This is a genomic window from Marmoricola sp. URHB0036 (assembly GCF_000426045.1).
Classification (GTDB): Bacteria; Actinomycetota; Actinomycetes; order Propionibacteriales; family Nocardioidaceae; genus Marmoricola.
The window spans coordinates 227,595-285,265 of record NZ_AUEP01000003.1 but is presented as its reverse complement, the minus strand read 5'-3'; the positions used below and the strand labels follow the sequence as shown (position 1 = coordinate 285,265).

The following is a 57,671-nucleotide window of genomic DNA, read 5'->3' as shown; positions in this document are numbered from 1 at the left end:
TCAACTGAGCTGTAGCGGACTCGAGGCGAGAGGGGCTACCTCACGGAGCATTCGTGCTTTCGTCGTCGACCACGTTCTCCGGGGGGTCTTCGGGAGCGTCACCGGGTGGCGCCAGGTCATGGGGATCAACCCAGTCGTCGCCATCCCAGTAACCGTGCTGTCGCCGATCGTCGAGGTTTCGGTACCAGCCTGCCGGATTGTTCTTCAACAGGAGTCCCCCGAATCGTGGCCCCGGACGCGCTCCGCCAGGGCTTCTGAGCTGTGCTTGACGGTAACCCCATCGAGCCAGGCATGTCGGACAACACCGAAAGCCGTGCGCGCCACGTCCTGGCCGGGCTGAACGCCTGTCGGGCGGTCAGAGGATCTCGTCGGCGGCTGCCTCCCAGATCGTCGGGACCGAGGGTCGGAACCCCAGCCCTCGCAGGAAGGAGGAGTCCATGCGCCCGGCCCAGGGGTTGGCCAGGGGTTGTGCAGATCCGTCGATCGGTGTGCCGGCGAGGCGGGCCATGTCGAAGACCGTGACGGGGGCGTCGTCGGTCACATTCGCGATGTGGCCGTCGAGCGCTCCACTGAGCGCCAGACGCACAGCGACCGCCACGTCGCGGTGGTGGGCGACGGAGTAGGTGTGCGCGGGATGGAGGCCGAACCGGGTCGCCAGGGCAGGCATCGAAGCCAGATGCCCGTCACCATCGCCGTACACGAACGGCAGCCGCAGCACCGACCAGGTCAGGCCGCTGGCGCGGAGCAGTGCCTCGGCGGCCACCTTGCTGGCTGGGTAGGCCGCTGTGGGGCTGCAGGTGTCGCTCTCCCGGCCGGGTCGGGCTTGGTCCTGGTCGTAGACGTTGCCGGTGCTGGCCATCACGAATCGAGCGCGAGGAGCATGGGCTGTGACGGCGTCGATGAGGTTGCGCGTGCCGTCGAGGTTGGCTCTCCAGATCGCGTCCTCATCGTCGGTGCGGAAGAGCGCAGCGAGGTGCACCACCGCGTCGACTCCCTGGACCGCTGCTACGAGGCTGTTCGGATCGTCCAGGTCTGCCCGCACGGGCGTGGCATCGGCCCGCACCGGCCGGTCGCTGCGAACCAAGGCCCGGCAGTCGTGCCCGTCGGCGATCAGCCGGGGTAGCAGCCGCGAGCCGACGAGTCCGGTGGTGCCAGTGATCAGCACAGTGCTCATGATCATCCCTTTCACTGATTGTCAGGCCTACTGACGATCAGCGTAGCAGTACGCTTCCGGTGTGGACAGCGACGACGGACCCGGACCGCAGCTGCGCGCACGGCTTGGGTACCTGCTCAAGCACGCGTTCTTCGAGCTGGAGGAGCTGCACAGCGTGCACCTGGCGCGCGGTGCCGTGAACGTCCGCGAGCTCTCGGTCCTGCTTCTCCTGGACGGCCGGGAGCCCGAGTCGCAGCAGCAGGCGGCAGGTCGCCTCGGGGTCGATCGAACGACGATGGTCGGGCTCCTCGACGGGCTGGAGGGCAAGGGCCTGCTGTCGCGGCAACCGGACCCGGCAGACCGCCGCCGCAATGTCGTCGTCCTCACCAGCGCAGGCCGGCGGGCGCTCAAGGACGCCAAAGCCGCCAGCGACCGGGCCGAGCGCGAGCTGCTAGCCGATCTGTCCTCCACGGAAGCACGCCAGCTCCGCGCGCTGTTGGCCCGCATCGTCGCCTCGTCCTCGTCGCCGGCTCCATCGCGTGACGAAGACAAGCGTTCGTGATCGCCCTGCTTCTGCTGGGTTCACCTGACGACGTCGTACACGAGCTTGTGCAGGCCGTTGGAGTATGACTCGCTCTCGACCACGGTCAGCATCTGCTTGTCCTTGTCGGTGCTGCTGAACAGCCGCTTGCCGGCACCGAGCAGGGTCGGGAAGACGAGCAAGTTGTAGCGGTCGACCAAGCCGACGTCTGCAAGGTTGGCGCCGAGCCGGGCGCTGCCGTGGATGATGATCGGTCCCCCCTCGGTCTCCTTGAGTGCGGCCACGTCGTCGGTGGAACGCAGGATGTGGACGTCGCCCCAGTTCGTCACCAGATCGGACTCCTGGAGGGTTGTGGAGACCACGTACTTCGGCATGGCCTTGTAGCCGGCGAAGTAGTCGAGGTCCGGCCAGACCGGGGAGAACGCCTCGTAGCTGACCCGGCCGATCATCATGGCTGCTGCCTCTTCCTGCTCGCGGCCCTTGATCTCGTAGGACTCATCCACGTGCTTGATGTCCTTGAAGGTCCAGCCGCTGTTCCTATAGCCGGGCTCGCCGCCGGGTGCTTCCATGACGCCGTCGAGCGAGACGAAGGCGGTGACGATCAGGGTGCGCATCTTGGTTCTCCTCTGTGTGGGTATGTTCCTTGGACCCACCACGAACGGCGAGCACCGGATACGACACTTCAGCAGAACTTTTTTCGAGATGACCCGATCTCGCTCACCCGAGCGCCATATCGAAGGGCGGCCGCGGCGCTGCCACTCATGAAGCCCGACAACGTGCTCAGTCGTCGGAGAGTTCGGATGGCCGCGCCAGGGTGACCAGGACCGGGGTGCCGAGCTGCACTGTCCGGCCGACCGTACAGAGCCGATCGTTGGACCGCTCGAGCGCTATCGGGAGGATGCTCCGGGCGGCGTCACCCCCTGCGTCCTCGGGATAGCGCAGGTCAAGAACGACCTCGATGTCGACGAGGTGGTTGCCTGCGCCATCGCGGACCTTGCGAGCGCTGGAGCTGAGCCGGCCCGACTCGGCCTCGGCGCGCTTGCCAACGATGTAGTCGACATCCATCGCAGTGCACGCCGCGAGGGCAGAGAGTAGGAGCTCGACCGGCGTGAAGGCAGCGTCGTCGCCCTCGCCGACCTCGATGGACCCGCCTCGGCGGTTGGTCGCGACGTAACGGGCTTTGCCCTGGCGCGTGAGCTCGACGTACCTCGATGCGTCAGGGTTGGTGGCCTCGCTGGGATGCACAGTCATGGATCGAGCCTAGGAGGCTGGGGAGACCCGCCGCACTTCGAAGACACGCCGGCAACCGCCGCGCTGCTGGTCTCCCTGCTGCTGGTCGCCCGTGCGGTCGGCTCCCTCGGCGGCTGAACCGGTCAGCCCGAGAGCTGTCGGCGGTTCACGCAGCCGAGCTGAGCGCCTCGAACTCCGCGTCGGTCAGCTCGATCGCCGCCGCGGCGGTGTTGGAGTCGAGGTGGTCGACGCTCGAGGTGCCCGGGATCGGGAGCATGACGGGCGACCGCTTCAGCAGCCACGCGAGCGCCAGCTGTGACGGGGTGGCGTCGTGCTCCTTGGCGGCCGCGGCCAGGGGACCGTCGGCGCTGGAGAGCTCGCCGGTGGCCAGCGGGAACCACGGGATGAAGCCGATGTTCTCCCTGGTGCAGTGGTCGAGGAGCTCCTCGGCGTCGCGGTTGGCGAGGTTGTAGAGGTTCTGCACCGACACGATCTCGGCCGTCTTCTGGGCCTCTTGGAGGTCCTCGACGCTGACCTCGGAGAGCCCGATGTGGCGGATCTTGCCCTCGTCCTGGAGCTGCTTGAGCTCGCCGACCTGGTCGGCCACCGGGTACGCCGGGTCGATGCGGTGCAGCTGGAACAGGTCGATGCGGTCCAGGCCGAGACGGCGCAGGCTCAGCTCGACCTCCTGGCGCAGGTACGCCGGCTGCCCCAGCGGGGTCCACAGGCCCGGACCTTGGCGGGTCAGGCCGGCCTTGGTCGCGACGACCACGTCGTCGGCGTACGGGTGCAGGGCCTCGCGCAGCAGGTCTTCCGCGACATAGGGACCGTAGGAGTCAGCGGTGTCGAAGAAGGTGATCCCGATCTCGACCGCCCTGCGCAGCACCCGAAGTGCCTCGTCGTGGTCCCGCGGCGGACCCCAGACGCCCTCCCCGGGCAGCTGCATGGTGCCGTAGCCGAGACGTACGACGGGCAGGTCACCGCCCAGCTCGAAGGTGCCGGACGGGGCAGCAAGATTCTCGGTCACGCGGTCTCCCTTGGTTGAATCGAGGAATGTCTCTCCTGCCCCAAGGAATCCCATGCGCCCGATGTTCCCGTTTGCGACGGTCGGGTTTCCCGAGACGCAGCCCCCGGCACCGCTCTTCGGGGCCAGGAGCACGCGCGCCCCGACTGCGAGGGACCGCGGACTCCTGTCGTCTGGTGCCCCACAAGTCGAGCCTCTATGTTGTGGATGAGTGCGGACGTCCCAAGCCTCACCCACCACGTGAGTCGGACATATCGGCACCTGATCCGGGTACACGTCCCGGACCCCGTACGAACCGGACACGAGGTGCACGGATGGACCCAACCGAGGGCACGGTCGCTCACCGGGTGGTGATCGTCGATGACTCCGAGGACATCCGACTCGTGTACCGCTTGGCGCTCGAACGTCAGCACGACTTCGAAGTCGTCGCGGAAGCGGCCAACGGCGAGGAAGCCCTGCAGGTGATCCACGAGCATCAACCCGACGTGGTTCTGCTCGACATCGCCATGCCGGAGATGGATGGGCTGCAGGTGCTGCGCCAGGCCCGGCACGACTCACCGGAGTCCATCGTCGTCATGCTCAGCGGGATTGCGGAAACTGCGGCCGCGCCGAGTGCGGTGGAGCATCGAGCCCATGGGTACATCCGCAAAGGCGGCGCGGTCGAGGAGTTCGTCGCGACGCTTCGCGAGGTCGTGGAGGTCCAGCTCGAACGCCGCGAACGTGCCAGCACGGGTCGAGGTGCACCCACCCCCCTGGACTAGGTGCTCTCAGGTACCGGTCGGGGTGGCAAAGGCCGTTGCAAACCCGCAGTGTCGCTGGTCGCTCCACGTCATATATTTCTACTGTGGAGGAGCAGGATCCCGCCGAGGCTGACGAGCGCATCGCTCACCTGTTGGTGGCCTTGGAGCACCGCACCGTGCTGGGGCAGGCCACTGGCATCGTGATGGAGCGCTACGAGATCGATGCCGACGCGGCGTTCCGCACGCTGGTCCGGCTCGCATCAGATCACAGGCGCAAGGTCTATGAGATCGCTCAAGAGCTGGTGGCGACGCGCTGTGTGAGGGGACTGCGAACTCAACCGCGGAAGGGACCATCGGTCCGAGTTCCTCGGGCGGTCGCTGATCCACAGGACAGCGCTTCCTGACTGCTCGACTCATGCGTCGACTGCGCACACGCTTCGTTCATCGGCATGACGAGGGTGGTGAGACGTGGGGCGTGCCCGCCGTGCTCGCACCCGCGGGCGTGAGCGTGTCTCACCCGAAGGAGAGACTCGACGGACACGCAGCCAACTCAGTACCCGATGCTCGGCGAAAGACGCATCCAGCGCGGCACGACTGAGCAATGGCGACCTGCCCTACGGCTAAGACGGATCGACGATCTGGGCCACGGGTTCGAGGGCGGGGCGCTTGGGCAGGCGGTTGTCACCGGTCGAGCGACCTCGGACGTGTCGCACGAACCACGGCACCCAGAAACGAGCGAGCCACTCGGCATCCTCGACGCTGCTTCGCCACCACGCGCGCGGCGACAGCGGCGGCAACGACTCCTGCCACGACGGGTCCGGGCGTACGCCGAGCACGTCGGCGAACGCGACGGCGAGACGGGTGTGCCCGGCCGTGTTGAGATGCAGCCGGTCGTGGGTCCACCAACGGGGGTCGTTGACCGCCGGGTAGGCCTCGAAGTCGACGAGCACCACACCGTGACGGGCGGCCGCGTCCCGGATGGCGGCATTGAGCGCGCGCACCCGCGGCGTCAGGCGCCGCGCGATGCTGAAGCTGGCACCTGGGTCCGGGAACGTGCAGCCGATGACAGTGGCGCCGATGCCGCGCAACGCGGCGTACATGTCCTCCAGGTCGGTCATCGTCTCTTCCAGGTCGAACGAGCCCAACACGTCGTTCGCGCCCGCCATGACACTGGCCAGATCGGGGTTCAGCCCGAGCGCCGGCTCCAGCTGGTCAGCACGGATCCGCCTCGTCCGGCGGCCCCTGATGGCAAGGTTCGCGTACAGCAGGTCCGGGTTGCGCTCGGCCAGGTACACGGCAAACCGGTCCGCCCACCCACGGATGCCCCCGTGTGCGTCGAGATCGTTCATCCCCTCGGTCTGGGAATCTCCAAGGGCGACGTACCGATGGAACAACACTCGATGATTATCCAGATGTGGGGCCGATCGGATCAAGCCGAATTCGATCTGCTTCAGAGCAGGCGGCGGTCCGTGGCCCACCGGGTGAGCTCGTGGCGTGAGGAGAGCTGGAGCTTGCGGAGTACCGATGACATGTGGGTCTCGACGGTCTTGATCGAGATGAACAGCTCGGCGCCGACCTCCTTGTAGGAGTAGCCGCGGGCGATGAGGCGCATCACCTCGCGCTCGCGCTCGGTGAGGCGGTCGAGATCCTCGTCGACGGCGGCGACCTCGATGGTGCCGGCGAAGGCGTCGAGGACGAAGCCGGCCAGGCGCGGGGAGAACACGGCGTCGCCCTGGGCCACGCGCTCGATCGCGGCGACCAGCTCGGGGCCGGTGATGGTCTTGGTGACGTAGCCGCGGGCGCCGGCGCGGATGGTGCCGATCACGTCCTCGGCGGCGTCGGAGACCGAGAGGGCCAGGAAGCGGGTGTTCCCCGCCTTTCCCGTCGTACGGCGCATCACCTCGGCGCCGCCTCCGCCGGGGAGGTGTACGTCGAGCAGCACGACCTCGGGCTGGTGGGAGATGACAGCCTGCACGGCCTGGTCCACGTCGGCCGCCTCGGCGAGCACGTTGACGGCGGTGCCGAGCTCGGAACGCACCCCGGTGCGGAACATGGCGTGGTCGTCGACGATGACGACGGTTCGGGGGCTCATGGGGTGGTCTCCTTGGGTCGGTTGACACGTGTGGGGAGGGAGAGCCGGACCTCGGTGCCCTCCCCCGGGACGCTGCGGACCGTGCCGGTACCGCCGTGGCGCTCCATGCGCCCGACGATGCTGCCCCGGATCCCCTGGCGGTCGTCGGCGACGTGTTCGGCGTCGAAGCCGGTGCCCCGATCGCGTACGAACACCTCGACTCCGCTCGGGGTGGCCTCGGCGTAGACGTCGACCGTGCTGACCCCGGAGTGCTTGGCCGCGTTGGTGATCGCCTCGCGGGTCGCCAGCACGAGCGGGCGGTCCTCCTCGGACACCGGGGCGTCGCCGACGCAGACGACCTCGACGTGCACGCCGTGCGCGTCCTCGACCTCGGCCGCGACGGCGCGCAGGGCGGCCGCGAGGGTGGCCGGTCCTTCGGCCGAGGAGTCGAACAGCCACGACCGGAGGTCACGCTCCTGCGCGCGGGCCAGCCGCGTGACGGTGGCCGGGTCACCGGCCGAGCGCTGGATCAGCGCCAGGGTCTGCAGCACCGAGTCGTGGAGGTGGGCGGCGACGTCAGCGCGTTCCTCCGAACGCACCCGGGCCTCGCGCTCCTCGCTGAGGTCGGAGGACAGGCGCAGCAGCCACGGCCCGACCATGAAGCCGAGGCCGAGGATCCCGAAGGCCGCGGCCAGGCCGACGTTGAGCGCGACGCTGAGGCTTCCCGATCGCAAGGAGAACAGCACGATCGCGCCGATCAGCAGCATCAGGCCGGCGACGATCCGCAGCCAGGCCTTCCAGCCTCCGCCACCGACGATCGCGCGCAACGGGTTCATCCGTCGCGACGGGTCCAGCCACCGCTGCCGCTGCGCCTCGTCGGCCTGCCACCACAGCACGGCCACACCGGCACCGGCCAGCAGCAGCGGCCCGAAGGAGAGGCTCTGGCCGGTGGCCAGCGTCACGAGCAGGAGTACGCCGATCGCGATCGCGCCGACCGCGACGAGCGGTCCGTAGTCGGCCAGCCGGCGCTCTCGACGGCCGCCCCGCTTGCCCTGACGACTGGCCGCGTCCAGGCCGGGTGCCTGCGGGGTGGTGTGCCGTTGGGTCGGCATGAACATCCAGAGGCCGGCGTACAGCACCGCACCGAAGCCGCCGAAGGCGACCAGCGCCAATAGGCCGATGCGCACCCACAACGCCGGCAGCCCGAGGTGCTGGGCCAGCCCGGACGCGACACCGCCGAGCCACCGGTCGTCGGTGGACCGGTAGGCACGTCGAGGTGCGTACGACGGGGAAGCAGTCGGGTTCATGACCTGCACATCGTGTCACCCGGGCCCCTGAGCCCACATCAGGTGAACACCCTCAGACGAAAGGCCCCAGATATCAGGACTCTCCCCGATACCGCCTGACCGCGCGGGCGGACACGATGGATGACATGAACGAGCCCAGAGACACCCCCGGTGGCCCCCAGCAGGGCAACGCCACCGGCACCGCCGACGCACCCAACCAGGGTCCCCGCGTCAGCGGCCAGCAGATGCGCGACGTCAACCGTCTTCGCCGCAGCCGCACCGACCGCTACATCGCCGGTGTGGCCGGAGGTCTGGGTCGTCACTTCGACATCGACCCGACCGTCATCCGGGTGCTGCTCGTCGTGCTCACCTTCTTCGGTGGCGCCGGGATCCTGGTGTACGGCGTCGTCTGGCTGTTCGTCCCCGAGGACGGGGAGAAGGACGCCCCGATCGCGATGAACTCGGAGGTCCTCAAGGTCGTGCTGATCGCGACCGGCGCGATCGCCCTGATGATCGTGTTCGGCACTCCGTTCTTCAACCACGGCTGGGGCTGGGGCTTCCCCTTCCCGCTCCTGGTGATCGCGGTGGTCGTGGTCGCCATCTTCGCGACGCGCGACCAGCGCCGCCGCAACGCGCCGCCCCCGCCGCCGCCCTGGGGCACTGCTCCCCCTGCCACCGCTGCGGCCACGCCCACCTATGCCCCGACCTCTGCTCCGCAGGAAGGAACGACCATGAGCACCACCGACACGCAGACCGATCCCTACCCCACGGCCCGCTACCAGACCGGCTACGACTACCGCGGCAACCAGCCGCCGCCGGCCTGGATGCCGCCGCCTCCCCCGGCGTACCTCCCGCCGCCGCGGCCGCGGCGCACCGGGATGGTGCTGTTCTGGCCGACACTCGCGCTGATCGCGATCGCGCTCGGGACGCTCGGCATCTTCGACGTCAACGACTCGATCGACCCCTCGGCGTACGTCGCCCTGGCCGTCGCCATCACGGCGGTGATGCTCCTGGTCGGCGCCTTCGTCGGTCGTCCCGGCGGCCTGATCGCGCTCGGCATCTTCGCCAGCCTCGGCCTGGGTGCGACCAGTGCGGTGGAGGCCTCGACCGACTGGCAGACCGGCGGCGAGACCATGAGGGTGGCCCCGGTCAGCTCGATCGGCGTGCAGGACACCTACAGCGTCCCGAACGGCCAGATCACCCTCGACCTCTCCCGGGTCCGTGACGTCGCGGCCCTCGACGGTCGGGAGATCGACGTCCACCTGAACGCGGGTGAGATCGACGTGACGCTGCCGCGCGGTGTGAACGCCATCGTCGACGCCGACATGCACTTCGCCGGCGACATCAACGTCGCCGGGTCCGAGCGCAGCGGATTCGACCAGTCGCTGATGCGGACCATCACCGGGTCGACCGACCCGAGCGCTCCCACCATCACCCTCAACCTCGACGCCCGCGCCGGCCAGATCACCGTCGACCGGCCCTGACCACAGCTCTTCCGAAGGAGAACCACCATGTCCGACCCCACCTACAACCAGCCCCCTGCCGACCGCAGTGTGAAGGTCCCGCACCTCGTGTTCGGATTGCTCTTCCTCGGCGTCGCCGGCATCTGGGCCCTGGGCGCCAGCGACGCGATCAGTGGCGAGCACCTGGCCGTCCTCGGCCCCGCGGTGCTCATCCTCGCCGGCGTCGTCGGCCTGGCCGCGAGCCTTGCCAACGGCCGCAACCGCCGCCGCCGCGACATCCCGGCGACGTACTCACCCGAGAGCCACGACAGCACCGCCGAGTACGCCGAGTACGCCGAGCCGAGCTACCCGACCACCGACGTCGCCGACGACGGCGACGACGGCGACGAGCCCACCGAGGAGATCCGATGACCGAGCAGCAGACCAACCAGCCGACCGACCAGTCGACTGACCAGTCGACCGACCAGCAGACTCACCAGCAGGCGCAGACCCAGCCCCCACCGCCGGGTCAGGCTCAGGGCCAGACACCGGGCTACTACCAGGGGCAGTACCCGCCTCCGCCGTACCGCCGGCTGACCCGCACCTCGTGGGACGCCCCGATCAGCGGCGTCTGCGGCGGGCTGGCCCGCTACTTCGGGCTGGACCCCACCCTGGTACGGGTGCTGGCCGTGCTGCTCGCGGTCTTCACCTTCCCGGCCGCGATCATCGCCTACATCGTGGCGTGGGCCGTGATGCCGAAGGAGTGACCCCGGAACGAGCCGGGGTCAGGTCCCCGTCTGGGGCGAGGACTCGGAGAGCGAGCGGGTGATGACCTCGTTGGCCGCCCGCTGGAAGCCGGCAACGACCGCCTCGAGCGTCAGCTGTCGCAGTCGCGACATCGTCTGCTCGAAGGCGGCCTTGTCGGCTTCGCTGTGCTCCTGGCCACGGAACGGGGCGAGCACCCGGGTGCGCAGGATGTGGGTGAGCTCGTCGGCGAGCAGGTCCATGTGGCGGTTGATCGCCTGCGCGGCCTCCTCCATGGAGTCGACCGGGATGTCGAGCTCGTAGAGCTTGAGGGCCACGTCGAAGGAGGGCAGCGGCTCGTAGCGGTCGCCCTCCACCCGGATCGCGTAGATGTTCACCAGTCGCTGGATCTCGTCGTCGTCGAGCTTGCGACGAGCGCGGGTCTCGAGCTGGCGGCGGGTCATCGACTCGCGCCTGCCGGCTCCCCACGAGGTGAGCATCGCGCGCTGCAGCGCGAGGTCCTCGACGCTGGCGTCGTCGGGCACGCGGGCGAGGTACTTCTCGATCGCCGCCAGCGTGAACCCATGGTCCTGGAGACCGCGGATCAGCTCCAGCCGGGCCCGGTGCGCCGGCGTGTAGTAGGCCATCCGGCCGCGCCGGGTCGGCGCGGGCAGCAGCCCGAGCCCGGCGTAGTAGCGCGTGGTGCGCACGGTCATGCCGGTGGCAGCCGCGAGCTCGTCGACGGTGTAGAGCTCGTCGTCCGGCCCCAGATCGCGCTCGACGCTCACGTCGTCCCACCTCTCAGCTGAGATTCGTGACTGTAACAGTAGGACTGGCACATTGCTCCTGCCATCGGGTTCGCGCGGCGGGTGACGGCGTACGGCGTCGTGCGCCTCGAGGGCGGAGCGACAAGTCGGGTGGGGCTGGCGGGTGATTCTGGAGGCGGTCGGCCGAAGTATCACCCTCCCGGCAACAGTTTCCCCGGGCGCCCGGGGAAACCGCCTCCCACCTTGAACTCTGACAGGCTTGCTGTAACAGTTGCCCTGTCACCGTCACCCCGAAGGGACACCCATGCCCGACCTCTACACCTCCGAGCACGAGGACTTCCGCAAGACCGCGCGCACGTTCTACGAGCGCGAGGTCGTCCCCCACCACGACCAGTGGGAGCAGGACGGGATCGTGCCTCGGGAGCTGTGGGTCAAGGCGGGCGAGGCGGGGCTGCTCTGCTTCGACGTCCCGGAGGAGTACGGCGGTCCGGGGGTCGACGACTTCCGCTACAACGTGATCGTCTCCGAGGAGCAGACCCGGGCGGGTGTGAGCGGCCCCGGCTTCTCGGTGCACACCGACATCATCGTTCCCTACCTGACCAGCCTCGGCACCGACGAGCAGAAGCAGCGCTGGCTCCCGGGCACCGTCTCCGGCGAGACCATCACCGCGATCGCGATGACCGAGCCCGGCGCGGGCAGCGACCTCCAGGGCGTGCGCACCACCGCCGTCGACAAGGGCGACCACTACCTGCTCAACGGCTCCAAGACCTTCATCTCCAACGGCATCCTCGCCGACCTCGTGATCGTGGTCGCGCGCACCGACCCCGAGGCCGGCCACAAGGGCATCAGCCTGCTCGTGGTCGAGCGCGGCATGGACGGATTCGAGCGCGGCCGCAACCTCGACAAGATCGGCCTGCACGCGCAGGACACCGCGGAGCTCTCGTTCACCGACGTCGTCGTGCCCAAGGAGAACCTCCTCGGCGAGGAGGGCAAGGGCTTCATCTACCTGATGATGAACCTGCCCCAGGAGCGGCTGATCATCGCCGCCCAGGCGGTCGCCGCCGCCGAGGCCGTCGTCGAGATGTGCCTCGACTACGCCAAGACCCGTGAGGCGTTCGGCAAGCCGATCGGCAAGTTCCAGCACAACCGCTTCCTGATCGCCGAGATGGCGACCGAGGTCCGGGTCGCACGTGCGTTCATCAACGAGTGCCTGAGCAAGCACCTCGACGGCAAGCTCACTGCGGTCGACGCCTCGATGGCGAAGTGGTGGTGCACCGAGCTGCAGAACAAGCTGGTCAACCAGGGCGTGCAGCTCCACGGCGGCTACGGCTACATGATGGAGTTTCCCATCGCCAAGGCCTATCTCGACAGCCGCATCTCCACCATCTACGGCGGCACGACCGAGATCCAGAAGGAGATCATCGGTCGTAGCCTCGGGTTGTGACCACCGTGCCGTCCGACGTGCTCGCCGAGCGCCAGCAGATCGAGGCGCTGATCGAGGGACGCAGCATCGCCGACGCCTTCGCCGACACGGTGCACGAGCTCGGTGACTCCCCCGCGTTCTCCGACAAGATCGGCATCGAGGGCGCCGGCTGGCGCACGCTGTCCTGGCACGAGGTGCGTGAGCAGGGCCTCGACCTCGCCGCCGCCTTCGTCGAGCTCGGCGTGCAGCCCGGCGACCGGATCGCGATCATGGCCACCAACCGGCTCGAGCACGTGCTGGCCGACATCGGCGCCATGCACGCGGGCGCGACCTCGATGTCGATCTACAACACCCTCTCCCGCAGCCAGGTGGCGTACGTCGCCGAGCACTCCGCCCCGGGCGTGGTCGTGCTCGAGACCGCTGACCACGTCGACCGCTGGACCGACGCGATTGCCACCGGCGTCATCGAGCACCTCGTGACGATCGATGCCGACGACAAGCCCGAGGGGGCGATCACCTGGGACGAGCTGCTGGCGCTGGGCCGTTCGAAGAGGGAGGAGCACGCCGCCGAGGTCGACCAACGCTGGCGGGCCATCGATCCCGACCACCCGGCGACCATCCTCTACACCTCCGGCACGACCGGCCATCCCAAGGGAGTGGTGATCACCCACCACAACGTGCTGTTCGAGGTCGAGAGCAGCAACCGCACGGCCGCGCTCGAGGGCGAGAACATCGGTGTCTCCTACCTCCCCTTCGCGCACATCGCGGAGCGGGTGCTCGGCATCTACATCCCGCAGGTCGACGGCGCCCACGTCCACCTGATCGGCGACCCGGCCCAGCTGGTCGGCGCGCTCGGCGAGGTCAGGCCGACCCGGTTCTTCGGCGTACCCCGCGTCTGGGAGAAGATCCAGACCGGTATGGGCGGCCTGCTCGCGATGGAGACCGACGAGGCGAAGAAGAAGGCGGTCGCCGACGCGATGGCCGTCGGCCTGGAGTACGTCGAGTCGCTGCAGACCGGTCACGAGACCAGCCCCGACCTCCAGCAGAGGTTCGACGCCGTGCACGCCGCGGTGCTCGGTCCGATGAAGGCCATGCTCGGACTCGACCGCGTCACCTGGGCCGGCAGCGCGTCCGCGCCGATGCCGATCGAGACCGCCCGGTTCTTCGCCGGCCTGGGCCTGTCCATCTACGACATCTACGGGATGACCGAGACCACCGGCTCGGTCACGGCGTGCGGCCCGCACAGCTTCCGGCTCGGCACCGTCGGTCGCGCCCAGCCCGGCATCGAGATCGCGATCGCCGACGACGGCGAGATCCTGACCCGCGGACCGGTGAACACGAGCGGCTACCACAAGAACCCTGTGGCGAGCGCCGAGCTGATCGACGACGACCGCTGGGTGCACACCGGTGACATCGGCGAGCTCGACGACGACGGCTTCCTGAAGGTGGTGGACCGCAAGAAGGAGATGATCATCACCTCCTCGGGCAAGAACATCGCGCCGTCCAACATCGAGAACCTCCTCAGGGAGAGCCCTCTCGTCGGGCACGCGCTGGCCTACGGCGAGGGCAAGCCGTACGTCGTCGCGATCCTCACCCTCGACCCGGATGTCGCTCCGGTGGTCGCAGGCAAGCTCGGGGTTGCCTACGACGGCCTGGCCGACCTCGCGCAGCAGCCGGAGATCCTCGGCATGGTCGAACAGGCCGTGCACACGGCGAACGACCGGCTCTCCCGTCCTGAGCAGGTCAAGAAGTGGACGCTGCTGCCGGTCGAGTGGACCGCCGAGTCGGCCGAGCTCACCCCCACCCTCAAGCTCAAGCGTCGCGTCGTGCACAGCAACTACGCGGAGGCGCTGGAGGCGCTGTACGCGTGAGCCAGGTCGGCGGCGCGGGGACCAGAATCGGGGGGTTGCGGCGACGCCCGGTTGAGGCGTTCGCGGCGACTCCCGGCTCGGTGCACACTTGTAGCCCGCCCAGAAAGGGCTAAGGTGGGCGAAACGCGTCGCCCGTCTGGGCGGCGGGTGTCTCGTTGAAGACAACGACCTGGCGCCTGGGTGTCGCCTGAGCGGCACTCGCGACCCTCTGACTCCGCACCATGGAGTCCGTGCCAGGTCGGTGAGCCATGACAGCAGTCGTCCACTCCGAGAGATCCCAGCGCCCTTCCCGTCAAGAACGCAACGAGCACACCCGAGACCTGTTCCTCCAGGCCGCGGCGACCTCCTCGGCCGAGGAGCGGGCGCGACTGCTCGAGAGCGTGATCGTGCTGCACGTCGACCTCGCCCACGCCGAGGCGGCTCGCTACCGGTCCCGCGGCATCCCGCTGGACGACCTGCGGCAGGTGGCGGCGCTCGCGCTGACCAAGGCCGCACGCGGGTACGACGTGAGCAGCGGTCACGACTTCCTCTCCTACGCCGTACCGACCATCCGCGGCGAGCTGCGCAAGCACTTCCGCGACCACGGCTGGATGATCCGTCCTCCGCGCCGGATCCAGGAGCTGCAGTCGCGGATCAACGCCGCCGAGAGCGAGCTGTCCTACCGGCTCGGCCGGTCGCCCCAGCCCGTCGAGATCGCCGACCACCTCGAGGAGTGCACCGAGTCGGTGATCGAGGCCCTCGCCAGCGACGGGTGCTTCGTCCCGGCCTCCCTCGACCACACCGTCGGTGCTGACGGCAGCACCACGCTGGGCGACCTGCTTCCCGGTGAGGACACCGACCACGAAGCCTCCGAGGCGCGGGTGATCCTGCGACCGGTGCTGCGCCGGCTCGGCGAGCGCGACCGGCAGATCCTGTCGATGCGCTTCTACGAGGGGCTCACCCAACGCGAGATCGCCGAGCGCATCGGCGTGACCCAGATGCAGGTGTCGCGGCTGCTGACCAGGATCCTGGCGCAGCTGCGCTCGGGCGTCGGCGACGTCCCCGTCGGCGACCGCTGAGCCCGGCTACAGCGCGATCGCGCCGACCCTGTCTGCGCGCACCGAAGCGGCCACCTCGGGGAAGTCGGTGACCAGGCCGTCGACCCCGAGGTCGAGCAGACGAGACACCTCGGTGGCCGCGTCGCCGTGCTCGCGGGCCGGACCGCCACTGCGCAGGTTGGCGGGCAGGTGCGAGTTCTCGCTGCGCAGCGTCCACACCAGTACGTCGAGCCCGGCCCGAAACGATGCCTGCACACCGGGACCTGGTTCGCCGACGTTGCCCGCGGCGTCACGAGGCAGCACCAGGTGCTTGCTGAGCCCGACCGCCGAGGCGTAGCCACCGATCTTCTGCATCCGCCGGAACCGCACGGAGTCGTGCTCGTCGACGAGCTGGACCATCTCGACCTGGAGGTCACGACGCAGCTGCTTGAGCACCTCGGCCTCGAAGGACATCACGCTGACCGGACCGAGCGAGGAGTCCAGGCGCCGCTCGCGGAGGATCGCGACGAGCGACTCGTGCAGCGGCATCCGCAGGTCGCGGAAGAGCGCAGCGTGCTTGATCTCGATGTGCACACCGAGCGGGCGGCCTGCCCGGGCCGACTCCTGCTCACGCAGGTCGAGCAGCTCCTCCAGGGTGAGCACCGGCAGGAGGTCGTCGTACATCGCACTGCCAGGACGCTTCTTCGGCCAGCGCTCACGCGCCCGCAGCTCCTTGAGCTCCTCGAGGAAGAAGTCCTGCACGAACCAGCCGTCCACGACCTCGCCGTCGACCTCCATCGTGCGTCGCTTGGACGCAAACTCCGGACGCGTGGCGACGTCCGTCGTCGGGGCGAGGTCGAGATCGTGGCGGCAGACCAGGATGCCGTCGCGGGTGCACACCACGTCGGGCTCGACCGAGTCGGCGCCGCTGCGCCAGGCGAGCTGGTAGGCGAGGGCCGTGTGCTCCGGTCGGTGGCCGCTGGCACCGCGGTGTCCGATGACGAGTGGTCCAGTCACGCCTCCACCGTCGTCGGCTCGGGTGACGGGACGGTGAAGTGGGCTCGAACGCAGCACCTACGGTGGTCGTCATGCAGACGATCGGCACCCTGACGCTCCAACCCGCACTCGACCATCCCGACCTGCTCGGCGCGCCGGTGCGCGCCGCCCTCGAGACCTGGAACCACGCCGCCGAGGTCCTCGTCGCGGCGATCGATCCGGAGTTCGCGGACACCGCCGCGATGAGCGAGCGCTACGACTGCCCGCTGGACGCCGGTGCCAACTGCGTCGTGGTGATGGGCAAGCGCGACGGCGACGAGCGGATCGCCGCGTGCGTCGTACGCGCCGACACCCGGGCCGACGTGAACACCGTGGTCCGCAAGGTCCTCGACGTGCGCAAGTGCTCCTTCCTCGACCACGACCGCGCGGTTGCGGAGACCGGCATGGAGTACGGCGGCATCACGCCGCTGGGTCTGCCCGCCGAGTGGCGCGTGCTGGTCGACACGGCCGCCACCGAGATCGACCTCGCGATCATCGGCAGCGGGATCCGTGGGTCGAAGCTGTTCGTGCCGGGACGACTGCTCGGCGAGCTTCCTGGTGCCGAGATCGTGCCCGATCTGGCCCGCTGATCCCGCTTCGCACCGCCAGCCTCGTTGCGGGGGTCAACCGCTTCGAAAAAGGTCGGCGAAACTGTCACACCTGCGGGCTAGATTCTGTCTTCTTGGTGAGGCGGGCAGCGATGAGTTCCCATCGTTCTCGGGGTCTGTCTCAGGGCAAAACCCGATAGCGCCCAGGGGCGCGTGGCTGATGGAGTGACCCCCATGCATCGTCAGATCGCCGGCAAGCTGACCGGTCGCGTCACCAAGTGGTTCGTGCTCGCCTTCTGGATCATCGCGTTGATGGGCCTCGGCAGCTTCGCCGGCAAGCTCACCGAGGTCCAGAACAACGAGGCCTCGTCGTGGCTCCCCGGCAACGCCGAGTCGACCCAGGCCCTGGAGAAGATGAAGCCCTTCCAGGACCCCAACGCGATCCCGACCACCGTTGTCTACGAGAAGAAGACCGGGTTCACGCCCACTGACCTCGTGACGATGAAGGACCAAGCCGCCCAGCTCCAGGACATGAAGTACGTCGACGGCAAGGTGATCGGCCCGATCCCGTCCGAGGACGGTCGAGCCGCCCAGACCGTCGTGACCTTCAACGTCGGGTCCGACGGGTGGAACAAGATGCCCGACATCGGCGACGACATCCACAAGATCGCCAAGATCGACGGCGGCACCGTGCTGCTCGCGGGCTCTGGCGGCCAGGCGATCGACTCCGCGGAGGCCTTCGCAGGTCTCGACAGCACCCTGCTCCTCGCCGCCCTGCTCGTGGTGATCGTGCTGCTCCTGTTCACCTACCGCAGCCCGATTCTCTGGATCCTGCCGATCTTCTCCGTCGTGGTGGCACTGGCGTCCTCGCTCGGCCTGATCTACTTCCTGGCCAAGTACGCCGACCTCACCGTCAACGGGCAGAGCCAGGCCATCGTGTCGATCCTGGTGATCGGTGCCGGCACCGACTACGCCTTGCTCCTGGTCGCGAGATATCGAGAAGAGCTCCGTCGTCACGACGACCGGCACGAGGCGATGGCCTTCGCGCTGCACCGCGCCACGCCGGCGATCATCGCCAGCGCGAGCACCGTCATCGTCGGCATGCTCTGCCTCACCCTGGCCGACATGAACTCCACCGCCGGCCTCGGGCCGGTGTGCGCCATCGGCATCGCGGTCACGCTGCTGTCGATGATCACCCTGCTGCCGGCGCTCCTGGTCATCTTCGGCCGCTGGATGTTCTGGCCGAAGCGCCCCGCCTTCGGCTCCGACGAGCCGACCAGCCACGGCATCTGGGCCCGCGTCGGTGCGTTCATCCGGCCCCGTCCGCGCCAGGTCTGGATCATGACCACGCTCGCGCTGGGCGTCTGCGTCCTCGGCGTACTCACCCTGAACACCAACGGTCTCTCCACCGAGGACTCCTACACCAAGCAGTTCGACTCGGTGAAGGGGCAGAACGTGCTGACGGCCCACGGCCTGGCCGACAACTCGACGCCGGTGATGGTCGTGGCCAACGCCGACAAGGCCGACGACGTCGCCAGCGCGATGACCGGGATCAAGAACCTGGAGGACCCGAGCAAGCCGGTCGTCAAGGACGGCGTCGCCTTCATCACCGCCAACCTGACCGTCGACTCGACCACCAACGCCGCCTTCGACACGGTCGACACGGTCCGCTCGAAGGTCCATGCGGTGGACGGCGCCGATGCGCTCGTGAGCGGCACCTCGGCGATCCTCGACGACATGCTCAAGGCCAACACTCGCGACTCCAAGGTGATCATCCCGGTCACCCTGATCGTGGTGCTGCTGATCCTGATGCTGCTGCTGCGTGCGCTCACCGCGCCGCTGATCCTGATCGGCACCGTGGTGCTGTCGTTCGGCACCGCCATCGGACTGGGGGCGCTCGCGTTCAAGTACGTCTTCGACTACCCCGCGGTCGACCCGAGCTATCCGTTGTTCGTGTTCGTCTTCCTGGTCTCCCTGGGCATCGACTACAACATCTTCCTGATGACCCGGGTCCGGGAGGAGACCGCCGTCCGCGGCACCCGCGAGGGCTCCCTCGTCGGTCTGGCTGCCACGGGCGGGGTGATCACCTCGGCCGGGCTGGTGCTGGCGGCGACCTTCGGCATCCTCGCCTCGCTGCCACTGGTGTTCCTCGTCGAGCTCGGTTTCACCGTCGCCCTGGGGGTGCTGATCGACACGATCATCATCCGCTCGGTGCTGGTGACCGCGATCAACCTCGACCTCGGCAGCAAGATCTGGTGGCCGAGCAAGCTCGACCGCGGTGAGAACCACATCTCGGAGACCGAGCTCCCGCCCACCCACCGCGAAGGCGTCCCGGTCTAGTGCCCGGAGTGGCTTCATGATCGTGACACCATTACTGTCACGGTCATGAAGCTCTCCACGGCCCTGATGTACAACGGCAACCCCCGCGACGCCGCCGACCAGGTGGCCGCGCTCGAGCAGGCCGGGCTGGACACCGTCTGGGTGGCCGAGGCCTACGGCTTCGACTCGCCCACGCTGATGGGCTACCTCGCCGCCAAGACCGAGACCATCGAGATCGGGTCGGCGATCCTCAACGTCTACTCCCGCACGCCGGCGTTGCTCGCGCAGACCGCGGCCGGGCTCGACAACGTCTCCGGCGGCCGGGCGATCCTCGGGCTCGGCGCCTCCGGTCCGCAGGTGGTCGAGGGCTGGCACGGCATGTCCTATTCCAGGCCGCTGGGCCGTACCCGGGAGGCCATCGAGATCATCCGGGCCGCGATGCGGCGCGAGAAGCTCGAGTTCCAGGGCAAGAGCTTCACCCTCCCGCTCCCCGCGGACGAGGGGACCGGTCTGGGCAAGCCGCTGAAGATGCTCACCCACCCCGAGCGCGACAGCGTGCCGATCTACATCGCCGCCCTCGGACAGAAGTCCGTCGAGGGGACGGCGGAGTACGCCGACGGCTGGCTGCCGTTCCTCTTCACCCCCGAGGGGGCCGACCGGGTCTGGGGCGAGGCACTCGCCGCGGGCGGCGCCAAGCGCTCCGCCGACCTCGCGCCGCTCGAGATCGCAGCCGGGGGCATGGTGGCGGTCGGTGACGACGTCAAGGGACTGCTCGACTTCGCGCGGCCGTTCTTCGCCCTCTACATCGGCGGCATGGGGGCGCGCGGCAAGAACTTCTACAACGACCTCGCCTGCCAGTACGGCTACGAGAAGGAGGCCAAGGAGATCCAGGACCTCTACCTCGACGGCAAGAAGAAGGAGGCCGAGGCCGCGGTGCCGCTCGAGATGCTCGAGCAGGCCAACCTCGTCGGGCCGGAGTCCTACGTCAAGGAGCGCATCGAGGCCTTTCGTGAGGCGGGCGTGACCAACCTCCAGATCGCCCCGGCTAGCGACGACAACCCGGCGCTGGTGCGCCAGCTGAAGGAATGGGTCAGCTGACCTTCGACCTGCAGGCCCACCGCGGTGGCGCCGGCCTCGCCCCCGAGAACACGATCGAGGCCTGCGCGAACTCGCTGCGGATCGGGGTCAGCACCCTGGAGTGCGACGTGCACATCACGGCCGACGGCGTACCCGTGCTCAGTCATGAGCGCACGTACGCCGGCCGGCTGATCGCCGTACACACCCTGGCGGAGCTGGCCCCGATCGCCACCCTGCACGAGCTGGTCGAGCTGCTCGAGCACCAGCGAGCCGACGAGGTCGGACTCAACGTCGAGACCAAGTTCGACGTGCTCCACCCCGACGAGAACGCGCCTCGGGAGCGCTTCGTCGACACCATCCTCGAGGTGCTGCGCGACGCCGGAATGCTGCACCGTGCCTCGATCCAGAGCTTCGACTGGGCCGTGCTGCGGCTCGTCCGCGCCGCGGCGACGGAGCTGTCCCTGAACGCGCTCACCAACACCGACTACCTCGAGGTCGACCGACCCGGCGCCTCGCCCTGGCTCGCCGGCATCGACATCGACGACTTCCACGACAGCGTGCCCGCCGCCGTGAGCTACCTCGGTTTCGACGCCATCTCACCCAGTCACACGATCCTCACCCATGCCATGGTCGCGGAGGCCCACGAGGCGGGCCTGCGGGTGCTGCCGTACACCGTCGATGCCGCCGACTCCATGCGCCGGCTCGTCGAGTTCGGGGTCGACGGGATGATCACCAACCGCCCCGACGTTCTCCGGACGGTGCTGGCCGAGATGGACGTGCCGCTGCCTCGCTCCTACCCACGGATAGCCTGAGTGCCGATGACTGACGAGCCCACTCCCCAGCAGACCCGTCGTGCGCTGGCGCGCGCCGAACGCGGCGCGGCGCTCGATCCCGCCGAGGCCACGGTGCTGCTCGCCGCCCGAGGCGAGGACCTGACCAGGCTGTCCGCGGTCGCCGCGCGGGTCCGCGACGCCGGGCTCGCCGGTGCCGGTCGTCCCGGCGTGGTGACGTACTCCCCGAAGGTGTTCATCCCGGTCACGCGACTGTGCCGGGACCGCTGCCACTACTGCACGTTCGTCGAGACTCCTGGTCACGCCGCCCGCGAGGGCCGGGCGCCGTACCTCTCCCCCGACGAGATCCTCGACATCGCCCGCCAGGGCGCCGAGCTCGGCTGCACCGAGGCACTGCTCACGCTGGGCGACCGCCCGGAGGATCGCTGGCCCGAGGCCGAGGAGTGGCTGCACGCCGAGGGCTACGACTCGACGCTCGCCTACCTCCGCGCCATGGCGATCCGGGTGCTCGAGGAGACCGGCCTGCTGCCGCACCTCAACCCCGGCGTGATGTCGTGGGAGGAGATGAACCGGCTCAAGCCGGTCTCCCCCTCGATGGGGATGATGCTCGAGACCACCTCGCGCCGGCTCTACGAGACCAAGGGCGAGGCCCACCACGGCTCGCCCGACAAGGACCCCAACGTCCGGGTGCGCGTGCTCGAGGACGCCGGCCGCCTCTCGGTGCCGTTCACCACCGGCCTGCTGATCGGCATCGGCGAGAACCTCACCGAGCGCGCCGAGTCGATCTTCGAGCTGCGCCGGGTGGCCCGCCAGTACGGCCACGTGCAGGAAGTGATCATCCAGAACTTCCGCGCCAAGCCCGACACGGCGATGCGGCACGTCGACGACCTCGGGCTCGAGGAGTACCTCGCCACGATCGCCGTCTCCCGGATCGTGCTCGGACCCAGGGTGCGGCTCCAGGCGCCGCCCAACCTGGTCGACCTCGACGAGTGCCGCGCCCTGCTCGGCGCCGGCATCGACGACTGGGGCGGCGTCTCGCCACTGACCCCCGACCACGTGAACCCCGAGCGCCCCTGGCCCTCCCTGGAGCGGCTGCGCTCGGTCACCGAGCAGTCCGGCTTCGAGCTCCGCGCCCGGCTGACCGTGCACCCGGAGTACGTCGTCGCCGGCGAGCCGTGGATCGACCCCCGCGTCTCCGGCCACGTCGCCGCCCTGGCCGACGACGACGGCCTGGTGCGTCCCGGCGTACGCCCTGCCGGCCTGCCCTGGCAGGAGCCCGACGGCGGCTTTGCGTCGGTGGGCCGCACCGACCTGCACACCGCCATCGACCAGGAAGGACCAGGAGGAGGCCGCACCGACGACCGCCGCTCCGACTTCGACAACGTCTACGGCAACTGGGACTCGCTCAAGGAAGGGATAGTCCAGAACGAAAAGCCGCTCGCAGACGCCGCGGCAGCGGCCGTTCGTTCTGGACTATCCGGTTCTGCAGCCCTGAAGGCGGCCGAGCAGGACCCGGGGAACCTGAGCGACGAGCACGCGCTGACCCTGATGACCGCAGAGGGCGAGCTGCTGGAGCAGGTCTGCCTGCTCGCCGACGACCTGCGCAGGGAGACCGTGGGCGACGACGTGACCTACGTCGTCAACCGCAACATCAACTTCACCAACGTCTGCTACGTCGGCTGCCGGTTCTGTGCCTTCGCCCAGCGCCGCACCGACGCCGACGCCTATTCGCTCTCCCTGGACCAGGTCGCCGACCGGGCCGAGGAAGCCTGGAACCTCGGCGCCAGCGAGGTGTGCATGCAAGGCGGCATCGACCCCGAGCTGCCCGGCACGGCGTACTTCGACCTCGCCGCCGCCGTGAAGACCCGCGTGCCGCAGATGCACGTGCACGCCTTCTCGCCGATGGAGATCGTCAACGGCTCCAGCCGCACCGGCCTGTCCTTCGAGGACTTCCTGATCAAGGCCCGCGAGTCCGGGCTCGACACCATCCCCGGCACCGCCGCGGAGATCCTCGACGACGACGTCCGCTGGGTGCTGACCAAGGGCAAGCTGCCCACGCGTACCTGGATCGAGATCGTCTCCACGGCACACAAGGTGGGGGTGCGGTCGAGCTCGACGATGATGTACGGCCACGTCGACAACCCGCGCCACTGGGTCAACCACCTCAGGGTGCTGTCGAGGATCCAGGACGAGACCGGTGGCTTCACCGAGTTCGTGCCGCTGCCCTTCGTCCACCACTCGGCGCCGATCTACCTCGCCGGCGTGGCCCGCCCCGGGCCCACCCTGCGCGACAACCTCGCCGTGCACGCGTTGGCACGGATCATGCTGCACGGCCGGATCGACAACATCCAGACCAGCTGGGTCAAGCTCGGCATCGACGGCACCCGCGCGATGCTCGAGGCAGGCGCCAACGACCTCGGCGGCACCCTGATGGAGGAGACGATCTCCCGGATGGCCGGTTCCGAGCACGGGTCGGCCAAGACCGTGGAGGAGCTGGTCGAGATCGGCAGCGGGATCGGCCGCCCGGTCGTCGAGCGTACGACGACGTACGGGCGCCGTTGACCCGATCAGCCCTTGACTTAGTTCAAGTGTCGTATAAATTAAGGCCATGGCCGGCTCACCCCTCGTCCTCGGCATCGACTCCTCCACTCAGGCCACCAAGGCCGTGCTGGTGGACGCCTCCGACGGACGCGTCGTCGACCAGCGCCGAGCCGCTCACCCGTCCGGCACCGCGGTCGACCCCACCGCCTGGCTGAGCGCCCTGGACGAAGCGACCGACGGGCTGCTCGACCGGGCCGACGCCGTCGCCGTGGGCGGCCAGCAGCACGGGATGGTGGCGCTCGACGAGCACGGTGACCCGGTCCACGACGCACTGTTGTGGAACGACGTCCGGAGTGCCGGTGCGGCCGCCGACCTCGTCGACGAGCTGGGCGGCCCCGACCGGTGTGCCGAGCTGACCGGCAGCGTGTTCAACGCGTCGTACACGATCACCAAGCTGCGCTGGATGCGTGACCACGAGCCCGACGCCGTCGCACGGATCCGCGACGTGATGCTCCCCCACGACTACCTCACCTGGCAGCTCGCCGGTCGTGGCTCCGAGCCCACCACCGACCGCGGTGACGCATCCGGCACCGGCTACTGGTCCCCGACCGACGACGACTACCTGCCCGACCTGGTCAAGGAGGCGCTGGGCCGCAACGTCCGACTCCCCCGCATCGCACGTGCCCAGGAAGTCGTCGGCCACCACGGCGGCACCGTGATCGCGCCGGGCACCGGCGACAACATGGCGGCCGCCCTGGGCCTCGGCCTCGGCGAGGGCGACGTCGCCCTCTCCATCGGGACCTCGGGCGTCGCCTCGATGGTGACCGCCGAACCGATCGCCGACGGGACGGGCGCCATCTCCGGCTTCGCCGACGCGACCGGGCAGTTCCTGCCGCTGGCCTGCACCATCAACGCGGCCCTGATCCTCGAGCTGGGCGCACACCTGCTCGATGTCGACCACGACGGTCTCGCCGAGCTGGCCCTGGCATCCGAGCCCGGCGCCCGTGGACTGACGCTGCTCCCCTACCTCGACGGCGAACGTACGCCGAGGCGACCCGATGCCGCCGGCACCCTGCACGGTCTGACCTCGGCCAGCACCCGCGCCGACCTGGCCCGGGCCCACGTCGAGGGCCTGCTGTTCAGCCTGGCGGATGCCGTCGACGCGCTGGCCGAGGTCTCGGGCCGTCGCCCCGGTCGATTGCTGCTGATCGGTGGGGCGGCGCGCAACCCCGCCGTACTCGCCCTGGCGCCGCTCGTCCTCGACGCCCCCATCGTGCTCCCCGAGCCTGCCGAGTACGTCGCTCTCGGCGCTGCTCGCCAGGCGGCCTGGGTGCTCTCCGGCGAGGACGCCCCGCCGCAGTGGTCGGTGCCCGCCACGGAGCTCCCGACCGGTCCGACCATCCCCGGCCTGCGCGACGACTACGCACTGCTCCGCGAACGCACCACCGACTGGACCCCCCGTACCTCGAACTGAAACAGCAGGAAGGCACCGACATGACCGAGCTCAAGCCCACCCCCGAGGACAAGTTCTCCTTCGGCATCTGGACCGTGCAGTACCCCGGACGTGACCCGTTCGGCGAGCCCACGCGGCCACCGATGGACCCGATCCGGGCCGTCGAGAAGCTGGCCGAGATCGGCGCCTACGGCATCAACTTCCACGACGACGACGTGGTGCCGTTCGGCGCCTCCGACGCCGAGCGCGACAAGATCCTGGACTCGTTCCGCAAGGTGCTGGCCGACACCGGCCTGGTCGTCACCACCGCCACCACCAACCTGTTCACGCACCCGGTCTTCAAGGACGGTGGCTTCACCTCCAACAACCGCGAGGTGCGCCGCTACGCGATCAAGAAGGTCATGCGCAACATCGACCTCGCCGCCGAGCTCGGCGCCAAGATCTACGTCGCGTGGGGTGGCCGCGAGGGCGCCGAGTCCGGTGCCGCCAAGGACATCGCCACCGCGCTCGACCGCTACCAGGAGGCCTTCAACCTGCTCGGTGAGTTCGTCACCGACCGCGGCTACGACATCCGGTTCGCGATCGAGCCCAAGCCCAACGAGCCGCGCGGCGACATCATCCTGCCCACGGCCGGGCACGCCATGGCCTTCATCGAGACCCTCGACCGTCCCGAGCTGGTCGGCATCAACCCCGAGATCGGTCACGAGGAGATGGCCGGGCTCAACGCCGCGGCCGGCTACGCCCAGGCGCTGTGGCAGGGCAAGCTCTTCCACATCGACCTCAACGGGCAGAGCGGTCCGAAGTACGACCAGGACCTGCGCTTCGGCGCCGGCAACGTGCGGGGCGCGTTCTGGGTCGTGGACACCCTGCTCGCCGGCGGGTACGACGGCCCGGTGCACTTCGACTACAAGACTCCTCGCACCGAGGACGACGAAGGTGTCTGGGTGGCGGCCGAGGCCTGCATGCGCAACTACCTGATCCTGCGCGAGAAGGCACGTGCCTTCCGGGCCGACCCCGAGGTGCAGGCCGCCCTCGAGGAGGCCAAGCTGCCCGAGCTCGCCGTACCCACGCTGGCCGAGGGTGAGGGCTGGGCCGACCTGGAGGCCGCCCCCAACCCCGACGTCGACGCCATCGGTGCCCGCGGGATGGCCTTCGAGCGCCTCGACCAGCTCGCGCTCGAGCACCTCTACGGGCTCCGCTCCTGACCGTGCCCGTCGACGCCGGTCCGTCGGCGACCGACGAGGTACGCCGACGCAACACCGCCGTGGTGATGCGGCTGCTGCGCGACTCGGGCGCGCTCAGCCGGTCCGACCTGGCCCGGCGCTCCGGGCTGGCCAAGGCGACGGTGGGCACGATCATCGGCCAGCTCCAGCAGGTCGGGGCCGTCTCCGAGCGCGCCTCGGAGTCCACGGGCCGCGGCCGGCCGAGCACCCCGGTGGTGCTGGCGGGTGAGTCCCTGGTCGCGCTGGGTCTCGAGGTCAACGTCGACTACGTCGCCACCACGACCGTCGACCTGGCCGGCCGCGAGCTCTCCTTCGAGGAGCGGCCGGTGGGAGGCGACGGTCCGCAGCTGGCGGACGTGCTCCGGCTGGTGCGCGACGAGGTCGCCCGCCTCGAGGCCGGCGGAACCACCCTGCTCGGACTCACCGTCGCCGTCCCCGGACTGATCGACCGCACGCGCGGGCGGGTGGTCGAGGCCCCCAACCTCGGCTGGGTCGACCTCGACCTCGCCGGTGCGTTGTCGGCCGAGCTCGGCGACCGGGTCCCGGTCGCGGTCGACAACGACGCCAACTGTGCGGCCCGGGCCGAGAGCCTGCACGGGGTGGCAGCCGGCGTCAACGACTTCGTCTACCTCACCGGCACCGTCGGCCTGGGCGCCGGCATCGTCAGCGGCGGCCAGATCGTCCGCGGCTCGCGTGGCCTGGCCGGGGAGGTCGGCCACCAACGGGTCGGCGACGAACGCCACGCGTGTGCCTGCGGCCGCACCGGCTGCTGGGAGGCCAAGGTCGGGCTGCGCGCCCTGGTCCGCGCGACCGGGATCCCGCTCGAGCCGGGCGAGGACCCCGTGTCGTACGCCGAGCGCGTGGTCAAGGCGCCCGACACCTTGCCCGCCATCGCCGAGATCGGCGCCTCCCTGGCCAGGGGCGTCGCGCAGCTCGCGGCCACCCTCGACCCGGCGATGATCGTGCTCGGCGGGTCCTTCGTGCCGCTCGGCGAGGTGCTGGTGCCGGCGGTCGAGGAGGCGCTGGCCCGCGGCTTCACCGGACCGGGCTGCACCGTCGCGCTGAGCACCCTGGGCCTGCACGCGGCTTCGGTGGGGGCCGCGGTCGACGCCCTCGACGACGTCTACGCCGGGCGGCGGACCCTGATCTAGGTTCAGGCCCCGATGATGGTGGCGGTGGCGCCGGTGGAAGCGGCCAGGACCTCGACCGGGTCGTGCAGCACGTCGGTGAAGCCGAGCTCGGCGGCACCGATGATCGAGGAGTCGCCACCGAGGGCCGGCAGCACGATCTGGGCCTGCTCGGCCGGGGCGGCGAGGGCCCACTCGCTCAACGCCTCCAGCACGTCCTCCCGCACGAGTGGGAACACCCACCGCAGCACGCCGCCGAGGATGATCATCTCCGGGTTGAACACGTTCACGAGGCCGCCGAGGCCCAGGCCGAGCGAATGGCCCAGCGCCCGCAGGCGTGCCGGAGGCTCGCTGTCGGGCTGGAGGTACTCCGCCAGCCGGTGCATCTCGCTGGAGGGGCAGCCGACGGCCTCGGCCACGGCGTGGGAGCCGATCTCGGTCTCCCAGCAGCCGACGTTGCCGCACCGGCAGGTCTGGCCGTTGGGGTTGAAGACCTGGTGGCCGATCTCGCCGGCGTACCCGCTCGCGCCCATCATCGGCGCCCCGGCGACGATCACTCCCCCTCCGACGCCGACGTCGCAGGACATGTAGATCAGGTTGTTCATGTGTCGCGCGGCGCCCCGCGTGTGCTCCGCGAGGGCGCCGAGCTCGGCGTCGTTGCCGATGTGCACCGGCACCCGTCGACCGATGCGGCTCTCCAGCACCGAGGTGAGCGCCACGTCGGTCCACCCGAGGTTGGGCGCGAACCGCACCAGGCCGGCGCTGTCGGTGACCACGCCCGGGACTGCCATCCCGATGCCGACCAGCCGCGACCGGTCGTCGGCCGTCTTCAGCATCGCCCGCAGCATGTCCACCAACGTGTCGACGAGCGCGTCGGGGTCGCGGTTGGTCGGCGTGGTGGCCGACATCCGGTCCAGCGGCTGGCCGCCGAGCCCGACCCGGGCGACGTCCATGGTGTCGACACCGAGCTCGGCTGCGAGCACGAACACGGAATCGGCGGCCGGCTTGACGTCGATGCTCGGTCGCCCGGCACCGACGCGCTGGATGGTTCCCGCCTCAGGAGTGGACTGGGTGACGACCTCGAGGTCCTCGAGCTCGCGGACCAGGTCGGCGATCGTCGACCGGTTCAGGCCCATCAGCTCGGTCAGCTGGGCTCGCGAGACCCCACCCGACCGGTGTACATGCCCCAGGAGGGTCGCCAGGTTGTGTCGACGTACCGCTTCCTGGTTGGTGCCCGTGCCACGCCGACGACGGTCGGCCACGGCTAGGTTCCTGTCGCGGAACGGCGGCGACGCGAGATGGCGTCGACCGACGCGGCCAGCAGCAGCACGGCGCCTGTGATGATGAAGTTGATGTAGGCCGCCTGGTTGAGCAGGCCGAGCCCGTTGTCGATGGTCGCGATCACCAGACCACCGATCACGCCGTCACGGATGTTGCCCTTGCCGCCGAAGAGGCTGGTGCCACCGATGACCGCAGCACCCACGGCGTACAGCAGGGTGTTGCCGCCCCCGGACCCGGGAGAGACGTTGCCGGTGTAGGACGAGCTCACGATCCCGCTGATGGCCGCCATCGTGGAGCAGATCACAAAGGTGGAGATCCTCAGCACGTCGACGCTGATGCCGGCGCGACGCGCCGCCTCGGTGTTGCCGCCGATCGCGTAGATGTGCCGGCCGTAGCCCGTGCGGCCGAAGATGAACGTCCAGAAGATCATCAGCGCACCGACGAGGAACACGGCGTACGGGATGCCCTCGATGGTGAAGATCAGGGGGTTCGGGGCGCGGTTCTTGCTCAGGAAGGCCGTCATGCCGAGCAGGATCACCGCGAGTGCGCCGAACTTGAGAGCCACCAGCGAGGTCGGCGGACGGTGCAGGTCCTTGGCGGCCAGTCGCCGCTGCCGCCAGAACAGCAGGCCGGCGTAGATCGCCAGGAGGGCGATGACCACGATCCAGCCGGTGACGACCGGCATCGACTTGATCGTGATGCCGCGCAGCACGTCGTTGCGCACAGGCACGGTGCCGCCCTGACCGATCAGCTTCAGCGTGGCCCCTTGCAGGCCGAGGAAGAAGGCGAGGGTGACAACGAAGGACGGGATGCCGAGCTTGGCGACCAACAGTCCGATGGCCAGGCCGATCACCGCCCCTACGGCCATGCCGATCAGCACGGCGAGGACCCAGCCGTCCCCGTGGCGCACGATCGCGACGGCCGTGAAGCCGGCCGAGAGACCACCGGCGACACCGGCGGACAGGTCGATGTCGCCGAGTAGGAGTACCGGGATCAGGCCCATCGCGAGGATGGAGATCGAGGAGGCCTGCACCAGCAGGTTGGCGACGTTGAGCGCGCCGGTGAAGGTGTCGGGCCGCAGCGAAGAAAAGACGATGAACAGGACGACCAGGCCACCAATGGCCGGGAGGGCGCCCATGTCGCCGCCACGGACGCGGTCGACGTAGGCCCGGAGGGACTCGCCGAGGGTGAGGTTCGCGCTGTCGCCGGAGAAGTCGGAGGCGGCCAGGCTCGGACTGGCGGAGGTGGGGGCGGGGGTCTTCGTCTCGTCGGTCATGTCTGTCTCCTCAGGCCGACTCGTTGGCGGTGGCCGCGGAGATGCCGATGCTTCCCGAGCGTCCGGACGTGATCAGCTCGACGATCTGGCTGTTGTTGGTATCGCTGGTCTTCAGGTCGGCCGCGACGCGACCGAGGAAGAGCGCGGTGATGCGGTCGGAGACCTCGAAGACGTCGTTCATGTTGTGCGAGATGAGCACGACGCCGAGGCCCTGGTCGGCCAGGCGCCGGACGAGATCGAGCACCTGCCGGGTCTGCGCGACGCCGAGGGCCGCGGTCGGCTCGTCGAGCAGCACGACGCGGGAGTTCCACAGGACCGCCTTGGCGATGGCCACGGTCTGGCGCTGGCCACCGGAGAGGGAGGCGACGCTCTGGCGCACCGACTTCACCGTGCGCACCGACAGCGACGCCAGCGTCTGGCGCGCGCGGTCCTCCATGGTGAGCTCGTCGAGCAGGCGCGTGGGCGTCTTGGCCTCCCGGCCCAGGAACATGTTCTGGACGATGTCGAGGTTGTCGCACAGCGCGAGGTCCTGGTAGACGACCTCGATGCCCAGGGAGGCCGCGTCCTTGGGACCGTTGAAGGTGACCGGCTTGCCCTCGAAGAAGAACTCACCGGCGTCCGCGTGGTAGATCCCCGCGACCGTCTTGACGAGCGTGGACTTTCCGGCGCCGTTGTCCCCGACCAGTGCGGTGACCTGACCCGGGTAGACCTTGAGGTTCACGCCGTGCAGAACCTGGACCGGTCCGAAGCTCTTGTCGACTCCACGTAGTTCGAGCAGGGGTTCAGTCATCGGGCGCCTCCCGGGGGATGGGACCGTCGCAGGGCGGTCAGGGGCTGGTGAGGATCGTTCTCAGATGATCATGCTGCGGGCTGATCAGGTGGTGCAACGGCGGGACCGGTGCCAGGTGTCATGCACCGGTCCCGCCGTGTCAGAGAGGGATCAGGAGATCCCTGCCGCTGCGCACTGCTTCTCGAAGCCCTTGCAGACGTCAGCGGCCTTCTGGCCACCGTCGTCGATCACGGCCTTGACGTTGTCCTTCGTCACCGCGACCGGGTCGAGCAGGATCGACGGGACATCACGGTTGCCCTCGGTGTCCTTCACCGTGCCGTTGGTCTCGCCCTTCTCACCCTTGGTCAGGCCGATGGCCAGCTTCGCCAACGCTCCTGCCTCCAGCTTCGCGGACTTGTAGACCGACATGCACTGCGTGCCGGCAAGGATGTTCTGCAGGCCCTCGACCGTGGCGTCCTGACCGGTCACCGGGACCTTGCCGGCGACCTTGTTCTTGTCGAGGATCGCGATCGCCGCGCCACCCAGGCCGTCGTTGGCCGCGAGCACGCCGTCGATCTTGCCCTTCTGCTGGGTGTACATCTGCTCGAAGATCGTGCCGGCGGTCTTGTTGTCCCACTTCGGGACAGCCTGCTCGGCGACCTTGGTGTAGTTCTTGTTCGCGTCGAGCACGGTGTGCGCGCCCTTGGCGAACGCGGTCGCGTTGGAGTCGTCGGGCGAACCGTCGAGGAAGACGATGTTGGCCTTCTTGTCCTTGCCGAGGCAGTTCTGCAGGCCCTCGCCCTGGAGCTGGCCGACCTTCGTGTTGTCGAACGAGACGTAGTACTGCGCCGAGCCGCCGAGGGTCAGGCGGTCGTAGTCGATCGTCGCGACGCCCTGCTCCTTGGCCTTCTGCTCGATGGCGGCACCCGAGGCGTTGTCGAGGTTGACGATGGCGAGCACGGTGACGCCGCTGGCGATCATCGAGTCCGCGATCTGCGCCATCTTGTCGGCATCGTTCTGCGCGTTCTGGATGTCGTACTTGACGCCGGCCGACTTGAAGGCCGCCTCGAGAGCCGGACGGTCCGCGGTCTCCCAGCGCACCGAGGACTCGGTGTCAGGGAGGATCACGCCGACCTTGGCTTCGGAGGTCTTGGAACCGCCGCCTCCGCCGCCATTGTCATCGTTACTGCTGCCGCAGGCCGCGAGGCTCAGGGAGAGCCCCAACGCGCCGGCAACCAGTACTGCAGGCATCCGCTTCACGCAGATCGCCTCCTTTTCTCTTTCGAGGGCACCGCCCCACACCGACGCGTTACCGTCGTGGGTCTGGGAGGTAAATAGTTGGTTGCGCCAACGTAACGAGGACCACATCGCGGGTCTAGTAGGGGCAGACAACAAATCCCGATCTGTTATCAGGTTGTCTAGTCCGGAGCGCGCGGAAAGCGGGTCCCCGCGTCAGCGGAGCGTGACCGGGACCGACTCGACGCCGTACACCAGGCTCAACGCGCGGTATTCGAGCTCCTCGCTCGGCACGGCCAGCGCCATCTCCGGGAAGCGCGCGGCCAGCGTCGGGAACGCCATCCGCAGCTCCATCCGGGCCAGCTCGGCGCCGACGCACCGGTGGAAGCCGTAGCCGAAGGCGAGGTGGGAGCCGGACGCGCGGGTCAGGTCCATCTCGTCGCCGGCGCTCGCGCGCGGGTCGCGGTTGGCGGCAGGCAGCGAGACCAGCACCACGGCGCCCTTCGAGATCGCCTGGCCGGCCACGACGACGTCGTCCTTGGCGAAGCGCGGGAAGGAGACCTGGACCACGGAGAGCATCCGGAGCAGCTCGTCGACGATCGGGACCGCGCTCGTGGAGTCGGCGATCAACCGGTTCCACAGCTCGCGGTTCTCCAGGAGCACGGCGGTGCCGAGCGCCAGCATCGAGGCACTCGTCTCCAGGCCGCCTGTGAAGACCCCGTCGGCCAGTCCTCCGAGCTCCCAGTCGCTGATCTCGTCGCCGTGCTCGCGGATGATCTGGCCGATGAGCCCGGGGCCGGGGTCCGTGCGCTGGCGGGCGGCCTCGGCGAGCAGGAACTCCCGCGAGCCGCCGATGGCCCCGACCGTGCCCATGCCGCCACCGGTGACGTCGAAACGGGCGGTGGCGAGCTTGCTGAACGTCTCGCGCTTCTCGTCGGGCAGGCCGAGCAGGTCGCAGATCACCAGGAACGGGATCGGGAAGGCGAAGGTCGGCACGAGGTCGACGGTGTCGGAGTGCTGGGCGGCCTCGACGATCTCGTCGATCTGCCGGTCCACGATGGCCTGGATGCCGGGACGCAGCCGCTCGAGGCGGCGCATCGTGAACTCGGGGGTGAGCAGGGCGCGCAGCCGGGTGTGGTCGGGAGGGTCGGTGAAGCCCAGGCCCCCGATGTCGCCATCGGTCGCCGAGCCGCTCTTGCCCATGTAGGGGCGGATGTCGGTGGAGTACGACGTGGTGTCGCGCAGGACCTCTCGCGCCTCGGCGTCCCCGGTCACCACCCACACCTCGAGGCCGAGGAAGGTGGTGAGCTTGTGCACCGGCTCCCGGTCGCGCACGTCGGCGATCCGCTGGTTGGGCGCCATCCCGTCGCGCTGCAGGGGCCAGGACAACGAGTCCGGCACCTTGTCGAGCCGGGTGAGGTCGATCCCCCCGGCGCGCGCGATCAGGCGGTCCCGGACCACCTTCTTGACCGTGCTGACCAGGCTCATCGCGTTCCCCTCGCTGGATGCTGCGCTGGGCAAAGTCTACGAAGCCCCTGCGTACGCCGGTATCAGGGACACCCCCGGGCGGGTCCTGAGATCGCCCGTCACGAACACAGGACGATGGACGAGGTGGTCAGGCTCCACTGCTGGGGCGACTGGACGACCGAGATCGGGACGCTGCTCTCCCGGTGCAGCCCGGTCAGGTCCGAGAGCAGCCACAGCCCCTCGTTGACGACCCGGAAGCCGACCGCGAGGTGCTCGCGGACCGGCCCGTCCCAGCGCAACGCGGAGCAGCCGGGCAGCGACCGCTCGAACTCGTAGACGGCCGTCGGCTTGCCCCGGGCGTCCGTGCGGTAGAGGGTCACGTCGTGGATCGGCAGGGTGCCGATGTTGGACACGGTGACCGCGTCGAACCCCGCGTCGAGGAACACCTTGCGGGCCAGGCCCTCCACCATCTTGGTGGAGGTGTCCCGGGCCGCCTTGGCGTCCTCACGGGCGATGTTGGTCTGCACGATCGAGACGAGCAGACCAAGCGTGGAGAGCACCAACGCCACGATCGCGATCGTGAACGCGGTCGGGTGCAGCCGGGGAAGCCTCGACGAACGCTGCGCCCCCGACGAAGGAGGCCCCTCGCTGGTCACGACCCAACTCTAGGAGCGTGCACTGACTCCCGGTCGGAGTCAGCCGGGGTGGGTCACTCCCACTCGATGGTGCCGGGTGGCTTGCTGGTGATGTCGACGGTCACTCGGTTGATCTCGCGGACCTCGTTGGTGATGCGCGTCGAGATGGTCTCGAGCACGTCGTACGGCAGGCGCGCCCAGTCGGCGGTCATGGCGTCCTCGGAGGTGACCGGGCGGAGCACGACTGGATGGCCGTAGGTGCGTCCGTCGCCCTGCACCCCGACGGAGCGCACCTCGGCCAGGAGCACGACGGGGAACTGCCAGATGTCGCGGTCGAGGCCGGCGCGGGTGAGCTCCTCGCGGGCGATGGCGTCGGCCTCGCGGAGGATGTCGAGGCGTTCGCGGGTGACCTCACCGATGATGCGGATACCGAGGCCGGGGCCGGGGAACGGGTGCCGCCAGACGATCTCGGCCGGCAGGCCGAGCTGTTCGCCGACGAGACGCACCTCGTCCTTGAACAGGGTGCGCAGCGGTTCGACCAGCTCGAACTCGAGGTCGTCGGGCAGGCCGCCGACGTTGTGGTGGGACTTGATGTTGGAGGCGCCCGCTCCCCCGCCGGACTCGACGACGTCGGGGTAGAGCGTCCCCTGGACGAGGAACGCGACCTTCTGGCCCTCCTCGACCGCCGCCTTCTGGAGCACGTCGGCCTCGGCCGCCTCGAAGACCCGGATGAACTCGCGCCCGATGATCTTGCGCTTCTCCTCGGGGTCGCTCACGCCGGCCAGTGCGTCGAGGAAGCGCTTCTGGGCGTCGACGACGTGCAGGTCGACGCCGGTGGCGGCGACGAAGTCGCGCTCGACCTGCTCGGCCTCGCCCTTGCGCAGCAGGCCGTGGTCGACGAAGACGCAGGTGAGGCGGTCCCCGATCGCGCGTTGTACGACGGCCGCGGCGACCGCCGAGTCGACGCCACCGGACAGCCCGCAGATCGCGCGGCCGGAGTCGCCGATCTGCTCACGGATGCGGTCGATCTGCTCCTCGACGATGTTGACCATGGTCCATGTGGGACGGCAGCCGGCGATGTTCCAGAGGAAGTGCTCGAGCACCTGCTGGCCGTGCTCGGTGTGCATCACCTCGGGGTGCCACTGGACACCGGCCAGGCGACGCTCGACGTCCTCGAAGGCGGCGACCGGGGTGGCCACGGTGGAGGCGAGGACCTCGAAGCCATCCGGAGCCTGCTGGACCGAGTCGCCGTGCGACATCCAGACCCGGTGCTCGCCCGGGATGTCGGCGAGGAGGGTGCCGGGGTTGGTCACCCGCACCGGCGTACGGCCGAACTCGGAGATGCCCGTGCGCGCCACCTCGCCGCCCATCTTCAGGGCCATCGCCTGGAAGCCGTAGCACATGCCGAAGACGGGTACGCCGGCCTCGAACAACGAGCCGTCGACCGCCGGGGCGCCCGGGGAGTAGACCGACGAAGGACCGCCCGAGAGCACGATCGCTGCCGGCTTGCGGGCCAGCATCTCCTCGACCGGCATCGAGTGCGGGACGATCTCGGAGTACACCTTGGCCTCGCGCACGCGACGGGCGATCAGCTGGGCGTACTGGGCTCCGAAGTCGACGACGAGGACGAGGTCGTGGTCGGTCAAGTTGGGCCCTTTCAGCGGGGCTTCGAATGTGCCCCGAGTCTGCCAGAAACTTTCCGTGAGATTTTCTCCAGGTCGCCATAACCCGCCCCGGGACCCGTCGTTGGTCGGTCAGATCCGGTGCTAGTGCTCCCTCCCAGGCCGGATCTCGAACCGGTTCGCCTCAGCGAACTCCCCAGGGCCCGGCCTCCCTCCCTCCCCGGCCGGGCCCTGGCTCGTTCACAGGAGCGAACAGGCGACGACCCCCGGCTCTGGTGGTGGACCGGGGGTCGTCGTGCGTCCGGGACATCGCCGGCCGGGCGTCGTACCGACAAATCGGGTGGGGATGGCAGGCAGTTCCCAGGGCTGGCGGGCAGAGCATTGCCTGCCAGCCCACAGTTTCCCCGGACGTCCGGGGAAACCCGGCCCCAGCTCCACACCGACAATTCAGGCGGCCGGGCGGGCAATTCTGGAGGCGGAGGGGCGTTGCTTTCCCCTTCCGGGTCCAGTTTCCCCGGGCGCCCGGGGAAACCGCCGCCCCTAGCTGACGCTGACGATCGGAAGCCGCAGCGCGCCGGGAGCGGACTCGGGGACCACCGGGTGGTTCGGGGGGACCGGCGGCACGGGCTGGTACGCCGACCCGACGGGCGGCCTGGGGTCGGGCTCGCCCTTGTTGGGCCACAGGGCCATCGCGCGCTCGGCCTGGGCGGTGATGGTCAGGGACGGGTTCACGCCGAGGTTGGCCGAGATCGCCGAGCCGTCCGCGACGTGCAGGCCGGGGTGCCCGTAGACGCGCTGGTAGGGGTCGACCACACCGTCGGCCGGAGAGGTGCCGATCGCGCAGCCGCCGATGAAGTGCGCGGTCATCGGCATGTTGAACGGCTCGCCGATCGACGCGCCCGCCGTACCGCCCATGATCGTGGCCATCTTGCGGACCACCTTGTTGGCGACCGGGATCCACGTCGGGTTCGGCTGGCCGTGGCCCTGCCTGGACGTGAGACGCCACTTCTTCGTGCCCGGGATGCGCTTGGGGTACGTCGTGATGGAGTTGTCGAGGGTCTGCATCACCAGCGCGACGACGGTGCGCTCCGACCAGTGCTTGAGGTCGTAGAGGTCGGCGACGTTCTTTCGCTCGCGCCACATCTCCTTCAGCCAGGTCTGCCACCGCGGCTCGGGGCCGTCGCCGTCGGTGAGCACGGTCTGGAGCAGCGCCATCACGTTGCTGCCCTTGCCGTAGCGCACCGGCTCGACGTGGGTGTCGGCGTCGGGGTGGAAGGAGGAGGTGATCGCAATGCCGTAGCTGTAGTCGATCGACCGGTCCGGGGCGATGGCGCCGCTGATCGACTCGGAGTTGGTGCGGGAGAGGTAGCCGAGGCGGTCGGACAGGCCGGGCAGATGACCCTCGGCCTTCATCCGGTGGAGCAGCTTCTGGGTGCCGATCGCAGCGGCCGCGAACACCACCTGCTCAGCCGTGATCGTCTTCGTCGAGCGGGCGGTGCTGCGGCGGGCCTTGGTGAACTTGATCGTGACGTCGTAGCCACCACCGTCGCGGGGACGCACCCGCGTCACCGTCGAGAGTGGCATCACCTTGGCGCCGCGCTGCTCGGCGAGGTAGAGGTAGTTCTTCACCAGGGTGTTCTTGGCGTTGTACTTGCACCCGGTCATGCAGTCGCCGCAGGCGATGCAGGTGTTGCGGTCGGGGCCGACCCCGCCGAAGAACGGGTCGGCGACGTGGTCGCCCTTGGCCGACTCGGGGCCGCCGAAGAAGACGCCGACGGGCGTGGGGTGGAAGGTGTCACCGACACCGAGGTCGTTGGCGACCTTCTCCATCACGTCGTCCGACGGGGTGCGCAACGGGTTCTCGACGACGCCGAGCATCCGCTTCGCCTGGTCGTAGTACGGCGCCAGCTCGGTCTTCCAGTCGGTGATGTCGCGCCACTGGGCGTCCTTGTAGAACGCCTCCAGGGGTTCGTAGAGCGTGTTCGCGTAGACCAGCGAGCCACCTCCGACTCCCGCCCCGGCCAGGATCAGCGAGTCGCGCACGGCGTCGATGCGCTGGATGCCGTACATCCCGAGCTCGGGCCGGAAGAGGAAGCGCTTCACGTCGAAGGAGGTCTTCGCGAAGTCCTCGTCGTCGAACCGCGCGCCGGCCTCGAGTACGCCGACCTTGTAGCCCTTCTCGGTCAGGCGCAGTGCTGTGACCGAGCCGCCGAACCCGGATCCGACGACCAGGACGTCGTAGTCGAGCTCCGACCCCGTCATCAGACGCGTCCCAGCTTGGTCATCAGGCGCGTCTGAGCGGTCATCACCTTGGCGAAGGTCTCGTCGCTCATGCCGAACATCGGCGAGAACCGGATCAGCTTCTGCACCGCCACCGCCTGCGACTCGGTGTAACGGTGGATGCCTTCCGCGCCCTGCCGTCGGCCCATGCCGGACTCGCGCATGCCACCCATCGGGGAGTCGAGGCTGGCGAAGGTGGCCCCGAACGCCTCGTTGATGTTCACCGTGCCGCACTTGATCTGTCGCGCGAGCAAGCGAGCCCGTTTGGTGTCCTTGCTGTAGATCGAGGCGTTCAGGCCGTACTCCCCCGCGTTGGCGCGCGACACGGCATCGGCCTCGTCGTGGAAGCGGTAGAGGGAGATGACCGGTCCGAAGGTCTCGTTGCCGAAGCAGGTCATGTCGGGGGTGACGCCCTCGAGGATGGTCGGCTCGTAGAAGTAGGGCCCGAGGTCGGGGCGGGCCTTGCCGCCGGCGAGCACGGTGGCGCCCTTGGCGACCGCGTCGTCGACGTGGGCCGTCACGGTGTCGAGCTGGCTCTGACTGATCAGCGAGCCCATGTCGGAGCCCCACTCGATGCCCGGCCGCAGCGCCATCGCCTTGGTCTGCTCGACGAACTTGGCCTTGAACCGGTCGTAGACCTGGTCGGCCACGAACATCCGCTCCATCGAGACGCACAGCTGACCGGCGCTGGAGAAGCTGGCCCGCACGGCTCCCTCGGCCGCACGGTCGAGGTCGGCGTCACGCAGGACCAGGATCGGGTTCTTGCCGCCGAGCTCGAGCGAGCAGCCGATCAGCCGGTCGGCGCACTGCGCCGCGATCAGCTTGCCGGTCGCGGTCGAGCCGGTGAAGCAGAGGTAATCGGAGCGCTCGATGATCGGGCCGCCGAGCTCACGACCGGGACCGGCGACGACGTTCCAGAGGCCCTCCGGGAAGCCAGCTGCCTCGAGCAGCTCGGCCGCCAGCAGTCCGGACAGCATCGTCTGCGCGTCGGGCTTGGTGACGACCGCGTTGCCGGCGAGGAGGGCGGGCAGGCCGTCGATGAGGGCGAGGTCGAAGGGGTAGTTCCAGGGCGCGATGATCCCGACGACGCCCTTGGGCACCTGGTTGACCTCGACCCGGGTCAGTCCCGGCACCACGCCGACCCGGCGCTGGGTGTCGAGGTGCTGGTGGGCGGTGCGCGCGTAGTAGCGGGCGGTCAGCGCGACGTGCAGCGGCTCGTCGTAGGCGTGCTTGCGGGCCTTGCCGGACTCCCAGCAGATGAGGTCCATGATCTCGGCCTGGCGGTCCAGCACGAGGTCGTGCAGCCGCAGCAGCAGCTGGGAGCGGTGAGCGAGGCTGGTCCGGGACCACGCCTGCTGCGCACGGCGGGCGCGGGCGAAGGCCTCCTTGACGTCCGCGGCGCTCGACTGCGGGATCATCGCCAGCGGCTGCCCGGTGATGGGGGTGTACGTCGGCACCGACTCGCCGGTGGTGGAGACGACCCGCGCGGTCAGGGACCGTACGTACGCCGGATCGAGGGCGTACGACGCCGTGGGGTCGTGCTCGGGGTCGGCCGGACCCGCCTGCTGGCCGGACGAGGACGAGGACGGGTCAGGCTGCACGCTCATGCGCGGAGCCTAGACCGGCCGTTGACTTTACACAACGGCCCGTCTTGTAAAATGGAACCTGTTCTGTTCCGGGAGTCACTCCTCCGGCTCGACCGGCGGCTCCGCGCCCTGCTCCTCGTCGCGCTCGGCCCACTCCAGCAGGGTGGAGATGTCGAAGACCGCGTCGTCGATGCCGGCGTGCAGGTCGCCGAGCTCGGCGTAGCGGGCCGGCATGGTCGCGATGGTGAAGTCGTCGGGCTCGCAGTCGTCGACGTCCTCCCAGTGGATCGGCGCACTGACCGTCCCGATGGGGTTCCCGCGGACCGAGTAGGCGGCGGCGATGGTGTGGTCGCGGGCGTTCTGGTTGTAGTCGACGAAGAGGTCGTGCGGGTCGCGGTCCTTGCGCCACCACGTCGTGGTCACCTCCTCGGAGCGACGCTCCACCTCGCGGGCGAAGGCGAGCGCGGCCCGGCGTACTTCCTTGAAGCCGTGGTCGGGCCGGATCCGCACGTAGATGTGCATGCCCTTGCCGCCGCTGGTCTTGGGGAACCCGGTCGCACCGAGGTCGTCGAGCACCTCGTGGGCGAGGTGCGCCACCCGCTGGACCGTCTCCCAGGTGCACAGCGGCCCGGGGTCGAGGTCGATGCGCCACTCGTCAGGCTTCTCGGTGTCGGCGCGACGGCTGTTCCACGGGTGGAACTCGACCGTGCTCATCTGCACCGCCCAGATCACCTGCGCCAGCTCGGTCACGCACAGCTCGTCGGCCGTCCGGCTCCAGCGCGGGAAGAACACCTGCACCGTCTCCATCCACGGCGGCGCCCCCTTCGGCAGCCGCTTCTGGTGCACCTTCTCCCCCGTCACGCCGGTCGGGAACCGGTGCAGCATGCACGGCCGCTCGCGCAGCGCGTTGACGATGCCGTCGCCGACGGAGAGGTAGTACTCGACCAGGTCGAGCTTGGTCTCGCCGCGCGCCGGGAAGTAGACCCGGTCGGGGTTGGACACGCGCACGACCTTGTCGTCGACCTCGATCTCCACCGCCGGGGACGCCATCAGCCGGCCTCCACACCGAAGGCGGACAGCCGCTGGCGCAGCGCGTCGACCCCGTCGCGGTGGTGCCAGTACAGGGCCGGCAGCCCGCAGGCCTGGGCGGCGTGCACGTTCTCGAGGGTGTCGTCGACGAAGACGAGCTCGCCCAGCTCGACCTCGAGCTCGGTGGCGACCCGGTGGAAGAACTCCTCGTCGGGCTTGGCGGCACCGATCTCGCAGGAGTAGAAGCAACGGTCCAGCAGCTCGTCGTACCCCATCCGGGCGCGCATGTACGACGTCCGCAGGTCGTCCTGGTTGGTGGCCAGGTGGCACCCGAACCCGGCCGCACGCAGCTCCCGCACGAAGGAGCGCGTCTCCTCGAGCGGCTCGATGGTGCCCCAGACCTCGCTGACCTGGTCGGTGTGCTCGGCCAGTCCCCGCTCCTCGAGGGCGGCCGGGAGCTGCTCGGTCATCGCGACCGTGCCGCGGGCCGCGTCCTCCATCTGCGGGAGGAGCAGGTCGAGCAGGGCCAGCGACTGCTCGTCGCCGATCGCCTGCCCGAGGAGCTCGAACCAGCTGGCGGGCACCTGCTGGAGCACGCCGTCGGCGTCCCAGAGGACCGCTGCCACCGCGGAACGAGCGCCCATCTCAGTCGGTGCCGTGCTCGCGGACGAAGTCGAGGATCTGCTGCGAGAGCTCGGGCCGGCACACGATGAGGTCCGGCAGCAGCACGTCGTCCTGGTTGTAGACGAGCGGCGAGCCGTCCACGCGGCTGGTGAAGAGTCCGGCTGCCCGGGCCACGACGACCGGAGCCGCCGAGTCCCACTCGTACTGGCCGCCGGCGTGCACGTAGGCGTCGCTGACGTCGCGGACCACCGACATCACCTTCGCCCCGGCCGACCCCATCGGGACCAGCTCTGCGTCGAGGTGCTCGACGAGCGCCTGCACGAACGCGGGCGGTCGGGTGCGTGAGGCGACGATGCGCGGCCGGCTGGCGGTCGACGGGGGTACGGCGGGCGGCCGGCCGGTGTCGTAGGTGACGTCCAGCCCGGGCAACGCGACGGCGCCGGCGACGAGATCGCCCTTCTCCCAGAGGGCCACGTGCACCGCCCAGTCGTCGCGGGGCGGCTCGGAGAACTCACGGGTGCCGTCGAGAGGGTCGACGATCCAGACCCGGTCGCTGTGCAGGCGCCGGCGATCGTCCTTGCCCTCCTCGCTGAGCACGACGTCGTCGGGCCGCACCTCACCGAGCAGCTTCATCAGCAGCTCGTGCGCCGCCTGGTCACCCGCGTCCTTGAGCTCGCGCCCCTCCAGTCCCTGCTGGCGCACCTGGAGCAGCAGGTGGCCCGCTTCGGTCGCGGCCCAGGCGGCCACCTCGTGGTCATCGGCGTCGGGCGCGAGGGGGGTGCGGGGCAGCTGGTCGAGGTCGCTCACGAGCGCCAGCCTAGAGGGGCGCTTCCGGAGCACGCTGCACTCGCCTGGATTCCTCCGCGGGGTTCCGGACCGTACCGGTCACCTGCGCCTCCATACTCCCGTACGCTTGTCCGGTGTGGTTCGGCCGGCTCTCCGGGACCGGCCCGAAGCGGGGGCGCTGAGCACGTCGGTCCCGCTCGGTGCCGTAGGTGGGGATTCGCCCGGTCCGGCCGATTGATCCCGACTAGCATGAGCTCAGCAGCCACGACATGGAGAGACTCCGTCCAGTGACCGACGACCAACAGACCAGCCCGCGGAGAGCCGCCCTCGTGGCCGCCCTCCGGCGCAGCGCCGTCCTCATCCTGGTGCTCGCGGCCACGGGCACCGCCCTGGGCGTGGCGGCCGGGCTGCGTCGCGCCGAGGACCACACCGCACAGGCCTCCATCCTCGTCTCGCCGCTCGACGGCAACCCGTTCTACCCCAGCGGCCGCGGTGACGACCTGATCAACCTCGAGACCGAGGCCCAGCTGATGCAGTCGGACTCGGTGGCCAACGCCGTGGCCGAGCGGATCGGTGACCCGGGCTCCGCCTCCGACCTGCTCTCCGGTCTCGACGTGAGCGTCCCGGCCAACACCCAGATCCTGACGATCAACTACACCGGCGGGTCCGACGCGGTCGCCGTACGCCGGGCCCAGGGCTTCGCCGAGGCCTACCTCGACTTCCGCAAGGCGCGGTCGGAGGCGGTCACCCGCGCGAAGACCGAGCGCATCCAGAACCAGATCAACAGCCAGGACAAGGCGCTCTCCGCACTCGTCGCCAAGGCCAACGCCGAGACGGTCCCGGCCCAGAAGAGCCTGCTCCAGGAGCAGGTCAGCGGCGTGACCAGCCAGATCGGCCAGCTCCAGGCAGCGCTGGCCGAGCTGCAGACCGGCTCGGTCGACCCCGGACAGGTCATCACGCCCGCCGCCATCGTCGGTCGCAGCTCGCTGAAGGCACTGCTGGCCTACGCCCTGCTCGGCATGTTCGCCGGACTCCTGCTGGCCCTGGGCATCGTCATCATCCGGGCGCGCTCGGAGAACCGGATCCACCACGCCGACGACGTCGCCCCGTCGGGGCTCCCCCTGCTCGGCAGCGTCTCGATGGACGAGGTCCTCGACACCAACGAGGGCATCGTCCTGCTCGAGGACGGCGAGAGCCTCCAGATCGGTTCCGGGCTCGCGGCCCTGCGCGTGGCCGTACTCTCCGGCGACCGCCGGCGGCCGGTGCGCATCCTCTACTCCGCGGCCGCCGAGGCGGCTCGCTACCCCCGCACCGCCCTCGGCCTGGCGTACGCCGCCGCCGCCTCCAACCTGCGCACCGTCGTCGTGGACGCCACCGGTGAGGGCGGGGACATCACCAAGTTCCTCAACCTGGACACCAAGCGCGGCTTCACCGACGTCCTCGCCGAGGGCAGCTCGGCCGCCCAGTCGCTGGTGCGGCTGACCGACCACCTCAGCATCCTGCCGTCGGGCAAGCCCGATCCCCGGGCCGACGACCTGCTCACCGGCCCGGGCATCAAGACCGTCTTCGACGAGCTGGGCCAGTCCTTCGACATCATCGTCGTCGCTGCCGGCCCTCGTCGTACGCCCCAGGCCCAGGCACTGGCGATGGTCACCGACGTGACCGTGGTCGAGGCCGTGGAGAGCAAGTCCCGCCTCGGTGACCTGGTCGCCCTGGCCGACGACCCGAACGCCGCCCCCTCCGTGCTGGGCGTGGTGTTCGTCGGCCGGGCTCGTTCCCGGTCGCGCCGACACGCTGAGGCATGACCGAGGTCGACCGAGAGGTGGCAGACGACACCCGGCGGCACCTGACCCACATCGCGCGAGGTGGAGCGCTCGGGCTCGTCGGAGCGGCCGTCACCGGCATCACCGGCTTCCTGCTGGTGCTGATCGTCACCAACCTCTACGACACCCAGACGGCCGGACGGTTCTTCACCGTCACCTCGGCCTTCCTGCTGCTCGCCTCGATCACCAGCCTCGGCACCGAGACCGGTCTCGGCCGGTTCATGCTGCGCTACGAGGCGCAGGACCGCCGCGGGGACATCCCGCCGACCATCCGCGCCGCGTTCCGTCCCACGCTGATCTCGTCGCTCGTGATCGCTGTCGTGGTCATCGCGTTCGCCGGGCCGTTCGCGGACCTGATCGGCGTCGGGGGCGACGGTGGCGCCGAGAGCATGATCGTGCTGGCCGTGACGCTCCCGCTGGCCACCTGGCAGGCGCTCACCCTGGCCGGCACCCGGGCGTTCGGCCGGATGCGCGACACGGTCTTCGTCGACAAGATCGGCCGGCCGTTGGCCCAGCCGTTGCTGGTCCTGCTGGGCTCGCTGGTCTCGGTCAACCTGCTCGGCCTGACCATCGCCTGGTCGGTGCCCTACGCCGTGGCCGGGCTGATCGCGGCCGCCATGTTCCGCCGCTTCCTGCACCGCCGCGGCACCATGGCGCACACCGAGCCGACCAAGAGCTACCGCGAGCTGCGGGCCGACTTCTGGCGCTTCACCTGGCCGAGGAGCATCACCCGGATCTCGCAGATGGCCATCCAGCGGATGGACATCATCCTGATCGCGGCCATGAAGGGGCCCAAGGACGCCGCCATCTACACCGCCGCGACCCGGTTCGTGGCGCTCGGCCAGTTCGGCACCCAGGCGATCCAGCAGGTGCTGCAGCCGAAGTTCACCGCGCTGCTGGCCAACCGCGAGCACGAGAGCCTCAAGGACGTCTACCAGATCTCCGCCGCGTGGAGCATGGCCGTCTCCTGGCCGATGTACGTCGGCGTGGCCGCGGCGCCCCTCGTCTACCTCAGCCTGTTCGGCCAGGAGTACGTCGACCAGGGTGTGGCCGTGGTGCTGCTGATGGCCGGTGCCCAGCTGTTCGCGGTCGCCACCGGGCCGTGCGACACCCTGCTGCTGATGTCGGGCCGCAGTGCCTTGAGCCTCGCGAACTCGTTGCTGGCGCTCGCGCTCGACATCGGGCTGTGCCTGCTCCTGATCCCGAAGATGGGCATCACCGGGGCCGCGCTGGCGTGGGCCATCGCCGTGATCGCGCGCTGCACCCTGGCGGTCATCCAGGTGCAGATCACCATGAAGATCCTCAGCTTCGGTCGCGCCGCAGGCGTCGCCGCCGTCGCCAACGTGCTCTGCTTCGCGGTCCCGATCGTGGGCGTGGAGATCTTCGTCGACCTCAGCCTGCTCACGCTGATCCCTGTCGTGGCGGTGTGCTTCGTCCTCTACGCCTTCGCCTTGTGGTGGGGACGTCGCGTGCTGATGCTCGACGTCCTGCGTGGTCTGGTCCGACGCCGCAGGGACCCGCAACACCGGAGCTCCGAGGACGAGCTGGAGACTGACCTGTTCCCCGAGACGTCGGCGGACGGATGAGCCGTCGAACGGTGATGTTCGAGAGCTGGCGGGGCCTGTACGCCGACAGCCCGCGTGCCCTCTCCGAGCACCTCGCCCGCTCCGAGCCGTCGTGGCGGCGGCTCTGGGTGACCACGGGCGAGAACCAGTTCCCGGCCGACGTACGCACGGTCCAGCGGCACGGCGTGGCCTACTTCAAGGACCTGCTGACCAGCGACGTCCTCGTCGCCAACGACATCATCTCCAAGCACCTGGTCAAGGGACCCCGCGTGCACTACGTGCAGATGTGGCACGGCACGCCGCTGAAGCTGCTCGGCCACGACGAGCGGACCGACAACCACACCGAACCCCGAGCGCACCTGAAGCGGATGGTGCGCGACGTGGCCAAGTGGGACTACCTCGTCTCCCCTGGGCCGGCCTGCACCGAGATGTTCCGCAGCGCCTTCCGGTTCGACGGCGAGGTCTGGGAGACCGGCTACCCGCGCAACGACGTGCTGCGCGCGCCCGGCGCCGACAGCCGGCGGGAGGACATCCGCCGTCAGCTCGGCATCGCACCCGGCTCGCTGGCCGTGCTGCACGCACCCACCTGGCGCGACGACGACAAGACCGACGACGGGCGCTTCCGCCAGTCGGTGCTGCTGGACCCGGGCGTGATGGCCGCCGCGCTGCCGGAGGGCGCGCGACTGCTGCTGCGCCTGCACCGCAACGTGAAGGAGCGCCCGGCCAGCCCCGGCAGCGACTTCGTGCTCGACGTCAGCGACCATCCCGACATCGCCGACCTCTACCTCGCCGCCGACGTGCTCGTCTCCGACTACTCCTCCGCGATCTACGACTTCGCCGTCACCGGCAAGCCGATCCTGCTGTTCGCACCCGACCTCGACCGCTACCGCGACAAGGTGCGCGGCATGTACTTCGACTACGAGGAGTGGGCTCCCGGGCCGGTGGCAGCCACCCAGGAGGAGCTGGCCGCGAGCCTGACCGACCTCGACGGCGTCGTGCGCACCTTCGGCGAGCGCTATCGGCACTTCGTCGAGCAGTTCTGCCCGCACGAGGACGGTCACGCCAGCGAGCGGGTCGTCGACCGGCTGCGCTCAGCCCTGGGCTGACTGCTGGTCGGTCCGCCAGCTCGGCGCTCGTCCCATCTGCTCGGCCAGCCGGGCGTCGTACGGCTCGAAGTAGCGCTCGAGGCGCTCGCGCAGCTCGGGCCGCATCGGCGTGCGGGGCTGGGCGTTCCACTGCTCGACCTTCGCCGGCTTCCAGGACGGCAGGCCGAGCCACGCGCGCAGCCGCTCGAACTCGGCGACCGGGTCGGCGAAGAACACGTCGGCGTCGACGACGTAGACCCGGTCGCGGCCGAGCTCGTCGATGAACCGGTCGATCTGCTCGCTGTAGCGGCTGCGGGCCAGGTAGGAGTGGTGCCGGTGGTCGAAGCTGGCGTACGACGGGTCGGCGATCATCCGGTCGACCTCACCCGCTGTCCGCTCCTCCTCGAGGTCGATGGCGGCCTCGAACTCCTCGGTCTCGAAGCCGCGGTTGAGCTCGTGACGGTGCGCCGAGTAGGCACGCTCGACCGGCTCGCGCACCATCACCACCACGCGCACGTCCGGCAGGTCACGGGCGATCCGCGCCGCGGCCAGCGGGTGGAACAGGTAGTAACCGCTGCTCTCGAAGGTCGCAGCGTGCGGCCCGTGCTTGCGGCGGGCCAGCCAGGCCAACGGGAAGTGTCCGCGGTACCAGCGTGGGCCCTTGTGGTAGTTCAGGTCAAAGTAGCCGATGCCCTTCGAAGCCGTGGGCCGGGCGACGGCCGGGTGCTCGCTGAGGACGCGGTAGAGCGTGGTGGTGCCCGCTCGCTGCGCGCCGGCGATGATGAACGACGGTTGCAGCCGCCACCGCGAGGTCAGGGTCCCCCAGCGGTCGAGCGACCGGCGCAGCCACGACTGCAGTCCGCCGGGCGCATGCGCGCGCAACCAGCGGGTCAGCCGGCGTACGGGACTGCCGTCAGCCATGGCGCGCCTGGGCCGGCATGCCGAGCCACGTGCACAGGGTGTCCAGCACCACCCGGCTGCGGTCCTCGATGGCGGCGCCGAGCTCGGACTCGGCTCCTTCGAGGTAGCGGCAGGTGATGGCTGCGAGGTACGTCGCCGCCACGAGGTGCTCGTCGCTGCCCGGCTCCTCGGGGACCTCGGCCAGCTCGAGGCCACGGAGGACCGAGGCCTGGGTGAAGCCCTCGCTGTGCGTGATGGCGTTGACGCCGTAGTGGCACCGGTCCAGCCCGACGGGCACACCGGTCTCGAAGCGCTCCCAGTCCCAGAGCTGGAGGCGGCCGCGACGACGGCTCATGTTCCACGGCGTCCAGTCACCGTGCCAGCCGCCCAGGGGAAGTGGGTGTCCCTCGCTGGCCAGGCGGAGCTGGTTGAGCGCGTCCCCGAGGCGGGAACGTACGTCGGAGGACGCCAGTGATTTCTGGACGGTGAGCATCTGGTCCCACAGCGGCGACTCCGTCAGCGGCCGGGTCCCCTCGTCGAAGGCCTCCGCGAAGTGGCGCATCTCCGGGACCGGCACGTCGAACTGTCGCTTGGGGCGCTGCAGGAAGGACGTCTCCAGGGCGGTCATCGCGACCACGGTGGCGCCCTGCCAGGTGCCGAGGTGCACCAGCTGGGGCACCTCGATCTCGGCTGGGAGGTCGGCAGCGGCGAGCCGTTGCAGCGACTCCGCCTCGCGGCGTACGAGCGCCTCGGTGACGGAAGTGCCGCCGATCTTCACGAACGCCAGGCTGCGACCCTTGGCGTCGAAGACCTGGAGCACCGGCTTGCGGTTGACCCGGGCGGTGCCGAGTCCGAGGCTGAAGTCGACGGGCTCTCCGAACACCCCGCTGAGGTAGTCCCGCATCGATCCGACCCGTTCGCTGACCGTGATCCGGTCGGGGAAGGCAGCGGCGGCGCGACCCCGCAGCAGGGCCGAGACGCCGATCCGCTTGACGGTGTCACCCGTGGACAGCGCGGCGCTGAAGCGCAGCATCGCCCGCGCAGCAGCGGCGGGGTTCCCGACCGGGACCAGCAGCCGCGGCGCCCCCGCGTGGGGCAGCACCGCCAGCTCGGTCTCCTGTCCGGCCCTGCCTGCGGCCCCGGCACGACCTGAGCCGCGACTTCGACGAAGTCGCGGCTCAGGTGTGCCCGGCCAGAGTGCCTGGACGCTCGACACGTAGGTGTCGATCGGGCGCTCATCCAATGCTGGTCCCCCCGGTCGGTCGCTGCCGGCCGGCGGGTTTCCGGCTCAGAGCGTCGGCTTGCTTCGGTTCGCTGCGGTGTACTGGGACTTCTTGGCGGCAGTGCCGAGCTCCCAGTTGGCGGTGCTGTTCAGGTTGGAGTTGAAGTAGGTGAAGGCGACGCCACCGCGAGCCTTGAGCTGATTGTACGTAGTCGAGAGCCACGACGGGTCGTCTTCGGCGGCCTTGTCGGTGTAGCCGGTCTCGGCCACGCCCCAGGCCATGTCGTGGGCCTTGGCCCAGGCGCTGGTCGGCGCGAAGTAGTCACGGTCGAGGTTGCTGAACGTGGTCTTGATCTTGCCGTTCACCGGGGCGCCGTACCGCTGGTAGACGTCGATGCCGAGCAGGTCGATCTTGGTGTTCTTGGGCATGATGTTGTTCAGGCTGTACTGGTCGGCGCCGAAGAACTGGTCATATCCGGTCACGACGATCGAGTAGGCCACGTTCGAGGCGAGTGAGCGCACCATCGGCGCGAGACGCGCCTGCATCGCGGTCCACTGCTTGATGTCGCCGTCACCCTCGGGCTCGTGGTGGAAGGCCAGCCACACCGGGCCGTCGAGCTTGCTCAGCTTGATCGACAGGTCGCGGACCCAGGCGTCGCCCTTGCCGGCCACCATGTCGGGCCAGCTGTAGGGCAGCTTGAAGCTGATCCACGGCAGCCGACGCTTGGCGAGGTCGGACTTGGCCACGGAGACGGCCTTGTCGACCTGGCTGGCGCCGTAGTAGGTACGGCGGACGCCCAGCTGCTGGGTCATCGAGTTCTCCCACGGCGTGGGGTCGGCGTTGCCGCCGTAGGCACTGCCGAGGTAGGCGGCGCAGGAGCCGGGGATGCCGCGGGTGGTGTAGGCGCAGCCGTTGGTCAGCTTGCCGGCCACCCGGTCCGGGAGCGGGGCGGGGTAGTTGGGCGTCGAGCCACCCAGGACCTTGAGCACACCGACGTTGTCGATGAGCAGGGCCTTCCTCTTGGCCAGGCGGGCCACCGCGAAGCGGACGTTGAGCTGGGTCCCGGCGCGACGAGTGGTCGCGGCCATGCTGACGCGGTGCCAGGAGCGGTAGGCGCGGAACGCCTTCGCGGTGTTCTTGACGGCGCGGCCGTTGGCGGTCTCGCGCAGCACCAGGCGGCCACGCAGGCCGGGCTGGTTGGAGCGGACCAGGGCGGTGATGGTGTAGCGCTGGCCGGCCCTGGGCGAACGCGCCACGTTGGAGCGGCTGTTCAGGATCGCCGGGCCGCTGCGACGGTTGGTGAGCCTCATGGCCGAGCCGCCGTGGTAGCCGAGCTTGACGACGGTCGCCCTGGTGCGGGCGGTGCCGGAGGCCCACCCGGTGCGGCCGTGCTCGAAACCACCGTTGCTCATGGTCTGCTGGGTGTTGGAAGCGGCGCCGGTCGGCGGGGCGATGAAGGCCAGAGAGGCGATCACCGGAATCACGGCGACTGTGGCCATGACCTTCTTGGGTCGAGTGTGCATGAGAATCTCCGCGGGGGTAGAGGTTCGATGTGGATCCCGGAACGGGCCCTGCCGCCGAGCCCGAGCGCCGCGGAAAATGGCCTGAACATGACTATAAGGGACTAAATCGGACATTTGTGAGTTTCCGGCGAATCTCTGGACATCTCATGTCAAGTCGCCGCACCGTCGACAGGCCCGCGGGCAGGCAGCAGGGACCCCGGGGCGACACGAGAGCAGGCGTCAGCGGGGTGGGGTCACCGAGTGAGGTCCGAGAGCCGGATCGCGGCTGTCGGTCGGCCGGGTGGCCGGTGGATCAGATCCCGTGGCCGCGCGAGTGCGCGATCTTCATCAGCCGCTCGGCCGAGACCAGGTGGAGCGCGACGGCCCCGGCGATGTAGGCGCGGCGCTCACGCGGGTTGAGGCGCACGGTGCGCCAAGCCTGGCGCAACGCGGGCCGGGTCTGGCCGAGCGCCGCCAGGGCGAAGGCCTGCCGGCCGTAGAGCCGACCGAGCGCCCGAGGGTCCTCCTGGAATGCGGGGTGCTTGGCCACGAGGTGGTCGACGGCATCGCTGATCGTCTGCCACCTCTGGGAGAACATCGACTGCCCCCACAGCACCTTGACCAGGGGCTCCCCCACGACCGCGAACGGGCCGGCCTGGGCCGCGCTGAGGATCCAGTCGAAGTCCTCGGCATAGCTGCCTGGCAGCTCCTCGTCGACCAGACCGATGGGCCCGAGGAGTGCGTCCCGACGCACCATCACAGTCGAGGGGTGGGCCTCCATCACCCGGTCACGGACCAGCTGGGCGAGCGTCATGTCCTCGGGTCGCGGGACCCGCGGCACCGCGCTGTCGGCGTACAGCACGATGATCCCGGTGACCGCGGTGAGGGCCGCGGGGTCGGCCAGGAGCGCATCGACCTGCTTCTCGACCTTGGTCGGCAGCCACTCGTCGTCGTCGTCACAGAACGCCACCAGCGGTGCCGACCCCGCGAGGATGCCGGTGTTGCGACCGCCCGCGAGGCCGGGTGTGCGCGCGTTCGTCGTCACCTGCACGGTGCGCGTGGGGCTGGTGCGGGCCACCGACTCGTCGGGGTCGCACTGGTCGAAGACGACGTGGCAGACGATCTCGCCGGCGTAGGTCTGGTTCCAGATCGCGTCGAGCGCGACCCGGAGCAGCTCGGGCCGGTTGCGGGTCGCCACGACGACATCCACCCGCGGCAACGGGTCCTCGACGCTCGTCTCGCTCGTCGCGGTCTCGGTCTGCTCGGTCATGCCAGCCCCACATCGTCTCGGTTGTCATTGGTCATCTGGCGGTGAACAGCGTGGCTCATCGTTGCCGCCGCCGCCGCAGGCGTGGCCGACCGGGTCGCCACCCGGGCAACGCTGCCATCAGGACGGCCCCGACGGCCAGGCCGATCGCGGCGCCCGTCGTCACCGGGACCTCCGGCTGGCGGCGTACGACGGCGGGCTCACGCACGCGGATCACCCTGCCGGCCGTGACAGGAGTGAGCAGGATCGTGGTGACCCCCTGCTCCAGTCGGTCCCGGCTGGCCGCCGCCTGTGCCGCCGCCGCACGGCTGGTTCCCGGGCGGAGCTCGGCCAGCTGCTCGCGGAGCAGCTCGAGCGCCTGGTCACGACGCTTGAGCAGGTAGTCGCGACGCGTGACGAGGTAGGAGCGAGCCAGCGCCTCGGCCTCGGCCTGGGACGCCTGGCCGTCCTTGTTCTTGACCTCGATGCTGAGCACGGTCGTGTTGGGCGCAGCCGTGACCCGCACGCGCTTGCGGAGCTCGTCGAGCGCGGCAGTGTCGCGGCTGCCGACGACGCGGCTCAGCGACTGGCGCGAGATGGCCAGCGCGGCCTCGGTGTCGATGGTGACGTCACCGGGCGACGAGGCGTCCGACCCCGAGTCGGGCGCGAGGTAGACCGGCGGCTGGGCGAGGATGATCGAGACCTTGGTGGACTTGTACACCGGCGCCTGCGCGGCGACCGCGGCACCGGCCACGGCACCCACCAGCATCAGTGCCAGCAGCACCGGCCACCACGCACGCAGTCGTGCGAGCGCGGGCACCATCAGCTGTGGTGAGCGGCGCCTGGCGGTGGCGACCTGCTCCCTCGTGACCGCACCGATGGCGAGCATGACCGTCAGCAGGGGCATGCCGAGGGTGTCGTAGACCAGCAGCTGGAGTCCGTAGAAGGCGAGCACGAACGCACAGAGCGTCTCGGTCGTCGTACGACATCGCCAGCAGCGAGCTGCGGCCACGACGAAGAAGGACAGGAACAAGGCTGCACCGACGAGGCCCTGGCTGAAGATGACGCCCCAGATGTGCCCCTGCGTGCCGAGCGGGGGTACGCCGCACGCACTGCAATCGGGCGTGGCCGCTCCCGCGATCGAGGCGAAGCTGCCCTGGACGTCGCGGGTGCTGCCGAAGCCGACGACCGGTGAGCCCTCGACGGTGCTGCCGACCGTCCGCGAGATCAGCTCGCTGCGGCGATCGTTGCTGTGCGGGTGGGCCAGGCGCTCCTGGAGCACGGTGGCCAGCGGGCTCAGGAAGAACGCCACGGTGAGGGCGACGAGGACCAGGGCCGTGACGATGATCGGGCCCGGGCGGGCCTTGCGCAGCTGCAGCAGCACCACGCCGACGACACCGAGGGCGAGCGAGGCCCAGAGCCCACGGTTGAGGGAGAAGATGATCGGGACCGTGGCGGTCACCAGGATCAGGGGGGCGACGTACCGCTGCCAGCGCCGGCCCTGGAAGAACCAGGCCACGATGAAGAACGGCAGCGAGAGCGAGAGGTTGCTCCCCCACGTGTTGGCGAACGGGAACGGCGCCTTGGGCCGCGCCTCGGGATAGCCGAGGACGTTCTGGATGTCCGCCACGGCCGGATGGACGATCGACTGCACGAGGTTGTTGCTGCGCAGGCCGTGCGGCAACACCATCTCCATCGGCGAGGTGAACTGCAGATTCGGAGCGAGTACGCCGAGCAGGCCACCGAAGGTGGTGACCACGAACATGAAGCCCAGCAGCTGGTAGAGCCAGCGCGACGGGAGCTCGGACTCCTTGAGGTTGGAGATCCAGACCAGCGCGACGGTGGCGACGAGGTACCACGCCAGGCGGTAGCCGAAGACGAGCAGACGGGACGGCCCACCTCCGGGCTCGGCACCGGGGGCGTCGGCGAACAGCACGAAGACGCCGAGCGCCAGCCACGCCATGAACAGCACCCACAGGGTGAAGCCGACGGGCAGCACCAGTCGACGCTTGCGCAGCAGCTGGTCGGCCATCACCACGGCCATCGCCATCGGGACGATCGCGCTCAGCCCCATGGCCCACCACAGCGGGAAACCGAGGATGGTCAGGCTCAGCGGCCAGTGCGCCGGGAGCGTCCGGCGCCGGCGGACGGGCCGTCGCGGAGTCGGCGCATCGACCACCGGGTCAGGTGCGACCAACATCCCCGTCACGATTTCGCCTTCTCGCGTAGCAGCACGACCGGGTCAGCCTACGAGGTTCGCCGGGCCGCCGGTGGAAAAGCCCATCTATACCCACCGGAGGCACGAGTCAGGCCATCTCCGGCGCATTCACCACCAATGCGTCGCCAGTGGGCTAGACCGTGCAAATGCCGCACAAGCCTCTGAACGGACTTGCTGCCTACACTTCGAATCGCCGTCCACGGGGGGTGGCAGAGACACAGGTTCGGCAACCCAAGGAGCCACATCATGCGACGACTCTGCGTCGTTCTGCTCACCTGCCTGACGGCGATCGGCGGCCTCGCCCTGGCGCCGCTGTCGGCCAGTGCGGACAGCTACGGACCAGGCAGCCTGGTCAAGGACGTCCCCGTCGCGGGTACGCCGCACGTGCTGGACGGCCGGGTCAGCTCGGTCGCCCAGGTCGGCAACACCATGATCCTCGGCGGCACCTTCACCCAGGTGCGCAACAACGACTCGACGACCGTCATCGCGCGGTCCCGCCTCGTCGCCTTCGACATCACCACCAAGCAGATCAGCACCACCTTCACGCCGAACCCCAACGGTGACGTCGAGGTCGTGCTGCCCGCCCCCGACGGCAAGTCCGTCTACGTCGGCGGTTCCTACTCCTCCATCGCGGGTGCCGCGGTGAAGAACCTCGCCCAGGTCAACGTCGCCGACGGCTCGCTCGTCACGACGTTCAACCCGGCCACGGTCGACGGCCGCGTCCTGGACCTGCGCCTGTCCAACAACCGGCTCTGGATCGCCGGCGCGTTCACCCACGTCGCCGGGCACGCGCAGAAGGCGCTGGCCACGGTCAACCCGACCAGCGGCAAGTGGGACGGCTACTTCAAGCAGGTCATCTCCGGCGTGCACAACGGCGGCACCACCACCGTCATGAAGATCGACATCAACGCGCAGGGCACGCGCCTGATCGGCCTGGGCAACTTCGACATGATCGACGGCTCCAAGCACCACCAGCTGCTGATGCTCGACCTGAGCGGCGCGACCACCTCGGCGACCGCCAACTGGCAGACCGCCTTTTACGAGACGGCGTGCTCGAAGTCGTTCAACACCTACATGCGCGACCTCGCCTTCTCCCCGGACGGGACCTTCTTCGTGGTCGCCACGACGGGTGCGTACGGCGGGGCCGGGATCGGCTGCGACAGCACCGCCCGCTTCGAGACCGGTGCCGTCGGCGCCGGGGTCAAGCCCTCGTGGGTCGACAACACCGGCGGTGACACGACGTACTCGGTGCTGATCACCAACAACGTCGTCTACACCGGCGGCCACGCCCGCTGGCAGAACAACCCGTTCGCGGCCGACAGCCCCGGCCAGGGTGCGGTCCCCCGCCCCGGCATCGCGGCCCTCGACCCGATCAACGGCCTGCCGCTGTCCTGGAACCCCACGCGTGACCGTGGCGTCGGCGTGTTCGACTTCCTGATGAACCAGCAGGGCCTGTGGGTCGGCTCCGACACCACGCGCATCGGCGCCGACTACCTCCGCTCGCGGATCGCGCTGCTGCCCGTCGGCGGCACCACCTTCCCGGGCGTGAAGACGCCCTCGCTGCCCAACGACGTCTACCAGGTCAAGACCGGCACGGCCGGCATCGTCAAGCGCTCCTACAGCGGCAGCGCCTTGACGGCCGCCCAGCCGGTGTCGAGCACCGGCCTGACGACCAACAACGTCCGCGGTGCCTTCATGCTCAACGGCTACCTCTACATCGTCTGGTCGGACGGCACCTTCGACCGTCGTACCTTCGACGGCGCGACCTACGGCACCCCCGAGGCGGTCAACACCGGCAGCCAGCTGACCACCATGACCGACTGGGTCTCCGACATCCAGTCGATGACGGGCCTGTTCTACGACTCCGGTCGCCTCTACTTCACCAAGAGCGGTTCCTCGACGCTCTACTACCGCTACTTCACGCCGGAGAGCAAGGTCGTCGGTGCCCAGCGCCTGACCGCCAGCGCCAACGTGACCGGCATCGACTTCAGCCAGGTGCGCGGCATGTTCGTGGCCGGGGACAACCTCTACTGGTCGACGCCGTCCAACGACCTGCGCAAGCTCGGCTGGGCGCAGGGCGCGCAGTCCGGCCGCCCGGTCGCCGGCGTCGCCACCGTGGTGTCGAGCCCGACCGTCGACGCCTACAACTGGGGTTCCCCGCGGGCGCTGTTCCTGTTCCAGGACAAGGACGGCGACGGTCCCTCGACGGCACCGACCGCGGCGTACACCCAGTCGTGCACCAGCCTGAGCTGCACCTTCGACTCGAGCACCTCGACCGCCGGCACGGGCACCATCACCGGCCGGTCGTGGAACTTCGGGGACGGTACGACGAGCACGGACGCCAACCCGGCGCACGCGTTCTCGGCCACCGGCACCTACCAGGTGGCACTCACCGTCACCACGAGCAAGGGCCTGAGCAACACGGTCACCAAGCCGGTCCAGGTCACCCGGGTCAACCAGGACCCGACCGCCGACTTCACCGTCGCGTGCAACCAGCTCACCTGCACCTTCGACGCGGCCGGCTCCAAGGACGCCGACGGCACCGTGGCGAGCTACCAATGGGCCTTCGGTGACGGCATCACCGGCACCGGCAGCCCGGTCGACCACCCGTACACGACGGCCGGCACCCGCGACGTCACCCTCACCGTCACCGACAACGAGGGCGGCACCGCGACGGTGACCAAGAGCGTCAAGGCCACCCAGGCCGGCGCCGGCTTCGTCGCGGCCACGAGCTCGGCCGGCAACCGTTCGGTCCACTCGGTGCAGGTCCCGGCCGGGGTCCAGGCCGGCGACACCCTGCTGCTGTTCCTGACCACGAACTCCTCGACGGCGACCGTCACCGCCCCGGCGGGCTGGACCCAGGTCCAGACGGCCACGGCCGACGGCGTGCTCGGCACGGTCTGGTCGCGCACTGCCACTGCCGGTGACGCCGGTTCGACCGTGACGGTGCCCAGCTCGACGATGGTGAAGTCCGACATCACGGTGGCGGCGTACCGTCCCACGGCCGGGAGCACGCTGTCGATCGCGAGCAGCGCGCAGACGACCAGTGCGGTGGCGGCCAACCAGCTGACCACTCCGCAGGTCAACGTGACCGACCCCTCGTCGTGGCTGGTCAGCTACTGGGGTGCCAAGTCCTCGGGCACGGTGGCGTTCACCACCCCGAACGGCCAGCAGGCACGCTCCGGCTCGGTCGGCACCGGCTCGGGCTCGATCAGCGGCGAGCTCACCGACTCCGGTCAGCCGGTGGCGGTCGGCACCCGCGGAGGTATCACCGCGGACGCCGGCACCTCCACCTCGAGGGCAGCCATGTTCTCCGTGGTCCTGGTCGCTCAGTAGGCTGACGCGGAAGGCGAAGGGTTCGACTGATGAACGTGCAGAAGAGGAACATCCCGCAGCAGCGGCGCCGGTCGACATCGGTGCAGGCCGAGCCGCGCGCCGATGCGATACTTCCCTCCGGGGGGATGCCAATGTCCGCACAGGCACGGGTGCCTGAGGTCGAGGTCGGGCCGTTCTGGGTCAGCGACTCGCCCTGCGGGGAGCTGGTGGACCATCTCGTCGACCTGACCCTCACGGCGACGGCGAAGCCCGCGTTCGCCTACGCCCTCCACGTCGGCGGGCTCAACGCCCGCCGCGAGCGTGACTTCGTGGTGGCCATGCGCCAGGGCGACGTGGTGTACGCCGACGGCGGTTCCGTGGTCTGGCTGGCCCGGCTCGCCGGCGCCGACCGGATCGAGCGTGCACCCACGACTGACATCGGCTGGGAGCTCCTGCGTGGCTTCGCGGCCCGGACCGGCCGCGCTCCTCGCGTCGCACTGGTCGGTGGACCCGATGGACTCGCCGAGCGGGCCGGTGCCGTGCTCCAGGCGGCCGGGGTGGCCGAGATCGTGCACACCGACCACGGTTTCCACGACGACTGGAGCGGGCCGCTCGCGCGGCTGCGCGAGGTCGCGCCCGACATCAGTGTCATCGGCCTCGGCGCACCCCGCGAGATGGTCTGGAGCCAGCAGCACCGCGACGACCTTCCGCCCAGCCTGGTGCTGACCTGCGGCGGCTGGTTCGGCCACCTCGTCGGCGACGAGAAGCGGGCACCCGTCCT

At 69.6% G+C, this 57,671-nt stretch carries 49 protein-coding genes (2 of these 49 cut by a window edge); 23 read left to right on the top strand and 26 right to left on the bottom strand.

The genetic code is table 11. The features are described 5' to 3' along the window. Positions 1-8: the final stretch of an NAD(+)--rifampin ADP-ribosyltransferase gene (arr, locus tag H976_RS0101360; protein ID WP_027860060.1), read on the top strand. The gene continues 403 nt to the left of window position 1, outside the view; only the last 8 of its 411 coding nucleotides appear in the window; its start codon lies beyond the left edge, outside the window; it ends in the stop codon at positions 6-8. A gap of 347 nt (positions 9-355) precedes the next feature. On the opposite strand, the gene H976_RS0101355 is transcribed toward arr, so the two are convergent. Beyond that, positions 356-1,174 (bottom strand): NAD(P)-dependent oxidoreductase, encoded by an 819-nt coding sequence (locus H976_RS0101355; RefSeq protein ID WP_027860059.1) that lies wholly within the window; start codon positions 1,172-1,174, stop codon positions 356-358. A gap of 61 nt (positions 1,175-1,235) precedes the next feature. Between H976_RS0101355 and H976_RS0101350 the strand changes: the two genes are divergently transcribed. Beyond that, the gene (locus tag H976_RS0101350; protein ID WP_027860058.1) at positions 1,236-1,715 is read left to right on the top strand and encodes a MarR family winged helix-turn-helix transcriptional regulator; all 480 of its coding nucleotides are present in this window, start codon (positions 1,236-1,238) and stop codon (positions 1,713-1,715) included. A gap of 20 nt (positions 1,716-1,735) precedes the next feature. On the opposite strand, the gene H976_RS0101345 is transcribed toward H976_RS0101350, so the two are convergent. The 3 genes from H976_RS0101345 to H976_RS0101335 form a co-directional block, all read right to left on the bottom strand. Beyond that, the gene (locus H976_RS0101345; protein WP_027860057.1) at positions 1,736-2,308 is read right to left on the bottom strand and encodes a dihydrofolate reductase family protein; all 573 of its coding nucleotides are present in this window, start codon (positions 2,306-2,308) and stop codon (positions 1,736-1,738) included. A 166-nt stretch (positions 2,309-2,474) separates the two neighbouring features. Further along, a complete protein-coding gene (locus H976_RS23945; RefSeq protein ID WP_036223907.1) occupies positions 2,475-2,945 on the bottom strand; it encodes an OsmC family protein in 471 nt (156 codons plus the stop codon). Between the two features lie 145 nt (positions 2,946-3,090). Further along, positions 3,091-3,951: an aldo/keto reductase gene (locus tag H976_RS0101335; RefSeq protein WP_027860056.1), complete on the bottom strand. Its 861-nt coding sequence runs from the start codon at positions 3,949-3,951 to the stop codon at positions 3,091-3,093. Between the two features lie 311 nt (positions 3,952-4,262). On the opposite strand from H976_RS0101335, the gene H976_RS30260 reads away from it, so the two are divergent. Together H976_RS30260 and H976_RS0101325 are read left to right on the top strand one after the other, a co-directional pair. Further along, entirely contained in the window at positions 4,263-4,709 is a 447-nt protein-coding gene (locus H976_RS30260) for a response regulator transcription factor (RefSeq protein ID WP_051275929.1), read from the top strand. 83 nt (positions 4,710-4,792) lie between these two features. After that, positions 4,793-5,092, top strand: coding sequence for an ANTAR domain-containing protein (locus H976_RS0101325; protein ID WP_027860055.1), 300 nt, complete (start codon positions 4,793-4,795; stop codon positions 5,090-5,092). Positions 5,093-5,308: 216 nt separating this feature from the next. Here H976_RS0101325 and H976_RS0101320 read toward each other — a convergent pair whose 3' ends face one another. From H976_RS0101320 to H976_RS23935, 3 genes are read right to left on the bottom strand one after another with little or no spacing between them, the layout of a single operon-like run. Next, entirely contained in the window at positions 5,309-6,166 is an 858-nt protein-coding gene (locus H976_RS0101320; protein ID WP_231388760.1) for an SGNH/GDSL hydrolase family protein, read from the bottom strand. Beyond that, positions 6,139-6,780: a response regulator transcription factor gene (locus tag H976_RS0101315; protein ID WP_027860053.1), complete on the bottom strand. Its 642-nt coding sequence runs from the start codon at positions 6,778-6,780 to the stop codon at positions 6,139-6,141. The genes H976_RS0101320 and H976_RS0101315 overlap by 28 nt, the downstream gene beginning before the upstream one ends. Next, the gene (locus tag H976_RS23935; RefSeq protein ID WP_051275927.1) at positions 6,777-8,066 is read right to left on the bottom strand and encodes an ATP-binding protein; all 1,290 of its coding nucleotides are present in this window, start codon (positions 8,064-8,066) and stop codon (positions 6,777-6,779) included. The genes H976_RS0101315 and H976_RS23935 overlap by 4 nt, the downstream gene beginning before the upstream one ends. 125 nt (positions 8,067-8,191) lie before the next feature. Here H976_RS23935 and H976_RS0101305 point away from each other — a divergent pair, with 125 nt between their 5' ends. The 3 genes from H976_RS0101305 to H976_RS23930 are packed head-to-tail and all read left to right on the top strand — an operon-like array spanning position 8,192 to position 10,254. Then, positions 8,192-9,529 (top strand): PspC domain-containing protein, encoded by a 1,338-nt coding sequence (locus H976_RS0101305; protein WP_027860052.1) that lies wholly within the window; start codon positions 8,192-8,194, stop codon positions 9,527-9,529. A 27-nt stretch (positions 9,530-9,556) separates the two neighbouring features. Continuing rightward, positions 9,557-9,919, top strand: coding sequence for a hypothetical protein (locus H976_RS0101300; protein ID WP_027860051.1), 363 nt, complete (start codon positions 9,557-9,559; stop codon positions 9,917-9,919). Beyond that, entirely contained in the window at positions 9,916-10,254 is a 339-nt protein-coding gene (locus H976_RS23930) for a PspC domain-containing protein (RefSeq protein ID WP_036223904.1), read from the top strand. Before H976_RS0101300 ends, H976_RS23930 begins: the two co-directional genes overlap by 4 nt. An 18-nt stretch (positions 10,255-10,272) precedes the next feature. On the opposite strand, the gene H976_RS0101290 is transcribed toward H976_RS23930, so the two are convergent. Next, on the bottom strand, positions 10,273-11,019 hold the full coding sequence (locus tag H976_RS0101290; protein ID WP_027860050.1) for a MerR family transcriptional regulator: 747 nt from the start codon (positions 11,017-11,019) through the stop codon (positions 10,273-10,275). Positions 11,020-11,302: 283 nt separating this feature from the next. Between H976_RS0101290 and H976_RS0101285 the strand changes: the two genes are divergently transcribed. The 3 genes from H976_RS0101285 (at position 11,303) to H976_RS0101275 (ending at position 15,350) form a co-directional block, all read left to right on the top strand. After that, entirely contained in the window at positions 11,303-12,442 is a 1,140-nt protein-coding gene (locus H976_RS0101285) for an acyl-CoA dehydrogenase family protein (RefSeq protein WP_027860049.1), read from the top strand. Beyond that, complete coding sequence (locus H976_RS0101280; protein WP_231388759.1) at positions 12,439-14,292, top strand: long-chain fatty acid--CoA ligase; 1,854 nt, start codon at positions 12,439-12,441, stop codon at positions 14,290-14,292. The genes H976_RS0101285 and H976_RS0101280 overlap by 4 nt, the downstream gene beginning before the upstream one ends. Before the next feature lie 248 nt (positions 14,293-14,540). Further along, positions 14,541-15,350 carry a sigma-70 family RNA polymerase sigma factor gene (locus tag H976_RS0101275; RefSeq protein WP_027860047.1) on the top strand — a complete coding sequence of 270 codons (810 nt, stop codon included), beginning with the start codon at positions 14,541-14,543 and terminating at the stop codon, positions 15,348-15,350. Between the two features lie 6 nt (positions 15,351-15,356). On the opposite strand, the gene H976_RS23925 is transcribed toward H976_RS0101275, so the two are convergent. Beyond that, a complete protein-coding gene (locus tag H976_RS23925) occupies positions 15,357-16,325 on the bottom strand; it encodes a glycerophosphodiester phosphodiesterase family protein (protein ID WP_051275925.1) in 969 nt (322 codons plus the stop codon). A 71-nt stretch (positions 16,326-16,396) separates the two neighbouring features. On the opposite strand from H976_RS23925, the gene H976_RS0101265 reads away from it, so the two are divergent. From H976_RS0101265 to H976_RS0101230, 8 genes are all read left to right on the top strand, one after another. Next, entirely contained in the window at positions 16,397-16,933 is a 537-nt protein-coding gene (locus H976_RS0101265) for a YbaK/EbsC family protein (RefSeq protein ID WP_027860046.1), read from the top strand. Between the two features lie 192 nt (positions 16,934-17,125). Next, on the top strand, positions 17,126-19,231 hold the full coding sequence (locus H976_RS0101260) for an MMPL family transporter (protein WP_027860045.1): 2,106 nt from the start codon (positions 17,126-17,128) through the stop codon (positions 19,229-19,231). Between the two features lie 45 nt (positions 19,232-19,276). Then, positions 19,277-20,308, top strand: a complete 1,032-nt coding sequence (locus H976_RS0101255) for an LLM class F420-dependent oxidoreductase (protein WP_027860044.1) — start codon at positions 19,277-19,279, stop codon at positions 20,306-20,308. Then, positions 20,296-21,099 carry a glycerophosphodiester phosphodiesterase family protein gene (locus H976_RS23920; protein ID WP_051275923.1) on the top strand — a complete coding sequence of 268 codons (804 nt, stop codon included), beginning with the start codon at positions 20,296-20,298 and terminating at the stop codon, positions 21,097-21,099. The genes H976_RS0101255 and H976_RS23920 overlap by 13 nt, the downstream gene beginning before the upstream one ends. A 6-nt stretch (positions 21,100-21,105) precedes the next feature. Next, a complete protein-coding gene (locus H976_RS0101245) occupies positions 21,106-23,640 on the top strand; it encodes a bifunctional FO biosynthesis protein CofGH (RefSeq protein ID WP_027860043.1) in 2,535 nt (844 codons plus the stop codon). Positions 23,641-23,686: 46 nt separating this feature from the next. Continuing rightward, positions 23,687-25,093, top strand: a complete 1,407-nt coding sequence (gene xylB / locus H976_RS0101240) for a xylulokinase (RefSeq protein WP_036223901.1) — start codon at positions 23,687-23,689, stop codon at positions 25,091-25,093. 20 nt (positions 25,094-25,113) lie between these two features. Beyond that, entirely contained in the window at positions 25,114-26,277 is a 1,164-nt protein-coding gene (gene xylA / locus H976_RS0101235) for a xylose isomerase (RefSeq protein WP_027860041.1), read from the top strand. Between the two features lie 2 nt (positions 26,278-26,279). Further along, positions 26,280-27,446, top strand: coding sequence for an ROK family protein (locus tag H976_RS0101230; RefSeq protein ID WP_027860040.1), 1,167 nt, complete (start codon positions 26,280-26,282; stop codon positions 27,444-27,446). Positions 27,447-27,448: 2 nt separating this feature from the next. Here the strand turns inward: H976_RS0101230 and H976_RS0101225 are convergent, their stop codons facing one another. The 12 genes from H976_RS0101225 to H976_RS0101170 form a co-directional block, all read right to left on the bottom strand. Further along, positions 27,449-28,684, bottom strand: a complete 1,236-nt coding sequence (locus tag H976_RS0101225) for an ROK family protein (RefSeq protein ID WP_027860039.1) — start codon at positions 28,682-28,684, stop codon at positions 27,449-27,451. A 2-nt stretch (positions 28,685-28,686) separates the two neighbouring features. Continuing rightward, on the bottom strand, positions 28,687-29,979 hold the full coding sequence (locus H976_RS0101220; protein ID WP_027860038.1) for a sugar ABC transporter permease: 1,293 nt from the start codon (positions 29,977-29,979) through the stop codon (positions 28,687-28,689). 10 nt (positions 29,980-29,989) lie between these two features. Then, entirely contained in the window at positions 29,990-30,769 is a 780-nt protein-coding gene (locus H976_RS0101215; protein WP_027860037.1) for an ATP-binding cassette domain-containing protein, read from the bottom strand. 150 nt (positions 30,770-30,919) lie between these two features. After that, the gene (locus H976_RS0101210; RefSeq protein WP_196803912.1) at positions 30,920-31,999 is read right to left on the bottom strand and encodes a sugar ABC transporter substrate-binding protein; all 1,080 of its coding nucleotides are present in this window, start codon (positions 31,997-31,999) and stop codon (positions 30,920-30,922) included. 201 nt (positions 32,000-32,200) lie between these two features. Further along, a complete protein-coding gene (locus tag H976_RS0101205; protein ID WP_051275921.1) occupies positions 32,201-33,472 on the bottom strand; it encodes a cytochrome P450 in 1,272 nt (423 codons plus the stop codon). Between the two features lie 98 nt (positions 33,473-33,570). Continuing rightward, positions 33,571-34,107: a hypothetical protein gene (locus tag H976_RS0101200; protein WP_027860034.1), complete on the bottom strand. Its 537-nt coding sequence runs from the start codon at positions 34,105-34,107 to the stop codon at positions 33,571-33,573. Positions 34,108-34,160: 53 nt separating this feature from the next. Then, on the bottom strand, positions 34,161-35,732 hold the full coding sequence (gene guaA, locus H976_RS0101195; RefSeq protein WP_196803911.1) for a glutamine-hydrolyzing GMP synthase: 1,572 nt from the start codon (positions 35,730-35,732) through the stop codon (positions 34,161-34,163). Positions 35,733-36,248: 516 nt separating this feature from the next. Next, positions 36,249-37,970, bottom strand: a complete 1,722-nt coding sequence (locus H976_RS0101190) for a GMC oxidoreductase (RefSeq protein ID WP_027860032.1) — start codon at positions 37,968-37,970, stop codon at positions 36,249-36,251. Beyond that, complete coding sequence (locus tag H976_RS0101185; protein ID WP_027860031.1) at positions 37,970-39,595, bottom strand: succinic semialdehyde dehydrogenase; 1,626 nt, start codon at positions 39,593-39,595, stop codon at positions 37,970-37,972. The genes H976_RS0101190 and H976_RS0101185 overlap by 1 nt, the downstream gene beginning before the upstream one ends. Positions 39,596-39,670: 75 nt before the next feature. Beyond that, on the bottom strand, positions 39,671-40,624 hold the full coding sequence (gene ligD / locus H976_RS0101180) for a non-homologous end-joining DNA ligase (protein ID WP_027860030.1): 954 nt from the start codon (positions 40,622-40,624) through the stop codon (positions 39,671-39,673). Next, positions 40,624-41,247, bottom strand: coding sequence for an HAD family hydrolase (locus tag H976_RS23915; protein WP_051275919.1), 624 nt, complete (start codon positions 41,245-41,247; stop codon positions 40,624-40,626). The genes ligD and H976_RS23915 overlap by 1 nt, the downstream gene beginning before the upstream one ends. A 1-nt stretch (position 41,248) precedes the next feature. Beyond that, positions 41,249-42,034 (bottom strand): 3'(2'),5'-bisphosphate nucleotidase CysQ, encoded by a 786-nt coding sequence (locus H976_RS0101170; protein WP_231388758.1) that lies wholly within the window; start codon positions 42,032-42,034, stop codon positions 41,249-41,251. A gap of 266 nt (positions 42,035-42,300) precedes the next feature. Here H976_RS0101170 and H976_RS0101165 point away from each other — a divergent pair, with 266 nt between their 5' ends. Genes H976_RS0101165 through H976_RS23905 form a run of 3 tightly spaced genes read left to right on the top strand, consistent with a single transcriptional unit; the run spans position 42,301 to position 46,507 of the window. Continuing rightward, positions 42,301-43,818 (top strand): hypothetical protein, encoded by a 1,518-nt coding sequence (locus tag H976_RS0101165; protein WP_027860028.1) that lies wholly within the window; start codon positions 42,301-42,303, stop codon positions 43,816-43,818. Continuing rightward, entirely contained in the window at positions 43,815-45,422 is a 1,608-nt protein-coding gene (locus H976_RS23910; RefSeq protein WP_051275917.1) for a lipopolysaccharide biosynthesis protein, read from the top strand. Before H976_RS0101165 ends, H976_RS23910 begins: the two co-directional genes overlap by 4 nt. Beyond that, on the top strand, positions 45,419-46,507 hold the full coding sequence (locus H976_RS23905) for a CDP-glycerol glycerophosphotransferase family protein (RefSeq protein WP_036223895.1): 1,089 nt from the start codon (positions 45,419-45,421) through the stop codon (positions 46,505-46,507). Before H976_RS23910 ends, H976_RS23905 begins: the two co-directional genes overlap by 4 nt. Here the strand turns inward: H976_RS23905 and H976_RS0101150 are convergent. The 5 genes from H976_RS0101150 to H976_RS28375 all read right to left on the bottom strand — a co-directional run bounded on the left by H976_RS0101150 (position 46,493) and on the right by H976_RS28375 (position 53,557). Continuing rightward, positions 46,493-47,407, bottom strand: coding sequence for a sulfotransferase (locus tag H976_RS0101150; protein ID WP_081682572.1), 915 nt, complete (start codon positions 47,405-47,407; stop codon positions 46,493-46,495). The genes H976_RS23905 and H976_RS0101150 overlap by 15 nt on opposite strands. Beyond that, the gene (locus H976_RS23900; protein WP_051275913.1) at positions 47,400-48,488 is read right to left on the bottom strand and encodes a hypothetical protein; all 1,089 of its coding nucleotides are present in this window, start codon (positions 48,486-48,488) and stop codon (positions 47,400-47,402) included. Before H976_RS23900 ends, H976_RS0101150 begins: the two co-directional genes overlap by 8 nt. A gap of 186 nt (positions 48,489-48,674) precedes the next feature. Next, positions 48,675-50,132, bottom strand: coding sequence for a hypothetical protein (locus H976_RS0101140; RefSeq protein WP_027860026.1), 1,458 nt, complete (start codon positions 50,130-50,132; stop codon positions 48,675-48,677). A 292-nt stretch (positions 50,133-50,424) separates the two neighbouring features. Next, a complete protein-coding gene (locus tag H976_RS0101135; protein ID WP_051275911.1) occupies positions 50,425-51,381 on the bottom strand; it encodes a glycosyltransferase family A protein in 957 nt (318 codons plus the stop codon). A gap of 55 nt (positions 51,382-51,436) precedes the next feature. Continuing rightward, positions 51,437-53,557, bottom strand: coding sequence for a hypothetical protein (locus tag H976_RS28375; RefSeq protein WP_051275908.1), 2,121 nt, complete (start codon positions 53,555-53,557; stop codon positions 51,437-51,439). Positions 53,558-53,821: 264 nt separating this feature from the next. Here H976_RS28375 and H976_RS23890 point away from each other — a divergent pair, with 264 nt between their 5' ends. Together H976_RS23890 and H976_RS23885 are read left to right on the top strand one after the other, a co-directional pair. Then, entirely contained in the window at positions 53,822-56,911 is a 3,090-nt protein-coding gene (locus tag H976_RS23890; protein ID WP_036223893.1) for a PKD domain-containing protein, read from the top strand. Between the two features lie 29 nt (positions 56,912-56,940). Further along, positions 56,941-57,671, top strand: partial view of a WecB/TagA/CpsF family glycosyltransferase gene (locus H976_RS23885; protein ID WP_081682569.1) — the 5' portion only. 136 nt of this gene lie beyond the right edge of the window; 731 of the gene's 867 nt are visible here — the first part of the coding sequence; it begins with the start codon at positions 56,941-56,943; its stop codon lies off the right edge, out of view.

Excerpts from the sequence above, each read along its gene's own strand:
- H976_RS0101210 (WP_196803912.1), bottom strand. The coding sequence starts at position 31,999 with ATGCCTGCAGTACTGGTTGCCGGCGCGTTGGGGCTCTCCCTGAGCCTC.
- H976_RS0101245 (WP_027860043.1), top strand. The coding sequence starts at position 21,106 with ATGACTGACGAGCCCACTCCCCAGCAGACCCGTCGTGCGCTGGCGCGC.
- H976_RS23920 (WP_051275923.1), top strand. The coding sequence starts at position 20,296 with ATGGGTCAGCTGACCTTCGACCTGCAGGCCCACCGCGGTGGCGCCGGC.
- H976_RS23905 (WP_036223895.1), top strand. The coding sequence starts at position 45,419 with ATGAGCCGTCGAACGGTGATGTTCGAGAGCTGGCGGGGCCTGTACGCC.
- H976_RS0101260 (WP_027860045.1), top strand. The coding sequence starts at position 17,126 with ATGCATCGTCAGATCGCCGGCAAGCTGACCGGTCGCGTCACCAAGTGG.
- H976_RS0101190 (WP_027860032.1), bottom strand. The coding sequence starts at position 37,970 with ATGACGGGGTCGGAGCTCGACTACGACGTCCTGGTCGTCGGATCCGGG.
- H976_RS23915 (WP_051275919.1), bottom strand. The coding sequence starts at position 41,247 with ATGGGCGCTCGTTCCGCGGTGGCAGCGGTCCTCTGGGACGCCGACGGC.
- H976_RS0101255 (WP_027860044.1), top strand. The coding sequence starts at position 19,277 with ATGAAGCTCTCCACGGCCCTGATGTACAACGGCAACCCCCGCGACGCC.
- H976_RS23910 (WP_051275917.1), top strand. The coding sequence starts at position 43,815 with ATGACCGAGGTCGACCGAGAGGTGGCAGACGACACCCGGCGGCACCTG.
- H976_RS0101140 (WP_027860026.1), bottom strand. The coding sequence starts at position 50,132 with ATGCACACTCGACCCAAGAAGGTCATGGCCACAGTCGCCGTGATTCCG.
- H976_RS28375 (WP_051275908.1), bottom strand. The coding sequence starts at position 53,557 with ATGTTGGTCGCACCTGACCCGGTGGTCGATGCGCCGACTCCGCGACGG.
- H976_RS0101305 (WP_027860052.1), top strand. The coding sequence starts at position 8,192 with ATGAACGAGCCCAGAGACACCCCCGGTGGCCCCCAGCAGGGCAACGCC.
- H976_RS0101150 (WP_081682572.1), bottom strand. The coding sequence starts at position 47,407 with ATGGCTGACGGCAGTCCCGTACGCCGGCTGACCCGCTGGTTGCGCGCG.
- H976_RS0101220 (WP_027860038.1), bottom strand. The coding sequence starts at position 29,979 with ATGACCGACGAGACGAAGACCCCCGCCCCCACCTCCGCCAGTCCGAGC.
- H976_RS23935 (WP_051275927.1), bottom strand. The coding sequence starts at position 8,066 with ATGAACCCGACTGCTTCCCCGTCGTACGCACCTCGACGTGCCTACCGG.
- H976_RS0101355 (WP_027860059.1), bottom strand. The coding sequence starts at position 1,174 with ATGAGCACTGTGCTGATCACTGGCACCACCGGACTCGTCGGCTCGCGG.
- H976_RS0101205 (WP_051275921.1), bottom strand. The coding sequence starts at position 33,472 with ATGAGCCTGGTCAGCACGGTCAAGAAGGTGGTCCGGGACCGCCTGATC.
- H976_RS0101215 (WP_027860037.1), bottom strand. The coding sequence starts at position 30,769 with ATGACTGAACCCCTGCTCGAACTACGTGGAGTCGACAAGAGCTTCGGA.
- H976_RS0101265 (WP_027860046.1), top strand. The coding sequence starts at position 16,397 with ATGCAGACGATCGGCACCCTGACGCTCCAACCCGCACTCGACCATCCC.
- H976_RS0101315 (WP_027860053.1), bottom strand. The coding sequence starts at position 6,780 with ATGAGCCCCCGAACCGTCGTCATCGTCGACGACCACGCCATGTTCCGC.
- H976_RS0101275 (WP_027860047.1), top strand. The coding sequence starts at position 14,541 with ATGACAGCAGTCGTCCACTCCGAGAGATCCCAGCGCCCTTCCCGTCAA.
- H976_RS0101185 (WP_027860031.1), bottom strand. The coding sequence starts at position 39,595 with ATGAGCGTGCAGCCTGACCCGTCCTCGTCCTCGTCCGGCCAGCAGGCG.
- H976_RS23945 (WP_036223907.1), bottom strand. The coding sequence starts at position 2,945 with ATGACTGTGCATCCCAGCGAGGCCACCAACCCTGACGCATCGAGGTAC.
- H976_RS23930 (WP_036223904.1), top strand. The coding sequence starts at position 9,916 with ATGACCGAGCAGCAGACCAACCAGCCGACCGACCAGTCGACTGACCAG.
- ligD (WP_027860030.1), bottom strand. The coding sequence starts at position 40,624 with ATGGCGTCCCCGGCGGTGGAGATCGAGGTCGACGACAAGGTCGTGCGC.
- xylA (WP_027860041.1), top strand. The coding sequence starts at position 25,114 with ATGACCGAGCTCAAGCCCACCCCCGAGGACAAGTTCTCCTTCGGCATC.
- H976_RS0101285 (WP_027860049.1), top strand. The coding sequence starts at position 11,303 with ATGCCCGACCTCTACACCTCCGAGCACGAGGACTTCCGCAAGACCGCG.
- H976_RS0101300 (WP_027860051.1), top strand. The coding sequence starts at position 9,557 with ATGTCCGACCCCACCTACAACCAGCCCCCTGCCGACCGCAGTGTGAAG.
- H976_RS30260 (WP_051275929.1), top strand. The coding sequence starts at position 4,263 with ATGGACCCAACCGAGGGCACGGTCGCTCACCGGGTGGTGATCGTCGAT.
- xylB (WP_036223901.1), top strand. The coding sequence starts at position 23,687 with ATGGCCGGCTCACCCCTCGTCCTCGGCATCGACTCCTCCACTCAGGCC.
- H976_RS23890 (WP_036223893.1), top strand. The coding sequence starts at position 53,822 with ATGCGACGACTCTGCGTCGTTCTGCTCACCTGCCTGACGGCGATCGGC.
- H976_RS0101345 (WP_027860057.1), bottom strand. The coding sequence starts at position 2,308 with ATGCGCACCCTGATCGTCACCGCCTTCGTCTCGCTCGACGGCGTCATG.
- H976_RS0101135 (WP_051275911.1), bottom strand. The coding sequence starts at position 51,381 with ATGACCGAGCAGACCGAGACCGCGACGAGCGAGACGAGCGTCGAGGAC.